This is a genomic window from Rhodococcus sp. EPR-157 (genome assembly GCF_001647195.1).
Classification (GTDB): Bacteria; Actinomycetota; Actinomycetes; order Mycobacteriales; family Mycobacteriaceae; genus Rhodococcoides.
On record NZ_LVCV01000367.1, the window covers coordinates 1 to 42,559 of the forward strand.

Below are 42,559 nucleotides of genomic sequence, written 5' to 3' on the forward strand. Positions count from 1 at the left end.
GCGACCGGTCGGTGACGCTTCGCCCCGAGGGCACTGCAGGCGTCATGCGCGCCGTGATCGAGCATGGGCTCGACCGTGGTGCGCTCCCGGTCAAACTCGCGTACGCGGGCCCGTTCTTCCGCTACGAGCGGCCACAAGCGGGCCGCTACCGTCAACTTCAGCAAGTGGGTGTCGAGGCTATCGGCGTCGACGATCCCGCGCTCGACGCGGAAGTGGTGGCAATCGCGGACACAGGCTTTCGAAGTCTCGGGCTGAGCGACTTCCGGCTCGAGATCACCTCCCTCGGTGACGACACCTGTCGGCCGCAGTACCGCCAACTCCTCCAGGATTTCTTGTTCGCCCTGCCGCTGGACCCGGAGACACGTACGCGCGCCGAGATCAACCCGCTACGTGTCCTCGACGACAAGCGTCCCGAGGTGCGCGAGATGACGGCGGATGCCCCGCTCATGCTGGACCACCTGTCGGAGACGGCGAAAGCGCACTTCGACGAGGTGATCGGTCACCTCGATGCGCTGCGAGTTCCGTACGTCGTGAATCCGCGGATGGTGCGCGGCCTCGACTACTACACCAAGACGACCTTCGAGTTCGTGCACGACGGTCTCGGCGCTCAGTCCGGTATCGGCGGCGGAGGACGGTACGACGGGTTGATGGCCCAGCTGGGTGGCCAGGAGCTGTCCGGCATCGGCTTCGGGCTCGGTGTGGACCGCACGATGCTGGCGCTGGCGGCGGAAGGCAAGTCCGCAGGAACGAGCGCTCGGTGCTCCGTGTTCGGGGTGCCACTGGGAAGCGATGCGAAGTCGAGAATCGTCGCGATCGCCGGGGCGCTGCGGGCCAAGGGAATCAGTGTCGACATGGCCTACGGGAACCGTGGCGTCAAGGGTGCGATGAAGGCTGCCGATCGTTCGGGTGCCCGATTCGCACTCGTGCTCGGAGACAAGGAGATTGCCGACGAAGTGGTCGTCGTCAAGGAATTGTCGACGGGGGAGCAGCGTGAGGTCCCGCTGGCGGAGGTCGTGTCGCACCTGGAGGTGAACCTTGCCGGCTGATGGTTCCGCTGGAGAGCGTGTCGAACTCGATCTCGTTCCGGTCGAGCTGATCGCACCGCGATTGAAGAAAGTTGCGATCGGGGCAGTCGTTGTCGGTGTAATAATCGCAGCGATTGCAAGCGTGTTCCTGCCCGTGGCAGTCGCCGTCGTTCTCGGCGTCGTCGTCGCCGTGCCGACGGCAGGTTCGGCGTGGATCGGGCTGAGGCGTCGAACGTGGTTGAGTGACAACAAGATACATGTTCGCGGCGGATTTCGGACCACGCATCTTTCGGTTGCCGGGCTGGTGTCCGCCGAGGTGCAGATCCGCACGGCGAGAATCGACCAGATCTCGCTGCGACTGTACGACGGAAGCGCGAAGGCGACCATCGCACTCGCGCTGTACACCAAGGGCGGCGGCCGCGAGTTGCCCATCCTGTCGCTTCGCAAACTTGCCGACGCCCTCTGGACCAGCGAGCTCGTGCCCGCCGCCGCAGTCGCATCGGTGTTGGTGGATCAGCTCAAGGCCGAGGCTCGGGATGCCGGCCTCGACGAGCGTCCGCTCTACCGCGCCGTCCAATTGGTGCGAGAAGCGGGACGAACACCTTTGGCCACGTTGACCGATCGTGAAGTCGCGGGCCTGACGAGCTAGCGGTTCATGTCACCAGGAATGCGTCGATCACGACGGCCTGTGCGGATCTCGATCCCGAGGTCACCACGAGTGCGCGATTGAGATACGTGAACCGGGGTGCTGACGTCGAGATGTCGAGGGTGCCTCGAAAGTAATAGGTGGCCGGGTCGACTTCCTCGGTCCCACTCAGAGACTCGATGACGTCCGCCGGGCCGAACTGAAAGCCTCGGTACGTCAGCGAAAGATAGCCCCCGTCAGCGAGTTCCAGAGTCAGCTCGGTGGTGAACTCGGTGCATTCGTCGGGACGCGTGATTCCCACTACGGACGACGATCCGGCCAGTGTGCCCTCGATGTCGGGGCCCGGTGCTGCGCCGCCGAGAATCGGTGTCACCACGCGTTCGCCTGCAGGAACGGTTCCGACATCGATAGGGACACCGAGGGTGAGTCCGAGTCGCAATATCGGTTCGAGGGTGGGTGCGATGGGGGCAGTCACGTGGGAGGTCTCCTTGGAAGTTCGGACTCTGCCCACACGCTATCGTGCGTCCGCTGCGCGCTCATCCTCGCGCCTTGACATGTTCTAGAACAGATGTTCGACTATGCGTATGCGATGGTCCGGTCAGACACTCGACGCCGCGGACGAGGGCGCGCTGCCCGGCCTGGAGCGCTCGGGTCTGGTTCGCAGCGTACAACCGCCGGAATTCGAGGGCATCACCTTCCACGAAGTGCTGTGCAAGAGCGCCCTCAACAAGATCTCGAGCGACACGTCGCTTCCGTTCAGTTGGACCATCAATCCCGCTCGCGGGTGTTCACATGCGTGTCGGTATTGCTTCGCGCGACCGACTCACGAGTACCTGGATCTGGACGCAGGCAAGGACTTCGACTCTCAGATCGTGGTGAAGACGAATATAGCGGCAGTTCTTCGAAAAGAACTCGCCCGCAAATCCTGGAAGCGTGAACCTGTCGCACTCGGCACCAATACTGATCCGTACCAGCGAGCGGAAGGGCGATATCGATTGATGCCCGGCATCATTCGCGCTTTGGCGGAGTCGGGCACCCCATTCTCGATACTGACCAAGGGGACACTGCTGCGACGTGATCTGCCTCTGCTGACGCTCGCCGCCAGGCAGGTCGACGTGCACATCAGCATCAGCCTTGCCATCCACGATCCAGATCTGCAGAAGCAACTCGAACCTGGCACCCCCAGTCCGCGTGCGCGCCTCGACCTCATTCGTGCCGTCCGTGAGGCAGGTTTGCCGTGCGGGGTTCTCGTGGCGCCGGTCATCCCGTTCCTCACCGACGGCGCACGGCAGCTGGACGGCTTACTCGAGGCGCTAGCGGATGCAGGAGCCACCTCGGTGTCCGCTATGCCCATGCATCTTCGTTCGTCGACCAAGGACTGGTTCATGTCGTGGCTGGGGGAGAACCATCCAGCACTCGTGCGTCGCTACCGGCAGTTGTACGGCTACGGCGCCTACGTCACCCCCGAGTACACAACATGGCTGAGGGGGAGAATCGATCCGCTGCTGGAGAGGCACGGCTACGGCGTCGACGATCTCAGGTCGATGCCCGAGAACGTGCCGGCCGAGCCGGAAGTGGCCGACCGGGACCGAGACCCCGCTTTGACGCTGTTCTAGGGACTGACCCTGTTCTGAGACCGGCTACCGGGGGAGGGCAGGAGGGCTGTCGAGATTCCGGGCTGAGAACGTGTCGCAGGCCGACACCTGGCCGGTTCGGTAGCCGGTGAGGAACCATGCCTGACGCTGATCCGAAGACCCATGGGTCCATCCTTCGGGATTGACTCTGCCGCTCGACGCCTGCTGAATCCGGTCGTCGCCCACCGAGGATGCGGCAGAGAGAGCGTCACGGATATCGGTGTCGGTGAGGGGTTCGAGAAACGGCTCGCCCGTATTCGGGTCCGGTATCACCGCGGCGTGATGCGCCCAGATACCTGCGTAGCAATCGGCCTGCAGTTCGACTCGTACAGCACCCGATTCGGCGCCCTGTGGGTCGGCCTGAGCGCGCCCGATGTCACCGAGCTGATTCTGGATGTGATGGCCGACCTCATGGGCGACGACGTACTCCTGTGCGAGTGGACCGCCGCTCGAACCGAATCGGTCGACGAGAACCTGGAAGAAGCTCGTGTCGAAGTAGGCGGTGGAATCTGCGGGACAGTAGAAGGGGCCCACGGCACTGGTGGCGTTCCCGCAGCCGGTGCTGATCGATCCGCTGAACAGTCTCACCTCGGGCTGAACGTAGGCGACGCCTGTCTGCGGACCGAGTTCGGACTCCCAGACGGTGTCGAGGCTGCCGACGGTGAAGTTGACGCGGCAGTCGACCTGGGCGTTGGCCTGCGCGCCCGTCTCGCAGTTCTCCAGGGTGCCGGTTCCCGAGTCGTACTGGCCGCTGTTGTCGGTGCTGCCGCTCAGTTGTCCGAGGATGGACCCGGGGTCTCCGCCGAACAGCAGAGCCAGGACCAGAATGACGAGTCCACCGGCGCCGCCGCCCAGCGCGATCTTGCCGCCTTTGCCGCCGCCGCTTCCCCCGACCGAGACTCTGCCGGGCTGCATCCGAGCGCCTTCTCTGAACGTCATGTCTCGTTTTCCTTCCAAGGGAACGTGGCCCGGCGCGAGATCCGAGGCCCGCTCGACGTCTGTCGAGTAGCAGCTTCCCATGCCGTGGTGGGATCGCGTTTACGGTCTCGATACCGCCTCCGTAGGATCGGTGACCGACGAACACGCTTTTTGGCATTTTGTGAAAGGAAACCAGTGCTGCGCACCCACCTCGCCGGCTCACTTCGATCCGAGCACGTCGACCGAACAGTTACCTTGACGGGTTGGGTTGCGCGTCGCCGCGATCACGGCGGAGTTATCTTCATCGATCTACGGGACGCATCCGGCGTCTCGCAGGTCGTGTTCCGTGAGGGTGAGGTGGCCGAGAAGGCACACCGCCTGCGCGCCGAATACGTCGTGAAGGTCACCGGCACGGTGTGTCAGCGTCCCGACGGCAATCAGAATTACGAGATCCCGACCGGCGCGATCGAGGTCGACGCCTCAGACATCGAGGTCCTTTCCGAGAGCGCGCCCCTGCCGTTCCAGCTCGACGATCAGCCGGGTGAAGAAGCTCGTTTGAAGTACCGATACCTCGATCTTCGTCGTGAGGGCCCAGGGCATGCGATTCGGCTTCGTTCGCACGTCAACGCAGCCGCACGCAGTGTGCTCGCCCATCACGAGTTCATCGAGGTCGAAACGCCGACATTGACGCGGTCGACGCCCGAGGGCGCACGCGACTTCCTGGTGCCGGCGCGCCTGCAGCCAGGCAGCTTCTATGCTCTGCCGCAGAGCCCGCAGCTGTTCAAACAGCTGCTGATGGTCGGCGGGATCGAGCGGTACTACCAGATCGCTCGCTGCTACCGCGACGAGGATTTCCGCGCGGACCGGCAGCCCGAGTTCACTCAGCTCGATGTCGAGATGAGCTTCGTGACGCAGGACGACGTCATCCTGCTCGCCGAAGAAATTCTCGCCGCCGTGTGGAAGCTCGTCGGTCACGAGTTCAGGACATCGATTCCCCGCATCACCTACGCCGAGGCCATGCGTCGATACGGCTCGGACAAGCCGGACCTTCGGTTCGACATCGAGCTGGTGGAATGCACGGACTTCTTCTCCGATACCGAGTTCCGGGTATTCCAGGCGCCGTACGTCGGTGCGGTCGTCATGCCCGGAGGCGCGTCGCAGCCGCGTAAGCAGCTCGACAAGTGGCAGGAGTTCGCCAAGCAGCGTGGACACAAGGGCCTGGCGTACGTACTTGTCGGCGAGGACGGAACGCTCGGCGGCCCGGTTGCGAAGAACCTGACCGACAACGAGCGGGACGGCATCGCCGCGCACGTCGGCGCGAAGCCCGGGGACGCGATCTTCTTCTCCGCCGGTCCGATCAAAGCGTCGCGAGCTCTACTCGGCGCGGTACGCGGCGAGATCGCTCGCAAGCTCGACCTGATCGATCCGAAGGCGTGGGCGTTCGTGTGGGTCGTCGACGCTCCGCTCTTCGAACCGACATCCGACGCCACCGCCAGTGGCGACGTCGCAGTCGGCTCGGGAGCGTGGACCGCTGTGCACCACGCTTTCACCTCGCCGAAGCCCGAGTCGATGGAGACGTTCGACACCGATCCGGGTTCTGCGTTGGCCTACGCATACGACATCGTGTGCAACGGCAACGAGATCGGTGGCGGCAGTATCCGTATCCATCGCAAAGACATTCAGGAACGTGTGTTCGCGATCATGGGTATCGGCAAGGAGGAGGCACAGGAGAAGTTCGGCTTCCTGCTCGACGCCTTCAGCTACGGCGCGCCCCCGCACGGCGGAATCGCGTTCGGGTGGGATCGCATCACCGCGCTACTGGCGGGTGTCGATTCCATTCGTGAGGTAATCGCCTTCCCGAAGTCCGGTGGGGGCGTCGATCCGTTGACCGACGCGCCAGCACCGATCACGCCGTTGCAGCGCAAGGAATCCGGTATCGATGCCAAGCCGGAGAAGAAGGACGACAAGCCGGCAGCACCCGAGGATCAGTAACTACGCACACCAGTGCCCTCGGAATCGACGAAGATTCCGGGGGCACTGACGTGTGTCGAGTGGCCAGTTCAGCGAATCAGGTTGCAGGTGAAACGGGTCCGCCGGTCAGAACGCGGTACGCGTAGGTGGTGGCGATCATGGTCATCGGCACGGTGAAGATGAGCCCGATGCCGCACAGGACCGCGCCGACCAGATTGATTCCGACCAGCGCCAGATAGAGCAGTGCCAATTGTCCTGGGCTCGATCCGAGAAGCCGAATGTTCGCGACGACCGATGTCAACGCCGACATTCCGCGATCGAGGATGAACTGCACGGCGAACCAAATCGCGATGCCCAACAGCAGGCTGAATGCCAAGGATACGAACGGGTCGACGGTGTTGACCACGCCTGAGATCACCGCGGTGGCGATCCCGAACAAGACCAGCTGACCGACATTGGGAAGCCGCCAGAACGCCCCGAAACCGGGCCGGACTCCGTCGAGCTCGAGCAGCGCCCCACGGATGAGAACTGCACTGGCCAGAAATCCGAGAATGCCTGCGATCGAGGTCATCACCATGGTGCCGACCGAGAAACCGGTGCCGTCGGCGGCCGATGCGAACGCCGAATCCTCGGTGCTTTCGGCAGCCAGCATGGTGGTGAACACCACTGCCACCGCGACGATGTAGAAGGCGACCAGCAGTCCTCCGAACAACGCCATGAACGCCAGCCATACGCCGATGTTGGCGACGAACTTCTTCCAACCGTAGGTCAACGCAGCGCCCACACTGAGCGTCGCGGGCTGGGTTCCGTACTGCTGGGGTGGTCCGTACTGCTGGGGTCCCGGCGGGAACTGGTTGTATCCCTGCGGATAGCTCGGGCAACCGCCCTGTGGTGGGTAGTTGCCGGGCGGTGGTGGGTAGTTGCCGGGCGGCGGTGGGTAGTTGCCGGGCGGCGGTGGGTAGTTGCCGGGCGGCGGTGGATAACCGCCCTGTTGGTACGGGTACTCCGCTGGTGGTCCGTACGGCCCCTGAGGCGGACCTGCGCCCGGCGCAGGTGGATTCGGCTCAGGTCGATGTTCGGGTGAGTTCTGCTGTGGGTCGTGGCCACTGCCCCCGCTGGAGTGGTCGTTCAACATTTCCCTCTCGCTCGGATCGGTCGCGCGACTCTCGGTACTGCGTTCGCGCCAACGAACCATACGGTGTGAGGCTGCGGTTGGCATACCGGCTGGTCTGGTCTTGGGCATTTGGGGGCATTCGACAACGAAAGCCGACCCCGGATCGGCGATGATCGCGGGGTCGGCTGTTGTGGCTTCGTGAAATCAGACGCCGGCTGCGCGCGACACGATGCGGTAGGCGTACGTCGAGGCGATGATCGTGATGGGAATCGTCACGAGTAACCCGAGGCCGCACGGGATCGCTCCCAGGATGTTGATGCCCACGAGTGCGAGGGCAAGAACGAACAACGGACCCGCGTTCGACGATATCGCCCGAAAGCTGGACTTGATCGCTGTGATCGCGTCCTCATTGCGGTCGATGACGAATTGAAGCGTCCACCAGGTCAGGAACGTCAGAATGATGCCGGGGATGATCAGGAGCACGAAACCGATCGTCACCATGATCGCGACGAGGATGCTGGCGATGACGATCGACGCGACGTTCGCGAACTGGAAAAAGGACCCGATTGCGGGCTTGTTTCCATCGACCTCGTGGAGCGCGCCCCGAATCAGCGCAGCGTTGATGAGGTAGCCGACGATGGCACCGATCAACGTGCCGAGGATTCGCCACAGGCTGAACGTCTCGGACAGGTCCGAAGTCGAACCGCCGAAGCCGCCGAATATCAGGTTGATGACGATCTGAATCACCGCGGCGATCAGGACGATGCCGACCCAGACACCAGCGTTGTCCTTGAATTTGTTCCAACCGAAGGTGATTGCGTCTCCGACACTCAGCGTCGGCGGAAGGCCTGCCCCGAACCCTGCACCCCCGTAACCCGCAGGACCGTAGTTACCACCTTGCGGTGGGTAGTTCCCGGGAGGTGGTGGGTAGTTGCCGCCCTGGGGTGGGTAGTTCCCGGGAGGTGGTGGGTAGTTGCCGCCCTGGGGTGGGTAGTTCCCGGGAGGTGGTGGGTAGTTGCCGCCCTGGGGTGGGTAGTTCCCGGGAGGTGGTGGGTAGTTGCCACCCGGCGGCGGGTAGTTCCCGGGTGGAGGTGTTCCTCCGGGTGGCGGGTATCCGCCGGCTGGTGGGGGAGTCTGCGGCTGTCCGCTTGGGTCGGGTTCGGGTCCATCGCCGTACCGCGGTCCGGTGGGTGGGTTCTCGCTCACGTTGGTCTCCTGGTCGGTGGATGTCGTCGAATTGTGCGCGCTCGATCAGCTCGGAGCGTGGTGGTCGGGGGTGAATCGGCGGGTGAAACGCAGACAAGCGGACCACCCAGAACTCTCGATTGGTCCGCTTGCACAGGGCTAACAGGTCACTTGACGCTGATGACCTGGGTTCCGCCGGCGATCTCGTCGTGCTTGCCCTGCTTGGTGGGGCTCGAGTTGATGGTCACTGCGATCACGATGTACGCGACCAACACCAAGAAGCCACCGAGGATCGGAAGGATGTTCAGCAGTAGGAAAGCGTTGCGCTTGGCTGCCTCCGCCTGAGTCGGGTTCCCGCCTGCCGCGCCGACGGTACGCAGGCCCAGAATCTGCTTGCCGAACGTCTGTCCGCGCGAGGATTCGAGGAACACGAAGTAGGCGAATCCGAGCAGGGCCGTTGCCAGTCCGAGTATCCATTGCCCGATGAAGCCGCCGGGCGCGATCGCGTAGAGGATGAAGGCGACGATCGCGATGATGATTCCGTCGATGAACCGTGCTCCGAAACGGATGCCGAGGCTTCCGGGCTGTGCCCCACCGGGAAGTCGCGAGCCCGCACCGTACCCAGCATTTCCTGCGACCGGCGGCGGCGGATAGCTACCGGGGGGCGGGTAGCCGGATGCCGGGTTCTGCGGATACTGGGGTTGGTTCGGGTCGGAGCCGTATCGCGGTCCGGTGGGTGGTTGCTCGCTCACGAAATTCCCCTTGGCTGGAAAGTTGACGTGCTTTGGTCAATTTGTCGATTTCTCGCTGAGCGAACCGCACCGGGAAGAGTGTGTCAAGCGCTACACGGCTCACATCGGTGCACGTTTCGGACACATTTCTCGCCGAGCGGTAGCGGCAGGTGGCCTCTAAGGTTGGTAGTTCTTACCCATTCGAGATTTTGTTAGGGGCTCGCCGTGGGCATCAAGGTCGCGCTGGAACACCGGACCAGCTATTCGTTCGATCGCATGGTTCAGGTATATCCGCATGAGATCCGTTTGCGGCCGGCACCGCATTCGCGGACACCCATCGACGCTTACTCGTTGAAAATCGAGCCTGCTGAGCACTTCATCAACTGGCAGCAGGACGTTTTCGGCAACTTCCTGGCGCGTGTGGTGTTCCCGGAACGTACGGATCACATGTCCATCACCGTCGGTCTCGTAGCAGACATGGCCGTCATCAATCCCTTGGATTTCTTCGTCGAGGACTGGGCCGAACACTTCGGTTTCGCGTACGAGAAGGCCGACCTTCCGGATCTGGAGCCGTATCTGCGTCCGGTGGACGAAGGCGACGAGGGCACCGGGCCGGGGCCGGTCGTATCCGCGTGGGTCGAAAAACTCGAGGCTGCAGTCCGGGAACGCGGAGACAAGCTGCGCACCATCGACTTTCTGGTCATGGCGAATCAGGCCGTACTGGGTGACGTCGGTTACTCCGTTCGGATGGAGCCCGGTGTTCAGACCCCTGATCACACCTTGACGACCGCCGTCGGATCCTGCCGCGACTCGGCCTGGCTGCTGGTGTCGATACTGCGGCAAATGGGGCTTGCCGCGCGATTCGTGTCCGGCTATCTGGTGCAGTTGGCGTCGGATGTCAAGTCGCTCGACGGACCGTCGGGACCCGCTGCCGACTTCACCGATCTGCATGCCTGGACCGAGGTGTATCTCCCGGGAGCGGGTTGGGTCGGCATGGATCCGACGTCCGGTTTGTTCGCCGGTGAAGGCCACATCCCGCTGTCGGCGACTCCGCATCCGTCCACGGCGGCAGCCATTTCCGGTGCGACGAGCAAGTGCAAGGCCGAGCTCGACTTTTCCAACACGGTCGTGCGGGTCCACGAGGACCCCAGGACAACGCTTCCGTACACACAGGAGCAGTGGGAGGCGATCAAGGCCACAGCCGCCGTTCTCGACGATCGAATGGACGCGCAGGACATCCGATTGACGGTCGGCGGTGAGCCGACCTTCGTTGCGATCGAGAACCAGGACGCACCCGAGTGGAACACCACGGCCGACGGCCCGCACAAGCGGCTGCTGGCGTCGGCACTTGCGGAGCGACTGCGAACGATCTACGCACCCGACGGGCTCGTTCAACGCAGCCAAGGCAAGTGGTATCCGGGTGAGCCGCTGCCGCGGTGGCAGGTCGGATTGTTCTGGCGCACCGACGGCGAATCACTGTGGCGCGACTCGGATCTGATCGCCGATCCCTGGTTGGCAGAGGACGAGCGACCCGCCGCCGTCGATCCCTCGTCGTCCCGCGCTCTGGTGGAGAAGTTGGTCGAAGGGCTCGGTCTCCCGGTAGAACAGGCGCGGCCGGCATTCGAGGATCCACTGGTACGTCTCCTCGATCTCGTTCGGCAACCGTACGGTGACCCACCTTCCGACGGTGACGACCTCGAACCGGGATCGGACTCGGCGGAAGCGCGGGCGGCGCTGTTGGCCAAACTCGACTCCACGACCGACGAACCGGCGGCGTTCGTGCTTCCGATCAGTCGAACGCCGGACGGCAGTGGTTGGCAGAGCGCCGACTGGACGCTCCGTCGTGGTCGAATCGTTCTGCTGGAAGGAGACTCGCCTGCAGGTCTTCGGCTACCACTGAACGCGATCTCCTGGACGGGTGGTCCGCCGGAGAACCCGGCAGATCCGACCGCGCCGAAGGAACCTCTGCCGAACCGGCAGATGACGCAGCGGCCGCCACGGCCGGTGGATCCCGTGGAGGCGCGTCACGCACGTCTGGTCGAATCCAATGCCGCTGCAGCAGGATCGGTCGGCGGACACGACGTCACGGCCCTCGTGTCCGAGGTCCGTGACGGAATACTCCATGTGTTCATGCCGCCGATGAACCGTCTGGAAGACTTCCTCGAACTGGTAGAGCGCGTCGAGAACGCTGCCTCGGCGATCGACACTCCAGTTGTCATCGAAGGGTATGGACCGCCATCGGATCCGCGAATCCAGACCCTGACCGTCACACCGGATCCGGGTGTCATCGAAGTCAACGTGCAACCGTCGTCGTCGTGGGCCGAGCAGAACGACCTGATGGAGACTCTGTATCGCGAGGCCCGGCTGTCACGATTGAGCACCGAGGGCTTCGACAACGACGGCACGACTCGGGGAACCGGTGGTGGCAACCACATCACGCTCGGCGGTATCACGCCGTCCGATTCGCCCGTCCTCCGTCGCCCGGACCTGCTCGTGTCGTTGCTGACGCACTGGCAGAGACACCCATCGCTGTCGTACCTTTTCTCGGGTCGCTTCATCGGCACCACCTCCCAGGCACCCCGAGCCGACGAGGGACGCGAAGAGGCTCTTTACGAGCTCGAGGTCGCGTTCAGCGAGATCGAGCGCCTCACCGCGTCGGACCGTACGGCGTCGCCGTGGGTGGTGGATCGAGCTTTGCGTCACCTGCTCACCGACATCACCGGAAACACCCACCGCGCCGAATTCTGCGTCGACAAGCTCTACAGTCCCGACAGCACGCGCGGCAGACTCGGATTGCTCGAACTCCGAGGATTCGAGATGCCACCGCACCACCAGATGGCCATGGTGCAGTCGCTTCTCGTTCGATCGCTGGTGTCGAGGTTCTGGGACACCCCGCTGAAGGCGCCTTTGATCCGCCACGGTGCCAACCTGCACGGCCGGTACATGTTGCCGCACTTCGTCATAGGCGACATCGGCCGGGTCGCGGAGGATCTTCGCGAGCACGGCATCGAGTTCGACACCAGCTGGCTGGACCCGTTCACCGAGTTCCGGTTTCCACGAATCGGCACCAGCGTGATCGGCGACGCCGAGCTCGAGCTGCGCGGCGCCATCGAGCCGTGGAACACGCTCGGTGAGGAATCCACGTCCTCGGGAACTGCACGCTACGTCGACTCGTCCGTGGAGCGAATTCAGGTGAAGATCGCCGGTGCGGATGAGGGGCGCTACCTGGTGACTTGTAACGGTGTGCCCGTGCCCATGCTTCGGACCGATCGTCAGGACGTCCAGGTGGCAGGTGTCAGATACCGCGCCTGGCAGCCGCCGAGCGCGTTGCATCCGACCATCGAAGTCCAATCACCGCTTCGATTCGACCTCATAGAGAAGCAGACCGGTCGCGCCGTCGGAGGCTGCAGCTACCATGTGGTTCACCCTGGCGGCAGGTCCTACGACGGTCCTCCCGTGAATTCGGTGGAGGCCGAAGCGCGCCGCAACGGTCGGTTCGAGGAGGGTGGGTTCACCTCCGGCAAAGTGGACGTAGCAAGATTGCTCGAGATGCATGCTCGACAATCGATCGACGTCACGGCTCCCGGAATGTTGGACCTTCGGCGCACGGGTGTGTACGCCAGGTAGTGGTGGCGCGATCGAACAACGAGTCGGACACGGTGACGACCACCGGCTACTTCCGTGAAACCACCGTTCGGTGACCGGTAGCAGTCGTCAGTCGCCCGACGGAAGGAATGACGACTCGATGGTGCCCGTGGATGCGGTGGACTACGGCACGGCCGCCGGGGGAGGTGACTCCGTGACGTCTCAGCAGAGGCCCGTGGATGCGCTTGCCTCGTATCGCAATCGAACTGGGGCCCTCCCCGGTGGCGGCCGCCGTCACGACGAGCTGCTCGCCGCCGACGGTTCCGTCCGCCCGCACTGGGCGGAGCTGGTCGCCGGCCTCGAAAAGTCGGGGCGAGGCGGCGAGCGTGCTCTGCAGTCGCGAGTACGCGGCCTCGTCGATGATCACGGAATTACCTACAACCCGATCCCGGCAGACGGCTCGGACAGTGTCCCCGCCCCGGTGCGGTGGGGCCTCGATGGGATTCCACTGGTTCTCGGTGCCGACGATTGGGACGCTCTCGAACCAGGTCTCGTGCAACGTTCCAGGCTGCTGGACGCCCTGCTGACAGACCTGTACGGGCCGATGAACACTGTTGCGAAAGGCTTGATCCCGCCGGCTCTGGTGTTCGGCGATCCCGGTTACATCCGTGAGGCGCACGGCATCACCATTCCTGGGCCGCGGCAGCTGTTCATCCATGCTGCCGACGTGGGTCGAGGTGCCGACGGTCGTTTTCGCGTCGTCGCGGACCGGACTCAGGCACCATCGGGTATCGGATATGCCCTCGCGGATCGACGGGTGATGTCGCGAGCAACTCCGGAGCTGTTCCAGGACACCAACCCGCGGCCACTGTCGACGTTCGCACGCGCAGTGCGACTGGCACTGATCGATGCGGCTCCGGCTGCGGCCGAGGATCCTGTCGTTGTCGTGCTCAGCCCTGGATCTCACTCCGAGACCGCCTTCGATCAGGCCTACCTTGCGACCGTTCTCGGCTTTCCCCTCGTGGAGAACGCAGATCTGGTCGTTCGCGACGGCTGCCTGTGGATGCGATCGCTCGGCAAGCTTCGTCGTGTGGACGTCGTTCTCCGTCGAGTCGACGCCGAATTCACCGATCCACTCGACCTGCGACCGGACTCCAGGTTGGGGGTCGTAGGTCTGGTGGAGGTTCTGCGACGCGGCGCGGTCAGCGTGGTCAACACCCTCGGCAGCGGAGTCCTCGAAAGCCCTGCGCTTCCGCCGCTGCTACCGGCGCTGTGTCGGGCGCTTCTCGACGAGGATCTGCTTCTGGAATCGACACCTGCGACCTGGGGTGGGGAACCGCACGGGGTGTCTCGGCTTGTTTCGCGAATGAGATCACTCGTGTTCCGATCGGTCACCACTCGCGAGACCGTTGTGGGACACGACCTGGACAACGCAGCTGCGGACGCGTTTGCCGGACGTCTTCGAGCGCAACCGTGGACGTGGGTCGGACAGGAGGTGCCCGAGTTCTCCGTCGCACCGGCGGGGTCTGGATTCGGCGGCACCATGGGTGCTGCCGAGGTGGGAATCAGGCTGTTCAGCGTCGCTCAGCGCGCGGGATACATGCCGATGAACGGTGGGCTGGGGCAGGTGCTCGTCACATCACCGGTTGCCGAGCCGTTGATCACGGTCGCGTCGAAAGACGTGTGGGTACGTTCGGCGGAACGGGTTACTCCTGCGGATTCGGCTCCGCATACGCCGCCTGCATCCGCCGAGGAGCTGCCGCACTACGCGGCGGCGTCGAACGTCGACGTGGTCAGTTCTCCTCGTGTACTCGGAGACCTGTTCTGGTTCGGTCGCTACAGCGAACGTGCCGAGGACATGACTCGTCTTCTCATCGCCGCGCGCGAGCGACACCAGGACTACCGTTCTATGCCGTGGCTCGACGGCAGCGACAGTCTCCCGATTCTCCTCGAGGCCGTGACTCGCGTCTCGGGCGCGGGACCGGGGTTCCTGGTCGAGGACACCAGGGCCGATGCGGTGACCGAGTTCCGATCGCTGACACTCTCGATAGACCGCCTCGGATCGGTTGCGCAGTCCGTGGATCGACTTCAACAGGCTGCCCGGGGCGTTCGCGACCAGCTCTCCAACGACACCTGGGCAGTTCTGAGCCGTATCGATACTGCGTTGGACGAATTGTCGGGCTCCAGTGCCGCCGACGGCGCGCAACTCGCCGCGACTCAGTCGGCCGTGCTGCGAGGACTTCTGTCGCTGTCCGGTCTCGCGGCGGAATCGATGGTGCGCGACCCAGGGTGGTATCTGATGGACTGCGGCAGGCGGATCGAGCGAGGTCTGCAACTGACCGCGCTGCTGTCGGCAACGCTCAGCCACGCGCTGACACCGTCGACCGAACAGGCAGTCATCGATTCGGTGCTGTCGGCCGCCGAGTCATCGGTCATCTACCGTCGCCGCAACCGCGGTCGGGCCCGGCCTGCAGCAGTCGCCCAACTGCTGCTGTTCGACGAGGGCAACCCGCGCTCACTCGTCTATCAGCTCACCCGCATCAAGGACGATCTCGTTGCACTGCCCGATGCGTCGGGAACCTCCCGCGGTGAGAAACTCGTCGAGCAGATCGCAGTTCGGCTGCGGCGCGTCGACCCAGGTGACCTGGAATCGGTCGACGCCTCCGGCAGGCGCGTCGAACTGATCGAACTGGTCGACGGTATTCACCGACAACTCGAGGAGCTCTCCCGCGTCGTTCTCGCCACGCACATGGTCCTGCCAGGCGGTACACAACCACTGTGGGGCACGGTCGGCAGGCGGCAGAAGCAACGTAACGGGACGCAGAACGGTGGCCGGGCATGAGCAGGCGCTATCGCATTCGGCACATCACCACCTACACCTACTCGGATCGAGTGACCTCGTCCTACGGCCGCGGGTTCCTCGCGCCGCGCGAGTTCGACGGCCAGCGATGCCTCGACAAGTCGGTGGATGTCGAACCGGCACCGACCGATCAGTCCTTCGGGGTGGACGTCTACGGCAACGAGGACGTCTATTTCCATGTCAACACAGACCACGAGAAGCTCGTCGTCACCGCGGACTCGGTCGTCGAAGTCGATGCACCGAACGAGGCAGATCGACTCCTGGGCGCCAACACACCGTGGGAAGTGGCAAGACCGCAGGCGCCGGGTGACTACACAGCCAACGGTAGCCGGGCGGCAGCGGTCGAATTCGTTCTCGATCTCGTCTCACCCGAGATCACCGACGCAGTCGTCGACTACGCCGCCGCCAGTTTCGCACCGGGTCGTCCGCTGCGGGATGTCGTCGTGGATTTGACGCATCGCATCTTCACGGACTTCACCTATCAGTCGGGGTCGACGACCGTCTCGACCAAGGTGGCCGACGTGCTGGAAGCCCGATCGGGAGTGTGTCAGGACTTCGCGCGGCTGGCGATCGCGTGCTTACGGTCGAAGGGACTGGCAGCGCGGTACGTCTCCGGCTACCTCGCGACCGAACCACCCCCCGGCAAGGAAAGAATGATCGGCGTCGACGCCACCCACGCGTGGGCCGCGGTGTGGACCCCCGAGGACAAGTGGCTCGCGTTCGACCCGACCAACGACCAACTCGTCGACGAGCGCTACGCGACGGTGGCCTGGGGTCGCGACTACGCCGATGTGCCGCCGCTGCGTGGCGTCATCTACACCGAGGCGGAGGAGAGCACTATTTCGGTGTCCGTGGATGTAGCGCCGATCTCATGATGTGTGTCGGGAGGTAGTCCCCACCGCCGTGACGAAATCGGTATCTACGTTTCCCCAGTTCGGTCCGAAAATGGTGGGTGACACTGCCCAGTCCGTCGTACCTACCGGGTACCTTGGAGTCCGATGACCGCAACATTGGCAGACCCTGTCTCAGAGGTAGTAGCCGCCGCTCAGCTGCTACTCACCAGGCGAACCGGCGCACCCGTCACGTTGGTTGATCCCGTCGACCTCGGAGGAAGTGGCCAGGCAACCGTTCTCCGTGTTCGCGTGTCGGAAAATCCGTTCCAGCTTCCGCGGACCCTGGTGATCAAGCAGGTACGCGACGCAACCGACGAGTCGGCGCCGGGTGCCGAGATCGGCGGTCCGTCCGCGTTTCTTCGAGAGGCTGCGTCCTACCAGTTCGCCAACGCACTGGCCACCGACAGCAGGCCAGGACCGGAATTGCTTGCCTACGATCTCAAAGCCCGATTGCTCGTTCTCAGCGACCTGGGTGATGCGAGTCCGATCACCGCGTTGCTGAAACACTCGGATGCGGCGTCGGTGACCAATTCGTTGATGGCGATGGCGCAGGCGCTCGGGCGAATGCACGCCGCGACGGTCGGCCGAGAAGACGATTTCGCGGCGCTGTTGCGCCGGGTGGGCCTCCCCGATTCGGCCGACGGAATTTCGGCGCAGATCCCCGACGCGCTGGCAGTGGTGCCTCGGATGCTTGCGGACGACCTCGGCGTCGACCACATGCCCGATGCGTTGCTCGAACGCGTCGCGCGCAGCGGGAGACTGTTTGCGCACGGCGCATTCCGCGCGTTCAGCCCATCGGATCTGTGCCCGGACAACATCATCGTCAACGAAGAGGGCGTGAGATTCCTCGACTACGAGTGGGGCGGGTTCCGGGACGCCACCCTGGACATCACCTACGCCCTCGCTTCGTTCCCCGGATGTCTGTGTCATTTCGACCTGTCGGCCGCTCGCGCCCAAGCGATGATCGACGCGTGGCGTTCCGAAGTGGTCGGAATCTGGCCGCACCTCGCCGATGACACCGTGCTGGCAACCAAGATATTGGACGCCCAGCTGATCTGGGTGTGGCTCACCACGTACTGGTTCCTGCCGAACAATCACACACGCATCGCTGCGGCACGTGCCCATCACCTGTCCGTTCCGCGTTCGGATGCACTCATCTCGAGGTGGACCGTTCTGGTAGATCAAGCCACGCGAACCGGGGGATTCCGACGTCGCGGCATTCGCGGCGCGCGTCGTGCTGGCCCTGGAGAAGAAATGGGAACACTGACCCTGTGAGCAGAGGTTTCGGAGCCGGATTCGACGAAGACGCAGACGAGCACGGCCTGTTCGACGCTCCCGACAACACGACCGACGATTCGACCGACAGTGACGGACCAGCGGCACATTCGCGTCCGTATGTTCGCCCGGAAGCCCCGTTGGCGGTGCGGATGCGTCCGACGACGCTCGACGAGGTCGTCGGGCAGAGTCATCTATTGGCACCTGGTGCACCACTTCGACGGCTCGTGGACGGTTCGGGTGCGTCCTCGGTGATGCTCTACGGCCCTCCTGGAACCGGCAAGACGACGTTGGCATCGCTGATCTCCGGGGCCACCGGACGCAAGTTCGAAGCGCTCTCGGCGCTGTCGGCCGGGGTGAAGGAGGTGCGAGGTGTCATCGATCTGGCTCGTCGACGCCTCACCGCAGGCGAGCAGACCGTGCTGTTCATCGACGAAGTGCACCGTTTCTCCAAGACACAGCAGGATGCGCTACTTGCCGCGGTAGAGAACCGGATCGTTCTTCTGGTCGCAGCGACGACCGCACACCCGACGTCCTCGGTAGTCTCACCGCTGCTGTCTCGTTCGCTCGTGTTGCAGCTGCAGCCCCTGAGCTCCGCGGACATCGAAGTTCTGCTCACCCGCGCGGCCAACGATCCTCGGGGCCTGGACGGTGCGGTGTCGATCGCCGAGGATGCGATGGAACATCTGGTGCGGCTCGCTGCCGGAGATGCCCGACGCGCACTGACCGCACTGGAAGCCGCCGCCGGAGCGGCAACCGGACCGACACTCGACTTGGCGACGGTCGAAGCGAGTGTCGACAAAGCAGCGGTCCGCTACGACCGCGACGGCTACCAGCACTACGACGTGATCAGTGCGTTCATCAAGTCGATCCGCGGCTCCGACGTCGACGCCGCATTGCACTACCTGGCGCGCATGATCACAGCGGGCGAGGACCCTCGTTTCATCGCCAGGCGGCTCGTTGTGCACGCCAGCGAAGACGTCGGCATGGCAGATCCCACAGCACTGCAGACCGCGACCGCAGCGGCGACCGCAGTTCAGATGATCGGTATGCCCGAAGCTCGGCTGGCACTGGCGCAGGCGACCATTCACCTGGCGACGGCGCCCAAATCCGGAGCCGTCATCGCTGCTCTCGGTGCAGCCATGGCCGACGTGTCCGCGGGAAAGTCAGGTGCAGTCCCACCGCACCTGCGCGACGGTCACTACAAGGGAGCCGAAGGTCTCGGCAATGCTGTCGGATACAAGTACCCCCACAACGATCCAGGTGGGGTGCTGAGGCAGCAGTATCCACCCGACGAACTCATCGGCGTCGACTACTACGTGCCGACCGATCACGGCGTCGAACGCGAGATCGGCCCCAGAGTGGGCAAGCTCCGTCGAATCGTCCGGGGTAGCTGAGCGTGGATCGCCGCCGTTCGTGGGGACTGCACGAGGCGTAGCCGGCGCGCGTTAACCTGTACCAGTGCAGACCCATGACATCCGCAGGCGTTTCCTCGACCACTTCGTGAAAGCTGGGCACACCGAAGTACCAAGCGCCTCGTTGGTGCTCGACGACCCGAACCTGCTGTTCGTCAACGCGGGCATGGTGCAGTTCGTTCCGTACTTCCTCGGTCAGCAGACCCCTCCCTTCGCGCGGGCTACCAGCGTTCAGAAGTGTGTCCGCACACTGGATATCGAGAACGTCGGAATCACGACTCGACACAACACCTTCTTCCAGATGGCCGGCAATTTCTCCTTCGGCGACTACTTCAAGCGTGACGCGATCACGCACGCGTGGGCCCTGCTCACCGGAAGCGTCGACGCGGGCGGCTACGGGTTCGATCCGGAGCGGATCTGGGTCACCGCATACCTGGACGACGACGAAGCCATCGAATTGTGGAAGGAAATCGCCGGAATTCCCGACGAGCGTATCCAGCGCCGAGGAATGGCCGACAACTACTGGTCGATGGGGATTCCCGGACCCTGTGGTCCGTGTTCGGAGATCTACTACGACCGCGGACCCGAGTTCGGCGTCGATGGCGGCCCCGAGGCCGACGAGGACCGGTATATCGAAATCTGGAACCTCGTCTTCATGCAGAACGAGCGTGGCCAGGGAATCAGCAAGGACGACTTCGAGATTCTGGGGCCGCTTCCGAAGCAGAACATCGACACCGGCATGGGCGTCGAACGTGTCGCATTCTTGCTTCAGGGTGTCGACAACGTCTACGAGACCGACCTGGTGCGGCCGGTCATCGCCAAGGCCGAAGAACTGAGCGGCCGGCGCTACGGCACCGACCACGACGACGACGTTCGATTCCGTGTCATCGCCGACCATGCACGAACAGCTGCGTTGCTGATCTCCGACGGTGTGAACCCCGGCAACGATGGTCGAGGCTACGTCCTGCGCCGACTTCTCCGCCGCATCGTCCGATCGGCACGACTACTCGGTGCGCCCGATCAGGTCATGGCTCAGCTGATCACCGTCGTCCGCGACACGATGGCCGAGTCCTACCCCGAGTTGGTGGCGGGATTCGATCGCATACTCAACGTGTCCGTCGGTGAGGAAGCTGCCTTCCTCAAGACGCTGACGTCAGGATCGAAGTTGTTCGACACGACGGCCGAGACTGTCAAGTCCGCCGGCGGCCGGACTATCCGTGGCGCAGACGCTTTCGCGCTGCACGACACCTACGGCTTCCCGATCGATCTGACGCTCGAGATGGCATCCGAAGCGGGACTGACCGTAGACGAAGCCGGTTTCCGCGCGTTGATGGCGGAGCAACGCCAGCGCGCGAAGGACGATGCGCGCAGCCGCAAACACGCTCATACCGATCTGTCGGTGTACAAGGACTTCGTCGATCGCGGTGCGACCGAGTTCACCGGTTTCGAGGAACTGTCCTCCGAGGCCACCGTTCTCGCGTTGATCTCCGGCGGCGTCCGCGTCCCGACGGCAACTGCGGGGGAGTCCGTGGAGGTCATCCTCGACCGGAGCCCGCTGTATGCGGAGTCGGGTGGCCAGATCGCCGACATCGGATCGATCACGGCACCTGGTTTGGCAGTGAAGGTGAACGACGTCCAGAAGATCGCGAAGAAGGTCTGGACGCACAAGGTCACCGTCGAGTCGGGACAGCTCACCGAAGGTGACATCGTGCGGGTCGATGTCGATCCGGCGTGGCGCAAGGGTGCGACCCAGGGACATTCGGGGACCCACATGGTGCATGCCGCACTGCGGCAAGTGCTCGGACCCAACGCTACCCAGGCCGGTTCGCTGAACAAGCCCGGCTACCTGCGCTTCGACTTTTCGTGGCAGGGAGGGTTGTCCGATGCCCAGCGAAATGACATCGAGGCTGTGACGAACGACGCCATCGGCGCCGACTATGCAGTCAACACGTCCGTCACCGATCTCGACAGCGCGAAGGCGATGGGCGCGATGGCGCTGTTCGGCGAAAACTACGGTGACGAGGTCCGCGTCGTCGAGATCGGTGGACCGTTCTCGATGGAGCTGTGCGGTGGTACGCACGTCGAACATTCCTCGCAGATCGGTCCGGTCACCCTGCTGGGTGAGTCTTCGGTGGGGTCTGGGATTCGGCGTGTGGAGGCATTCGTCGGGCTCGATTCGTACCGCTACCTGGCGAAGGAACGAGCCTTGCTGGCCGGTGTTGCTTCGTCGTTGAAGGTGCCGACCGACGAGGTTCCGGCGCGGATCGAGACTCTCGTGGAGAAGCTTCGGCAAGCGGAGAAGGAGGTGGAGGCCGTGAAGGCGGCATCGGTGTCGGCTTCTGCCGGTGACCTTCTCGGGCGAGCCGAGCGGATCGGCAGTGTTCGTGCTGTCATCGCCACGGCTCCCGACGGAGTGGGTGGAAACGAACTGCGAGGACTCGCCTCCGACCTCCGTGGCCGGATGGGTAACGACCCGGCGGTCGTCGTGTTGTTCGGATCCGTCGACGGCAAGGTTCCGTTCGTGGTGTCCGCCAACACGGCAGCGCAGGACGCGGGTGTGAAGGCAGGCGAACTGGTGTCAAGCTTCGGTCCCGCGATCGGCGGCCGGGGAGGCGGCAAGGGCGACTCCGCACAGGGGTCGGGCTCCAACCCGGACGGGATCGCGGAGGCTATGACCGCGGTGCGGGCCCGTATAGCCGACGCGGCGACAACCTGATCGTGAACGATTCCGCAGATGGACCCGCGATCGGTCGTGCCCCGGATCGGCCAGGCGCCGACGATCCAGGACCTGGCCGGAGGATCGGCATAGACGTCGGAAGCGTCCGAATCGGTGTCGCATCGTCCGACCCCGGTGGAATTCTCGCGACCCCGGTCGAAACTATCCCGCGCGCCAAAGCGAAGGGATCCAGGTCTCCGGACGTGCTGCGTGTGGCATCGATCGTCGAGGAATACGACGCTGTCGAGATCGTCGTCGGTCTGCCCCGGACCTTGCGTGGCGAGAGTGGTTCAGCGGTGGACGCCGCTGCGGGTTTCGCCCGCGCTCTCGCCAAGCAGGTGCCGGGTATCCCGATCCGAATGGCTGACGAGAGACTGACCACCGTGACCGCGACGCGAGCGCTTCGAGACAGTGGCGTCCGCGCGAAGTCACAACGTGGAGTCATAGATCAGGCCGCCGCGGTGGCCATCCTTCAAGGGTGGTTGGACGAGCGGTCCTCCCGCCTGGCCGAACAGCAGAACCTCGCAGTACAGCAGAACCTGGAAGCGCAGGGTCACATCCCGGAGGTCGGCGAGTGAACAACAGACAGTACGAGGACGAGGCGCACACCGATCCGATCGGATACCGAACCGGTGAGGGCAGCGAATTCCATCGAGCAGTCCACGGTGCGCAGCCTGAACAAGTCGGTCGTAGCCGGGCGCAGACGCGGCAGGCTCGCGCCGCTGTCAGCCGAAAGAAGCGCGGGCGCGTTCTCGGCGTGGTCCTGGGCCTGATCGTCGTTCTCATCGTCGCCGGGGGAGGCTTCTTCGTGTTCGACAGGCTCTCGGGTGGCCCGGTGGCGCCGGACGATTTCGCGGCGGGGGCACCGGGTGACTCCGTGGTCGTGCGCGTCCATCCGGGTGACACGGCACAGCAGATCGGTGTCGAAGCAGTTGAGAAGGGCGTGGTGGCCAGCGCTGACGCGTTCATGGGGGCGGCTGTCCAGAACGCCGACATAGCGTCGGTACAACCTGGCTACTACCTGTTGCCGAGCAACATTCCGGCCTCGCAGGCAGTCGACACCCTCGTCGACCCGTCAGCGCGAGTGGGCAGCGTCGTCATCTCCGAAGGAAGACAGTTGCACGACGCGCGTGACGTCAACACCGACGCCGTCAAGAAAGGCATCTACACGCTGCTTTCGGAAGCAAGCTGCATCGACACCACCGGAAGCGGAACGCCTACCTGCATCTCCTACGAGGATTTCAACGCGGCCGGAGCAGTGGACGACCCCTCCGCGCTCGGCGTGCCGGACTGGGCAAGTGATCGCGTGCGCGGTGTGCCCGACCGCGATCGGCAGCTGGAAGGTTTGATAGCGGCCGGGAGCTGGGACATCGACCCGACCGCGTCTGCGGGCGACATACTCCGACAGCTGGTATCGGAGAGCGCACAGACGTACGAGGACACCGGAATTCTGACTGCGGGCGCGGACTCGGGCCTCGACCCCTACGAGACGCTGGTCGCAGCATCGTTGGTCGAACGAGAGTCTTTGCCCGCTGACTTCAGCAAGGTTGCGCGAGTGATCGTCAATCGTCTCGCCGAGCCCCAGAAGCTCGAATTCGACTCGACGGTCAACTACTCGCTGGACACCACCGAAGTCGCGACGACCGACGCGGATCGCGCCACGGTGACCCCGTGGAACACCTACGCGATGGAGGGGCTTCCTGCGACACCGATCGCCTCTCCCAGCGTTGCCGCAGTCGAGGCAGTCGAAGCTCCGGCAGATGGTGACTGGTTGTACTTCGTGACCATCAACCAGGCGGGCGAGACACTCTTCACACGCAATTACGACGAGCACCTGGCCAACATCGGCAAGGTCGAAGACGGTTTCCTCGAGAGTGGTCGCTGACCGGTGCGTGCAGCAGTACTCGGGAGCCCGATACAGCACTCCAAGTCGCCGCTTCTGCACCGTGCCGCCTACGCAGCTCTCGGGCTGACCGGGTGGACTTACGAGCGCATCGAGTGCACGGCACAGCAGCTTCCCCACCTCGTCAGTGGCCTCGGCCAGGACTGGGTCGGTCTCTCGGTCACGATGCCGGGCAAGGTTGCTGCACTCGAGTTCGCTGACGAACGTACCCAGCGCGCGACTCTGGCGGGTTCGGCGAACACCCTCGTCCGGACGACGCGGGGGTGGCGGGCGGACTGCACCGATGTCGACGGCGTCAGCGGTGCGCTCGTCGAAAATGGAGTCGTCGATCTCTCGGGCAGTGCGGTGACCGTCGTCGGTGCCGGGGGAACGTCGCGCCCGGCGCTGATTGCGCTGGCGGGTCTCGGTGCGGCGTCGGTGACCGTCGTCGCGCGGTCCGTCGAACGAGCACGAGACACACTCGAATGCGCCGAGGCGGTCGGGCTCGCCGCCGAGTTTCTGCAGGTGGACGACCCATCGCTCGCCGACGTCGCTGCACGATCGTCGGTGCTCGTCAGTACGGTGCCTGCAGCCGGTGCGGCACCCTGGGCGAGCGCCCTCGCACACGCACCGATCGTCCTGGACGCGATCTACGACCCGTGGCCGACCCCGCTTGCCGACGCAGTGCATGCCCGCGGCGGCCAGGTCGTCTCCGGGCTCGCGATGCTGCTCAACCAGGCGTTCGGACAGGTGGAACAATTCACTGGGTGCCCGGCGCCGAAGGACCAGATGCGAGCGGCGATCGCTGGTTCGTGACCTGTGTCCACAGGGCAGGACCTATCCACAGGGCAATATCTGACCACTGTTTCCGTCGGTAGCGGTATCGGACGGTGAGTCACGATACGAACGTGGCGTGGACACTGCTCACCGACGGCGATGTGCCGGTCGTGCTCTTGTCGATGTGGTGCGTGTGGCTGAGCTGGATCGACGTCGTGTCACGCCGGCTCCCGAACATGCTGACCGGCATCGGTGCCGTGTGCATTCTCGCCTACTCCTACGTCATCGATGCGTTTGTCGTGGCGCTGTCGGGCGCGGTCCTGCTGTTCTTCTGCTATCTCGCAGTACACCTCTGTCTCCCTACAGCATTCGGTGCGGGCGATGTGAAGCTCGCGTTCACGTTGGGGGGAGTCGCAGCATTGGCGGGCACGGACGCGTGGGTGGCCGCCGCCCTGATTGCACCGCTGCTCACGGGCGTCGTCGGTGTCGCGTGTATGGCAGTCGGACGGGCCAGCGCGACTGTGCCCCACGGACCGTCGATGTGCGCGGCGACCCTGCTGGCATCGGCCGCCGTCCCGACGTGAAAAGATGATCGCGTGCTGCGCTGGATAACTGCCGGAGAATCTCACGGCCCTGCTCTCGTGTCCATCCTCGAAGGAATGGTCGCGGGCGTCGAGGTGACCTCCGAGGACATTGCCACCCAACTCGCCCGTCGACGACTCGGCTATGGCCGAGGCGCGAGGATGAAGTTCGAAGCGGACAAGGTCACCATCACCGGCGGCGTGCGACACGGACTGACGTTGGGCGGGCCCATCGCCATCGAGGTCGGCAATACCGAATGGCCCAAGTGGGAGCAGGTCATGTCGGCCGACCCCGTCGACGACAGTGTGTTGTCGGATCTCGCCCGCAACTCTCCGCTGACGCGTCCGCGACCGGGCCACGCCGACTACTCGGGGATGTTGAAATACGGCTTCGACGACGCCCGCCCGGTGCTCGAGCGGGCAAGCGCGCGGGAGACCGCAGCTCGCGTCGCGATCGGTACCGTGGCCCGCCACTTCCTGAAGCAAGCGTTCGGTGTCGAGGTCGTGTCCCACGTGATCTCCATCGGCGCCTCCGATCCGTACGTCGGACCGCCGCCGTCGGGCGATGATCTCGACGCGATCGATGCGAGCCCTGTGCGCGCGTTCGACAAGTCGGCGGAAGAGTCGATGATCGCCGAGATCGAGTCGGCCAAGCGTGACGGCGACACCCTCGGCGGCATCGTCGAAGTCGTCGTGCACGGTCTGCCGGTCGGACTCGGATCGTTCGTCAGTGGCGAGCGCCGTCTCGATTCTCGACTTGCCGCTGCGCTCATGGGAATTCAAGCCATCAAGGGCGTCGAGGTCGGTGACGGGTTCGAGACTGCTCGGCGACGGGGAAGCGCAGCGCACGACGAGATCAAGCCTGGTCCCGACGGAATTCTGCGCTCGACGAACCGCGCAGGCGGACTTGAAGGCGGCATGACCAACGGCGAAGCGCTACGGGTTCGTGCAGCCATGAAGCCCATCTCGACGGTTCCGCGCGCGTTGGCCACCGTGGACATGACGACCGGCGAGGAAGCGGTGGCAATCCACCAGCGCTCGGATGTCTGTGCCGTGCCGGCAGCGGGCGTGGGCGCCGAGACGATGGTGGCGCTCGTGGTGGCGCAGGCGGCATTGGAGAAGTTCGGCGGCGATTCGTTGGCGGAGACGACCAGTAACGTCGATCACTACGTGAAGGGCACAGCCGCCCGACCACCGCGATGACTCCGTACGCGGTGCTGATCGGACCGCCCGGTGCAGGCAAGTCCACCATCGGTCGCAGAGTGGCCGCTGCTCTCGAACTTGAATTGTGCGACACCGATGTGATGATCGAGCGGAGCACCGGGCGTACGATCGCCGACATCTTCTCGCACGACGGTGAACCGGCCTTTCGAAGTATCGAGGAGCAGGTCGTCGCCGAAGCGCTGGCTACCCACACCGGTGTGGTCTCACTGGGCGGCGGATCCATACTGTCCGAGCGAACTCGAGCGCTGTTGGCACCACTGCCGGTCGTCTACCTGGAGATCAGTGTGGCCGAAGGGCTCAGGCGGACGGGCGCCAACTCGTCCCGACCGCTTCTTGCCGGGCCCGATCCTCGAGGCAAGTACCAGCACCTGATGCGGACCCGTCGGCCGTTGTACCGCTCGGTCGCGACGATCCGAGTGCGAACGGACGGTCGCAGTCCGGCACGCGTGGTCGGACAGGTCGTCGCGAAGCTGAAGCACTACCACGAGAAAGCAGGAAGCCCCAATGGATGAGATGAACCGATGACCGAACCAGTACGAGTCATGGTGGAGTCGGCAGCGCCGTACCCGGTGATCATCGGCAGGGGACTGTTGACCGACCTGGTTGCCGAACTCGCGGATGTGCGCACCGTCGCGATCTTCCACCAGCCGCCGCTGGCGGAGACCGCCGAAGCAGTCCGAGAGGCGTTGGCAGCTCAGGGGATCGACGCACATCGCATCGAAATTCCCGACGCCGAAGACGGTAAGGAACTGGCCGTAGCCGGCTTCTGTTGGGAAGTCCTGGGCCGAATCGGTCTGACTCGCTCCGATGCCATCGTGAGCCTGGGTGGCGGCGCTGCGACGGATCTTGCGGGGTTCGTGGCCGCGACCTGGATGCGCGGAGTCAAGATCGTGCACGTACCGACGACCTTGCTCGCGATGGTCGACGCCGCCGTCGGCGGAAAGACCGGCATCAACACCGAGGCAGGCAAGAACCTCGTCGGCTCGTTCCACGAACCGGCAGCAGTTTTGATCGATCTGGCGACGCTGGAGACCGTTCCGCGGAACGAGATCGTCGCGGGGCTCGCCGAGGTCATCAAGACCGGATTCATCGCGGACCCGGTGATACTCGATCTGATCGAAGCAGATCCCGAGGCTGCGCTCGATCCCGCCGGCACGGTTTTGCCGGAGCTGATCCGTCGGTCCGTCGAGGTCAAGGCGCGGGTAGTCGCAGCTGACCTGAAGGAGTCGAACCTTCGCGAGATTCTCAACTACGGGCATACCCTCGGTCACGCCATCGAGCGCCGGGAGCGCTATCGGTGGCGTCACGGAGCTGCCGTGGCGGTCGGACTGGTCTACGCAGCAGAACTCGGCAGACTCGCCGGTCGGCTCGACGACGCTACAGCAGACCGGCACCGCTCGATCCTCGAACTGGTCGGCCTGCCCGTCGGCTACGACGGAGATGCGTTCGGCGACCTGCTGAAGGGAATGCAGACCGACAAGAAGAATCGAGCAGGGATGCTCCGATTCGTCGTCCTCGACGGTCTTGCCAAGCCCGGTCGACTGGAAGGTCCGGACCCGTCGCTTCTCGTTGCCGCATATTCGGCTATCGCCAAGGATGACACGGGTTCCTCGTCAACGGGAATCTTGCTGTAGGAGCTCGGTGAGTGGACATCCATGCGCCGCATGGATGTCCACTCACACTACGAAGTCTCAGGAATTGTCGCGGTGTTTCGTGGCAGACCCACGCTGCTCGGGCGCGTCGGGATCGACCGCGCGAAATACCTCGGTATCTGCGTTGTCACCCGACCACTGAGGTTGATCCTGGGCGGGAGGCGTCGAAGCCGAAGACGATGCCGAACCGGCGCCGACAAGGTGACGATCGTGGCGTTCCTTCTCCCGCTGCGCATCGGCCGCCTCCAACTTCTTCTTCGCGTCCCGGCCTGCGAGCAGGCGACCGAGGAAGACCGAGATGGTCGCCGGGATGAAGATCACCAGAATGGTGAAAGCGGCACCGGAGGTCAGCTCGAAGAACAAGGAGTTCTGGCCGACGCTGAAGTCGACCATCAATTGCACGAACCAGGTGATCAACCCCGCCGCGAGGCCTCCGAGGACTGCGGCCTTGAGCCACAACATCGTCAGGTCCTCGCCGTATTCGGGATCGGGGTTCTTCCGACGGTCTCGAATACCGTCGAGCCCCGCCCACACCACGACCGCAAGCAACACTGCTGCCATCCCGAGCCACCGTAGCTGAGATCCGTGCAGCGGCCACTGCGTTACCGCGACGCCAAGAAGGATCCTCACCGCCACGTTGATCAAGCACATACCGATTCCGCGTACCACCCACCCTGTCATGGGGCACAGCCTATCCATACGAGGCGCGCGATGTGGGCGACCCCACAGAACCTGGTGTCTGGGTTTCGGTCCTGGCTGGACAAAGTCACAGCGGTACGTTGTACGAATGCCTGTAGATCACAGCAGTAGACGCGCTGCCCTTCGTCGCAGCATGGAATCGAACGATCTCGACGCCATGTTGGTGACCGACCTGCTCAACATTCGCTACCTCACCGGTTTCACCGGGTCCAACGCTGCACTGATCGTGTCGGCGCACGACTCGGCGGATCGAGAGGACAACACCGTCGTCTGCACCGACGGTCGCTATCTGACGCAGGTCGCCGAGCAAGTGCCTGATCTGCGTGCTGTGATCGACAGGTCTTCGGCGGCGTATCTGCTGAGCAGCGATGTGACGCCGCGTCCGGGCTCGGTCGGTTTCGAGTCGCACGTCGTGACCGTCGACCAGCACCGAGCGTGGAGCGACATCGAACCCAAGGCGACGCTCGTACGCGCACCTGGTCTCGTCGAAGAACTACGGATGGTCAAGGACGAGCACGAGGTCGGACTGCTTCGGGACGCATGCCGCGCGGCCGACGACGCGTTCGCGGTGTTGATCGAACGAGGCGGCGTCGCCGTCGGCCGTACCGAACTCGACGTTGCCCGTGAGCTGGAGGCTTTGATGGTCGAGCACGGCGCCGACGGCATTTCGTTCGAGACCATCGTCGCAGCGGGTCCGAACTCCGCGGTGCCGCATCACCGTCCCACCGCTGCGGTGCTGGCAACCGGCGACTTCGTCAAGTTCGATTTCGGAGCGCTTGTCGGGGGCTATCACTCGGACATGACGCGCACGGTGGTGCTCGGCACGCCGCAGCAGTGGCAGACGGACCTCTACTCGTTGGTGCAGCGCGCGCAGACCGCCGGCCGTGAGGCGCTCGCGCCGGGTGCGCGCACGGCGTCCGTCGATGCGGCGTCGCGCTCGGTGATCGAGGACGCCGGCTACGGAGAGTTCTTCCTGCACGGTCTCGGGCACGGCGTCGGACTCGAAATCCACGAAGCGCCGGGAATCGCGAAGTCGAGCACCGGTACACTCCTGTGCGGTGCAGCTGTGACCGTCGAGCCGGGTGTGTACTTCTCGGGGCGCGGAGGCGTGCGGATCGAAGACACGCTCATCGTTCGCGACGACGGTCCTGAGCTGCTGACCATGACCACCAAGGAACTTACTCTCGTGTGACGCACGGCGGTTCCTGCACACGAGAACACGAGGAGACGTAAAAGACTGTGGCTTCCACCAGTGATTTCAAGAACGGTCTCGTCCTCAGCATCGAGAATCAGCTGTGGACGATCATCGAGTTTCAGCACGTCAAGCCGGGCAAGGGCCCCGCATTCGTGCGCACCAAACTCAAGAACGTGCTGTCTGGCAAGGTCGTCGACAAGACGTTCAACGCCGGAGTCAAGGTCGAGACTGCCACTGTCGATCGTCGCGACATGACGTACCTCTACCACGACGGCAGCGACTTCGTCTTCATGGACGGCGACACCTACGACCAGATCTCGATCAGCGAAGCGGTGGTCGGTGACGGCGCTCGCTTCATGCTCGAGAACATGCAGGTCCAGGTCGCCACGCATGAGGGCGTACCGCTGTACGTCGAGTTGCCGGTCACCGTCGAACTCGAGGTCAAGCACACCGATCCCGGTCTGCAGGGGGACCGTTCGACCGGCGGAACCAAGCCGGCAACGCTGGAAACAGGTGCCGAGGTGTCGGTGCCTCTGTTCATCAACACCGGCGACAAGCTGAAGATCGATTCGCGCGACGGCAACTACCTCGGGCGTGTGAACTCCTAAGGTGTCGTCGAAGAATTCGTCGAAGAAGAGTTCGGCCCGCAGCGAGAACGAGCCGGTCAAGAAGCTCGGTGCGCGTCACAAGGCACGCAAGCGGGCCGTGGACTTCCTGTTCGAGGCCGAAGCTCGTGATGCCGATCCGGTGCGTCTGGCGAAGGAGCGCATCGAGCTGGCCCGCGCCGACGATTCGATCGCGCCGGTCAGCGAGTACACGGAGACTCTCGTGGGCGGCGTCGCGGAGAACCTCGACCGTCTCGACAGTGTAATTTCGGACCACCTCAACGATTGGACGTTGAACCGTCTGCCTGCGGTCGACCGAGCTATCCTGCGCGTTGCGGTGTGGGAACTGTTTCACGCGACCGACGTTCCACCGGTCGTTGCGGTCGACGAGGCCGTCGAGCTTGCGAAACAGTTGTCCACCGACGATTCGCCGTCCTTCGTGAACGGCGTGCTCGGCCAGATCGTGCTGGTGGCCCCGCAGGTCCGGGCAGCTGCTGCCGCTGTGTCCTCGCGCAGCGACGAAGCCGGCGACAAGTAATTCGGCTCACGCGACGCTCCCTGAATAACAGGTTCGGGGAGCGTCGTTGCTAGGCTGGTGCACTGTCAGACATCCTTTAACGATCCGTCCAGAGAGGCGGAGAAGGAGGTCGTAGTTTGCCTGCGTCCGAACCACCCTCCAGCTCGTCCCGCGAACTTCTGTCCGCTGCCGATGTAGGCCGGACCATTGCGCGGATGGCACATCAGATCATCGAGAAGACCGCGCTCGACTCAGCCGACGCGCCTCGTGTGGTCCTGCTGGGAATCCCCACCCGCGGCACAACCCTCGCAGAGCGGCTCGCCGACCGGATCGACACCTTCTCCGGGATCAGGCCACCGGTAGGCTCCCTCGACATCACGCTCTACCGCGACGATCTTCGCGGCAAGCCACACCGCCCACTCGAACGCACCTCGGTTCCTTCCGGTGGGGTCGACGACGCCCTGGTCGTGCTGGTCGACGACGTACTCTTCTCCGGACGTACGGTGCGGTCGGCGTTGGATGCGCTGCGCGATCTGGGTCGTCCACGCGCGGTCCAGCTGGCAGTCCTGATCGATCGGGGTCATCGTGAGCTTCCGCTTCGCGCCGATTACGTGGGCAAGAACGTCCCGACCGCCCGTACCGAAGACGTGTCGGTGCAGCTCGTCGAGCACGACGGACACGACGGGGTCAGCCTGGCCGCTACGAGGGAAGCCAAGTGAAGCATCTGCTGTCCGTATCCGATCTCACTCTCGAATCGGCAACCGAACTGCTCGACGAAGCCGACCGGTTCGAGCAGGCGCTGCTCGGCCGTGAGGTGAAGAAGCTCCCCACCCTGCGAGGCCGCACCGTCATGACGGTGTTCTTCGAAAACTCGACGCGGACGCGGGTGTCGTTCGAGGTTGCAGGCAAGTGGATGAGCGCCGATGTGATCAACGTCAGCGCGAGCAGCTCGTCGGTATCGAAGGGCGAGTCCCTGCGCGACACCGCGATGACCCTGCGCGCAGCAGGCGCCGACGCTCTGGTCGTTCGGCATCCGGCGTCGGGTGCCGCGCACCAGATCGCTCAGTGGACAGCTGGACAAGGCGACGGCGGTGGTCCGGCGGTGATCAATGCCGGTGACGGAACGCACGAACACCCCACGCAGGCTCTGCTCGATGCCCTGACGCTGCGTCAGCGTCTCGGATCCATCGCGGGTAAGCGAGTCGGGATCGTCGGCGACATCCTGCACAGCCGGGTCGCTCGGTCGAACGCGATTCTGCTGTCGACCCTCGGTGCCGAGGTGGTACTCATCGCGCCCCCGACGTTGTTGCCTGTCGGCGCGTCGATGTGGCCGGTCCGGATATCACACAACATCGACGCCGAGCTGCCGGCTCTCGATGCCGTATTGATGCTGCGGGTGCAGGCCGAGCGTATGAACGGTGGGTTCTTTCCGTCACCCAAGGAATACTCGATCACCTACGGGTTGTCCCAGAGAAGGATGGATCTGCTGCCCAAGCATGCCGTCGTGCTGCACCCGGGTCCGATGCTGCGCGGCATGGAGATCGCATCCTCAGTAGCTGATTCTCCCAGAACTGCAGTCCTACAACAGGTTACGAACGGGGTTCACGTGCGCATGGCGGTTCTGTTCCGATTGCTCGTCGGTTCGGACGGGGGTGCGTGATGAGCGTGCTGCTCAAGGGCGTCCTCGTTTACGGCGAAGAACCCGCGACCGACGTATTGATCGACGACGGCCAGATTGCTTCGATCGGACCCGATCTCGACCCCGGCGACGCAGAGGTCGTCGAGGGTCACGGTCAGATTCTGCTCCCCGGTTTCGTCGACCTACACACACACTTGCGTGAGCCCGGCCGCGAGGACACCGAGACCATCGAGACCGGTTCCGCCGCTGCCGCGCTCGGCGGCTACACCGCGGTGTTCGCCATGGCCAACACCTCGCCGGTTGCCGACTCGGTCGTCATCACCGACCACGTGTGGCGACGGGGGCAGGAGGTCGGCCTGGTCGACGTGCACCCGGTCGGCGCGATCACCGTCGGCCTCGGCGGCAAGCAGCTCGCCGAGATGGCAACGATGGCTGCCGGAGTCGGCAAGGTGCGGATGTTCTCCGATGACGGCAAGTGTGTCGACGACCCGTTGATCATGCGGCGAGCTCTCGAATACTCGAGCTCGCTGGGCGTGCTCATTGCGCAACACGCCGAGGAACCACGACTCACGGTCGGCGCGATCGCGCACGAAGGGCCGACGGCTGCTCGGCTCGGCCTCGCCGGATGGCCGAGGGCGGCCGAGGAGTCGATCGTCGCCCGCGACGCCCTGCTTGCGCGCGACGCCGGAGCCTCCGTGCACATCTGCCACGCCTCGACAGCCGGCACCGTCGAGCTGCTGAAGTGGGCTCGCGGACAAGGCATTTCGATCACTGCAGAGGTAACGCCGCATCACCTGCTACTCGACGATTCGAGGCTCGAGACATACGACGCGATCAACAAGGTCAACCCGCCGCTGCGCGAGGCATCGGACGTCGAAGCGTTGCGGCGCGGCCTGGCGGACGGCACGGTCGACTGCGTCGCGACGGATCACGCTCCGCACGCCGAGCAGGACAAGTGCTGTGAATTCGCGCAGGCCAAGCCAGGCATGCTCGGATTGGAGACAGCACTGGCGATCGTCGCACAGACGATGGTGGAACCGGGACTGCTGGATTGGCGCGGGGTTGCGCGCGTGATGAGTGAGCGCCCGGCGCAGATCGTCGGGTTGGCTGATCAGGGCAGGCCCATCGAGGTAGGGGAGACCGCGAACCTCGTCCTCGTCGATCCGAGCGCATCGTGGACGGTCGTCGGCAAGAGCCTCGCGAGTATCTCCGACAACACCCCGTTCGAGTCGATGACGTTCTCGGCGAAGGTGACCACGACACTCCTGCGCGGACGAATCACCGCTCGCGACGGCGTGACGCGGTCCAAGGTCGGTGATTGAGAATGGACAGGGTTCTCATCGTCATCGGCTTCATCGTCTTCTGGATCGCCATGATCGGCCTCATCTTCTGGGGTTGGCGCGGGCGCCAGAAGCGTCAGGCCGAATCCATCGGATCCTTCCCTGAGGTACCCGCGGACCTCGGCGAGACGCTGATCGAGGCGTCGACCGGGCTGTACGTCGGAAGCACCATCGCGCCGAGCTGGCAGGACCGAATTGCCGTCGGCGACATCGGACACCGCGCGACCGCGGAACTGTCGCGGCACACCGAAGGCATTCTGCTCACGCGCACCGGCGAGTCCACTATCTGGATTCCGCAGAAATCGGTGCGCGCGATCCGAACCGAGCGAGGGCTGGCAGGCAAAGTCATGAGCAAGGACGGACTGCTCGTGATCCGTTGGGTTCTCCCGACCGGAACCGAGATCGACACAGGATTCCGAGCTGATGACAAGCTCGTCTACCCCGAGTGGGTTGACCCGGACACACATACGAACGATACGAAGGAGACAACCGCGTGAGCAGCGCAGTTCTTGTTCTGGAGGACGGCCGGATATTTCGCGGCACCACCTTCGGAGCCCAGGGCCGGACGCTCGGAGAAGCCGTGTTCTGCACCGGGATGACCGGTTACCAGGAGACACTCACCGACCCCAGCTACCACCGACAGATCGTCGTCGCCACGGCGCCGCAGATCGGCAACACCGGCTGGAATCAAGAGGACGGCGAGGCCGCCAGTGCGCAGGATCCCAACAAGATCTGGGTTGCGGGTTACGTCGTACGCGATCCCGCGCGCCGCACGTCGAGTTGGCGAGCAACGGGATCACTGCAGGATCAGCTCGAAGCCCAGAACGTCGTCGGGATCGCCGGTATCGACACGCGCGCGCTAGTTCGACACCTCCGCAGCCGCGGCTCCATGCGTGCCGGGGTGTTCTCGGGTGACTCCCTCGGGACCGAGGGCGAGATGCTGGAACAGGTGCTCGGCCAACCGTCGATGCTCGGTGCCGATCTGGCCGGCGAGGTCACGACTTCTGTGGGCTACACCATCGAGCCGGCCGACACAGCCCGATTCACGGTCGTCGCTGTCGATCTCGGCATCAAGACGAACACCCCACGAATGTTCGCCGAGCGCGGTATCCGCGTCCATGTCGTCCCCTCCGCCACCAGCGTCGAGCAGATTCTCGCCCTGAATCCCGACGGAGTCTTCCTGTCCAATGGCCCAGGGGACCCGGCGACAGCGGATGCGAACGTCGCGTTGACCCGCGAGGTACTGGACCGGAAGCTGCCGCTGTTCGGTATCTGTTTCGGCAACCAGATCCTCGGTCGCGCGCTCGGACGCTCGACCTACAAGATGAAGTTCGGCCACCGAGGCATGAATATCCCGGTGATCGAACACACCACCGGACGCATTGCCATCACCGCGCAGAATCACGGATTCGCGCTCGAAGGCGAAGCCGGCGAAGAATTCGACACCGATTTCGGACGTGCACGAATCAGCCATACATGCGCGAACGACGGCACCGTCGAGGGCGTCGAACTGCTCGACGGCCGTGCCTTCTCGGTTCAGTACCACCCCGAGGCCGCGGCGGGTCCACACGACGCCGCGTATCTCTTCGATCGGTTCACATCAGTGCTCGAGGGAGTTGACAAGTAATGCCACGCCGCAGCGATCTGGGCCACGTCCTGGTGATCGGTTCGGGGCCAATCGTCATCGGTCAGGCCTGTGAGTTCGACTACTCCGGAACCCAGGCTTGCCGGGTGCTCCGCGAGGAAGGGCTGCGCGTCAGCCTGGTCAATTCGAACCCCGCAACGATCATGACCGACCCGGAGTTCGCGGACGCGACGTACGTCGAGCCGATCACCCCGGATTTCATCGAGAAGATCTTTGCTCGGGAGGCCGCCCAGGGCCACCCGATCGACGCAGTCCTCGCGACCCTCGGCGGTCAGACAGCTCTCAATGCAGCCGTGGGACTACACGATCAGGGCATCCTCGCCAAGTACGACGTCGAGTTGATCGGCGCGGACTTCGACGCCATCCAGCGCGGTGAAGACCGTCAGATGTTCAAGGACATCGTCACGAAGGTCGGCGGAGAGTCGGCCAAATCGGCTGTCTGCTACACGATGGACGAGGTCCGTGCGACGGTTGAAGAACTCGGTTTCCCGGTCGTGGTTCGGCCGTCGTTCACGATGGGCGGGCTCGGCTCGGGGCTGGCGTACAACGACGCCGATCTGACCCGCATCGCAGGCGGTGGTCTGGCGGCATCGCCGACCGCGAACGTCCTGATCGAGGAGTCGATCCTCGGCTGGAAGGAATACGAACTCGAGCTCATGCGCGACGGCCGCGACAACGTGGTCATCGTCTGTTCCATCGAGAACGTCGATCCCGTCGGTGTGCACACCGGCGACTCGGTGACCGTCGCGCCCGCGATGACGCTGACCGACCGCGAGTACCAGAAGATGCGTGACCTCTCGATCGACATCCTTCGTGAGGTGGGCGTCGACACCGGTGGCTGCAACATCCAGTTCGCGATGGATCCCGCCGACGGTCGACTCGTCGTCATCGAGATGAACCCGCGGGTGTCGCGGTCCTCGGCATTGGCGTCCAAGGCGACTGGCTACCCGATCGCGAAGATGGCCGCCAAGCTCGCCATCGGCTACACGTTGGACGAGATCGTCAACGACATCACCAAGGAAACTCCTGCCTGCTTCGAGCCGACTCTGGACTACGTGGTCGTCAAGGCACCGCGCTTCGCGTTCGAGAAGTTCCCTGGCGCCGACGGCACCCTGACCACGACGATGAAGTCCGTCGGTGAGGCGATGTCCATCGGGCGCAACTTCACCGAGGCGTTCGGCAAGGTGATGCGTTCGCTGGAGACCAAACGTGCGGGCTATTGGACGGGTCCTGACGTGGAGGCAGAGAGTCTCGACGCGCTTCTGAAGAATCTCAGCGTTCCGCAGGACGGACGCATGTACGGGATCGAGAAGGCATTCGCGCTCGGGGCGACTCTGGAGCAGCTGTTCGATGCCACCAAGATCGACCCGTGGTTCCTCGACCAGTTCCAGCAGATCCACGAACTCGGTAACGAACTCCGCGCGGCCGCCGACTTCGACGAAGTCTTGTTGCGTCAAGCGAAGTATCACGGCCTGTCGGATCGCCAGATCGCAGCGCTGCGACCGGAGCTGGGCGGCGAGGACGGCGTGCGCGCACTGCGCGATCAGCTCGGGGTGCATCCGGTGTACAAGACCGTCGACACCTGCGCCGCCGAGTTCGAGGCGAAGACCCCGTACCACTACGGCACCTACGAACTGGACCCCGAAGCCGAGTCCGAGGTCGCCGAGCAGCGTGAGCGGGACAAGGTCCTCATTCTCGGCTCCGGACCGAACCGAATCGGCCAGGGGATCGAGTTCGACTACTCGTGCGTCCACGCGGCACAGACGTTGTCCGAGGCCGGCTACGAGACCGTGATGATCAACTGCAACCCCGAGACCGTCTCGACCGACTACGACACGGCGGACCGTCTCTACTTCGAACCGTTGACGTTCGAGGACGTGCTCGAGGTGTATCGCGCGGAATCCGCGTCGGGCACGGTGGCGGGCGTCATCGTCCAACTCGGTGGCCAGACTCCGCTCGGCCTCGCCAAGCGGTTGAAGGCCGCCGGCGTGCCGATCGTCGGAACCAGTCCCGAGGCGATCGATCTCGCGGAAGATCGCGGCGAGTTCGGGCGAGTTCTCACCGAAGCCGGACTTCCCGCACCGAAGTTCGGTACGGCGACGACGTTCGACGGCGCTCGCGACATCGCAGGGAGCATCGGTTATCCCGTGCTGGTCCGGCCGTCGTACGTTCTCGGCGGACGCGGCATGGAGATCGTGTACGACGAGGCGTCGCTCGCGGACTACATCTCGCGTGCATCCGAGATCTCGGACGACCGTCCGGTGCTCGTCGACAGGTTCCTCGAAGACGCCGTCGAAATCGATGTCGACGCTCTGTGCGACGGTACCGAGGTCTACCTGGGTGGCGTCATGGAGCACATCGAGGAGGCCGGGATTCACTCCGGTGACTCGGCATGTGCGCTTCCGCCGATCACGTTGGGCCGCTCCGACATCGAGAACGTCCGTCGCTCGACGGAATTGCTGGCCAAGGGTATCGGCGTCAAGGGTCTGCTCAACGTTCAGTACGCGCTCAAGGACGACATCCTCTACGTGCTCGAGGCGAACCCGAGGGCAAGCCGCACGGTCCCGTTCGTGTCCAAGGCAACGGCAGTGCAGTTGGCGAAAGCCTGCGCCCGCGTCATGCTGGGCGAGTCGATCGCCGACCTGCGGGCGAGCGGAATGCTCCCCGCCGTGGGAGATGGCGGCACGACGCCGCTCGGTGCTCCGATCGCCGTCAAGGAAGCGGTGCTGCCGTTCAACAGGTTCCGGCGCGCAGACGGCACCGGAGTGGACACGCTGCTGAGTCCGGAAATGAAGTCGACGGGCGAAGTCATGGGTATCGACGCCGACTTCGGTACGGCGTTCGCCAAGAGCCAGACGGCGGCCTACGGTTCGCTGCCCGCGTCGGGTGCCGTGTTCGTGTCCGTCGCGAACAAGGACAAGCGTTCCCTGATCTTCCCGGTCAAGCGGCTCGCGGACCTGGGGTTCACGATCCTGGCCACCGAGGGTACCGCGGAGGTGCTGCGGCGAAACGGAATCACGTGTGAGCAGGTCTACAAGCAGTCCGGAGAAGAGGTGCCCGAAGGTGCCGTCACCATTGTCGATCGCATCCTTGCCGGAGACATCGCCATGGTGATCAACACTCCGTACGGTAATTCCGGACCACGCGTGGACGGGTACGAGATCCGCAGTGCGGCCGTCGCTCAGAACATTCCGTGCATCACGACCGTGCAGGGCGCATCGGCGGCAGTGCAGGGTATCGAGGCCGGCCTTGCGGGCGACATCGGTGTGCGGTCGTTGCAGGACCTGCATGCGGTACTGGCTGCAGGAGTGGGACAGGCATGAGTGCGCAGGGATGGCTGGATCGGCTCCGCGCGGCGACGTCCGCTCGAGGGCGTCTGTGTGTGGGGATCGATCCGCATCCTGCGTTGCTCGAGCAGTGGGGTCTGCCGCGCGACGCCGACGGACTCGAGAAGTTCGCCGAGATCTGTGTGGAAGCGTTCGTGGGCGAAATCGCGGTGGTCAAGCCGCAGGTCGCTTTTTTCGAGGCCTACGGTAGCCCCGGGTACGCGGTGCTCGAACGGACCATCTCGGTGCTGCGCGACGCCGGAACGCTCGTGATCGCCGACGCGAAGCGCGGCGATATCGGCAGCACCATGAGCGCATACGCGCAGTCGTGGCTCGGTGCGGACTCTCCGCTGTCCTCCGACGCGGTGACGGTGTCCCCGTACCTGGGCTTCGATTCGCTGAACGAGACGTTCGCGCTCGCCGAGGCGGGCGGTAGGGGAGTGTTCGTCCTGGCCCGGACCTCCAACCCCGAGGGGGCTTCGCTGCAGCAGGCGGTCGCGACCGGGCGCACCGTAGGCCAATCGATCGTCGACGCCGGAGCTGCGGTCAACTCTGACGGTTCGGCGACCGTCGGACTGGTGGTCGGAGCGACGCGTGATCACGGTCTGGATCTGTCGGGTTTCACCGGACCGATTCTCGCTCCCGGCCTCGGAGCGCAGGGCGCGAGCGTCGAGGATCTGGCGCAGATATTCGATGGCTCACTGAAGCTGTTGTTGCCCAATTCTTCCCGAGGTGTCCTCCGCGCCGGTCCGTCGGTCGTAGCGCTTCAGGATGCGGCCAAGAGCCTGCGGGACGAGATCGAAGCGGCTCTGCCATAGATGATCGCTGATCTTCGCCCGGCTACGGGGGCGGGTTAGCGGTCGGGCCGATGCGTCGGTACCGTCGCTGTAGTTGCTGGTAGCCGCTGGTCTTTCAGCAGCGACGTGCACCACAGCCGATGAGTGCATTGTTCACCGACGAACGATACGGAGGAAACGTGGCGCTTCCCCAGTTGACCCCAGAGCAGCGTGCTGCCGCTCTCGAGAAGGCAGCTGCTGCCCGCAAGGTCAGGGCCGAGCTCAAGGAGCGCCTCAAACGAGGCGGCACTGATCTCAAGCAGGTGCTCGCGGACGCCGAGACCGATGAGATCATCGGCAAGATGAAGGTGTCGGCGTTGCTGGAGGCACTGCCCAAGGTCGGCAAGGTCAAGGCCCAGGAGCTGATGACGGAGCTGGAAATCGCGTCGTCTCGGCGTCTGCGCGGCCTCGGCGATCGTCAACGCAAAGCTCTGTTGACCAAATTCGATTTCGAAGCTTGAGATGACACACGACTCGTCACCACACGGGAGGGGCCGGCTGATCGTATTGGCAGGTCCGTCCGGTGTCGGCAAATCCAGCGTCGTTCGAGTCCTTCGGCGGGTGCTGCCCGAACTGTGGTTCAGCGTGTCCGTCACCACGCGGGCGCCGCGGCCCGGTGAGGTCGACGGTGAGGACTACCACTTCGTCACCCCGGAGGAGTTCGACCGGATGATCGAGGCGGACGAATTGTTGGAGTGGGCGAGTGTGCACAGCGGTCTGCACCGTTCCGGCACCCCGGCTGCTCCCGTCGAGCAAGCTTTGAACGAGGGCAAGCCCGTTCTGCTCGAGCTCGATCTTGCCGGTGCGCGGGCGGTTCGCATCTCCAAGCCCGAGGCGACTCTCGTGTTCATGGCGCCGCCGACGTGGGACGATTTGGTGCACCGATTGACCTCACGGGCTACTGAGGAAGGTGCCGCGACCGAGCGCAGACTCGAGACCGCAAAGGTCGAGTTGGCAGCGCAGGAGGAGTTCGACACGGTCATTGTCAATACCGATGTCGACCATTCGTGCGAAGAGTTGGTATCCTTGTTGGTCGGTAGGTCGTCGGTCGGTTGACACCGGCTTTCGTGACGTCCCGAATAGTCGCCGAACAGCGTTTTCGCAGCACCAACGATGCAATTTCAGGAGATCAACAGTGAGCAGCACTTCAGTGGCCGGTTCCGACTTCGACGCGCACAGCGCACTCCCGGCTTACGACACGCCGCTCGGTATCACCAACCCACCGATCGACGAGCTCCTCGCTCGGACGTCGTCGAAGTACGCGCTGGTGATTTACGCAGCCAAGCGTGCGCGCCAGATCAACGACTACTACAACCAGCTCGGTGACGGCATCCTCGAGTACGTCGGCCCGCTCGTCGAGCCCGGCCTCCAGGAGAAGCCGCTGTCGATCGCGCTTCGCGAGATCCATGAAGACCTGCTCGAGCACACCGAAGGCGAATGAGAATCGGTAAGGACTAGAGCCGTTGCGCGTAGTCGTCGGAGTGGGCGGCGGTATTGCCGCCTACAAGAGTTGTTCCCTCATTCGTAGCTTCACCGAGAACGGTCACCACGTTCGCGTCATCCCCACCCAATCCGCATTGGAATTCGTGGGGAAGGCAACCTTCGAGGCGCTGTCCGGAAGCCCGGTACACACGGACGTTTTCTCCGATGTGCCCGAGGTGCCGCACGTCCGTCTAGGCAAGGAAGCTGACCTCCTCGTCGTTGCCCCTGCCACTGCGGACCTGATGGCTCGCCTTGCTGGTGGTCGAGCAGACGACTTGCTCGCGGCCACCCTGCTCACTGCGCGGTGCCCGGTGCTGCTCGCTCCGGCGATGCACACCGAAATGTGGGAGCACCCCGCGACAGTCGCCAACGTCGAGACACTGCGCAGCCGCGGTGTCACGGTGCTCGAGCCTGCATCGGGTCGGTTGACGGGCCGCGACACCGGAGCCGGTCGTTTGCCGGAGCCCGACGAGATCTTCGGTCTCTCGATGCTGCTCGCGGAGCGCGCCGATGCGTTGCCTCGGGATCTGGTCGGGCGCAAGCTCGTGATCACCGCAGGTGGAACCCGCGAACCCCTCGATCCCGTTCGGTTTCTCGGCAACAGAAGTTCGGGAAAGCAGGGGTATGCGCTCGCTCGTGTCGCGGCGCAGCGCGGCGCCGACGTGACCTTGATTGCCGGCTTCACCACCGAGCTGGCCGATCCAGCAGCCGTCGATGTCGTCCACGTGAAGACCGCGCAGCAGATGCAGACAGCGGTTCGCAAGTACGCACCGGATGCCGATGCGATCGTCATGGCTGCTGCCGTGGCCGATTTTCGCCCGGCAACCATCGCGGGAAGCAAGATCAAGAAGGGCGCGAACGAGCCGGATTCGATTCCGCTGGTGCGCAACGACGACATCCTTGCGGGTCTCGTCGATGCGCGGACCGCCGGAGAAATCGAATCGTCGACTGTCATAGTCGGTTTCGCAGCCGAGACCGGCGACGAACACGGCGATGTGCTCACGTATGCGCGTGCGAAGCTCGCGAGGAAGGGCTGTGACCTCCTCGTGGTGAATGCAGTGGGCGACGGCAAGGCGTTCGAGGTCGACCACAACGACGGTTGGCTTCTCGGCTCCGACGGTTCCGAGTCCGCACTGGGTGAGGGATCCAAGGCTTTGCTCGCCGGTCGTGTACTCGACGCGGTGGGCGCTG

At 64.3% G+C, this 42,559-nt stretch carries 37 protein-coding genes; 31 read left to right on the plus strand and 6 right to left on the minus strand.

Annotated features, from left to right (window positions below):
• The coding region (gene hisS / locus A2J03_RS16780) for a histidine--tRNA ligase (protein WP_068376058.1) at positions 1-1,046 on the plus strand (1,046 nt) is incomplete at its 5' end.
• Complete coding sequence (locus tag A2J03_RS16785) at positions 1,036-1,674, plus strand: hypothetical protein (RefSeq protein WP_068376060.1); 639 nt, start codon at positions 1,036-1,038, stop codon at positions 1,672-1,674. The genes hisS and A2J03_RS16785, both read left to right, overlap by 11 nt.
• A 4-nt stretch (positions 1,675-1,678) precedes the next feature.
• Here A2J03_RS16785 and A2J03_RS16790 read toward each other — a convergent pair whose 3' ends face one another.
• Complete coding sequence (locus A2J03_RS16790) at positions 1,679-2,146, minus strand: DUF3237 family protein (RefSeq protein ID WP_068376062.1); 468 nt, start codon at positions 2,144-2,146, stop codon at positions 1,679-1,681.
• 109 nt (positions 2,147-2,255) lie between these two features.
• On the opposite strand from A2J03_RS16790, the gene A2J03_RS16795 reads away from it, so the two are divergent.
• A complete protein-coding gene (locus tag A2J03_RS16795; protein WP_068376064.1) occupies positions 2,256-3,287 on the plus strand; it encodes an Rv2578c family radical SAM protein in 1,032 nt (343 codons plus the stop codon).
• 24 nt (positions 3,288-3,311) lie between these two features.
• Here the strand turns inward: A2J03_RS16795 and ypfJ are convergent, their stop codons facing one another.
• Positions 3,312-4,244: a KPN_02809 family neutral zinc metallopeptidase gene (ypfJ, locus tag A2J03_RS16800; protein WP_068376120.1), complete on the minus strand. Its 933-nt coding sequence runs from the start codon at positions 4,242-4,244 to the stop codon at positions 3,312-3,314.
• Positions 4,245-4,418: 174 nt separating this feature from the next.
• On the opposite strand from ypfJ, the gene aspS reads away from it, so the two are divergent.
• Positions 4,419-6,215: an aspartate--tRNA ligase gene (gene aspS / locus A2J03_RS16805; protein ID WP_068376068.1), complete on the plus strand. Its 1,797-nt coding sequence runs from the start codon at positions 4,419-4,421 to the stop codon at positions 6,213-6,215.
• A gap of 76 nt (positions 6,216-6,291) precedes the next feature.
• On the opposite strand, the gene A2J03_RS16810 is transcribed toward aspS, so the two are convergent.
• The 3 genes from A2J03_RS16810 to A2J03_RS16820 all read right to left on the minus strand — a co-directional run bounded on the left by A2J03_RS16810 (position 6,292) and on the right by A2J03_RS16820 (position 9,245).
• Entirely contained in the window at positions 6,292-7,329 is a 1,038-nt protein-coding gene (locus A2J03_RS16810) for a hypothetical protein (protein ID WP_068376122.1), read from the minus strand.
• 183 nt (positions 7,330-7,512) lie between these two features.
• On the minus strand, positions 7,513-8,514 hold the full coding sequence (locus A2J03_RS30035) for a hypothetical protein (RefSeq protein ID WP_082897892.1): 1,002 nt from the start codon (positions 8,512-8,514) through the stop codon (positions 7,513-7,515).
• Positions 8,515-8,660: 146 nt separating this feature from the next.
• Complete coding sequence (locus A2J03_RS16820) at positions 8,661-9,245, minus strand: RDD family protein (RefSeq protein ID WP_068376069.1); 585 nt, start codon at positions 9,243-9,245, stop codon at positions 8,661-8,663.
• A gap of 204 nt (positions 9,246-9,449) precedes the next feature.
• Between A2J03_RS16820 and A2J03_RS16825 the strand changes: the two genes are divergently transcribed.
• The 13 genes from A2J03_RS16825 to aroB all read left to right on the plus strand — a co-directional run bounded on the left by A2J03_RS16825 (position 9,450) and on the right by aroB (position 28,066).
• Positions 9,450-12,851 (plus strand): transglutaminase family protein, encoded by a 3,402-nt coding sequence (locus A2J03_RS16825; RefSeq protein WP_068376072.1) that lies wholly within the window; start codon positions 9,450-9,452, stop codon positions 12,849-12,851.
• Between the two features lie 118 nt (positions 12,852-12,969).
• Entirely contained in the window at positions 12,970-15,651 is a 2,682-nt protein-coding gene (locus A2J03_RS16830) for a circularly permuted type 2 ATP-grasp protein (protein WP_068376125.1), read from the plus strand.
• Positions 15,648-16,544 (plus strand): transglutaminase family protein, encoded by an 897-nt coding sequence (locus A2J03_RS16835; RefSeq protein ID WP_068376074.1) that lies wholly within the window; start codon positions 15,648-15,650, stop codon positions 16,542-16,544. The genes A2J03_RS16830 and A2J03_RS16835 overlap by 4 nt, the downstream gene beginning before the upstream one ends.
• A gap of 123 nt (positions 16,545-16,667) precedes the next feature.
• Positions 16,668-17,837 carry a kinase gene (locus tag A2J03_RS16840; protein ID WP_231912570.1) on the plus strand — a complete coding sequence of 390 codons (1,170 nt, stop codon included), beginning with the start codon at positions 16,668-16,670 and terminating at the stop codon, positions 17,835-17,837.
• Entirely contained in the window at positions 17,834-19,234 is a 1,401-nt protein-coding gene (locus A2J03_RS16845; protein WP_068376076.1) for a replication-associated recombination protein A, read from the plus strand. The genes A2J03_RS16840 and A2J03_RS16845 overlap by 4 nt, the downstream gene beginning before the upstream one ends.
• A gap of 64 nt (positions 19,235-19,298) precedes the next feature.
• Positions 19,299-21,968: an alanine--tRNA ligase gene (gene alaS, locus A2J03_RS16850; RefSeq protein ID WP_068376078.1), complete on the plus strand. Its 2,670-nt coding sequence runs from the start codon at positions 19,299-19,301 to the stop codon at positions 21,966-21,968.
• Positions 21,969-21,970: 2 nt separating this feature from the next.
• A complete protein-coding gene (gene ruvX, locus A2J03_RS16855; RefSeq protein ID WP_068376080.1) occupies positions 21,971-22,546 on the plus strand; it encodes a Holliday junction resolvase RuvX in 576 nt (191 codons plus the stop codon).
• Entirely contained in the window at positions 22,543-23,853 is a 1,311-nt protein-coding gene (locus tag A2J03_RS16860) for an endolytic transglycosylase MltG (RefSeq protein ID WP_068376085.1), read from the plus strand. The genes ruvX and A2J03_RS16860 overlap by 4 nt, the downstream gene beginning before the upstream one ends.
• Before the next feature lie 3 nt (positions 23,854-23,856).
• A complete protein-coding gene (locus A2J03_RS16865; RefSeq protein ID WP_068376087.1) occupies positions 23,857-24,666 on the plus strand; it encodes a shikimate dehydrogenase in 810 nt (269 codons plus the stop codon).
• A 92-nt stretch (positions 24,667-24,758) separates the two neighbouring features.
• Positions 24,759-25,211, plus strand: coding sequence for a prepilin peptidase (locus tag A2J03_RS16870; RefSeq protein ID WP_231912571.1), 453 nt, complete (start codon positions 24,759-24,761; stop codon positions 25,209-25,211).
• Positions 25,212-25,223: 12 nt separating this feature from the next.
• On the plus strand, positions 25,224-26,411 hold the full coding sequence (gene aroC / locus A2J03_RS16875; RefSeq protein WP_068376089.1) for a chorismate synthase: 1,188 nt from the start codon (positions 25,224-25,226) through the stop codon (positions 26,409-26,411).
• On the plus strand, positions 26,408-26,944 hold the full coding sequence (locus tag A2J03_RS16880) for a shikimate kinase (protein ID WP_068376091.1): 537 nt from the start codon (positions 26,408-26,410) through the stop codon (positions 26,942-26,944). Before aroC ends, A2J03_RS16880 begins: the two co-directional genes overlap by 4 nt.
• A 9-nt stretch (positions 26,945-26,953) precedes the next feature.
• Positions 26,954-28,066 (plus strand): 3-dehydroquinate synthase, encoded by a 1,113-nt coding sequence (aroB, locus tag A2J03_RS16885; RefSeq protein ID WP_068376093.1) that lies wholly within the window; start codon positions 26,954-26,956, stop codon positions 28,064-28,066.
• Between the two features lie 57 nt (positions 28,067-28,123).
• Here aroB and A2J03_RS16890 read toward each other — a convergent pair whose 3' ends face one another.
• On the minus strand, positions 28,124-28,765 hold the full coding sequence (locus A2J03_RS16890) for a B-4DMT family transporter (RefSeq protein ID WP_068376095.1): 642 nt from the start codon (positions 28,763-28,765) through the stop codon (positions 28,124-28,126).
• Positions 28,766-28,871: 106 nt separating this feature from the next.
• Here A2J03_RS16890 and A2J03_RS16895 point away from each other — a divergent pair, with 106 nt between their 5' ends.
• From A2J03_RS16895 to coaBC, 14 genes are all read left to right on the plus strand, one after another.
• A complete protein-coding gene (locus tag A2J03_RS16895; RefSeq protein ID WP_068376097.1) occupies positions 28,872-29,975 on the plus strand; it encodes a M24 family metallopeptidase in 1,104 nt (367 codons plus the stop codon).
• A gap of 47 nt (positions 29,976-30,022) precedes the next feature.
• Positions 30,023-30,586: an elongation factor P gene (efp, locus tag A2J03_RS16900; RefSeq protein WP_068376099.1), complete on the plus strand. Its 564-nt coding sequence runs from the start codon at positions 30,023-30,025 to the stop codon at positions 30,584-30,586.
• A gap of 1 nt (position 30,587) precedes the next feature.
• Positions 30,588-31,121, plus strand: coding sequence for a transcription antitermination factor NusB (gene nusB / locus A2J03_RS16905; protein ID WP_068376101.1), 534 nt, complete (start codon positions 30,588-30,590; stop codon positions 31,119-31,121).
• 116 nt (positions 31,122-31,237) lie between these two features.
• Complete coding sequence (gene pyrR / locus A2J03_RS16910; protein ID WP_068376102.1) at positions 31,238-31,819, plus strand: bifunctional pyr operon transcriptional regulator/uracil phosphoribosyltransferase PyrR; 582 nt, start codon at positions 31,238-31,240, stop codon at positions 31,817-31,819.
• Positions 31,816-32,760 (plus strand): aspartate carbamoyltransferase catalytic subunit, encoded by a 945-nt coding sequence (locus A2J03_RS16915; RefSeq protein ID WP_068376103.1) that lies wholly within the window; start codon positions 31,816-31,818, stop codon positions 32,758-32,760. Before pyrR ends, A2J03_RS16915 begins: the two co-directional genes overlap by 4 nt.
• Positions 32,760-34,061, plus strand: coding sequence for a dihydroorotase (locus A2J03_RS16920; protein ID WP_068376105.1), 1,302 nt, complete (start codon positions 32,760-32,762; stop codon positions 34,059-34,061). The genes A2J03_RS16915 and A2J03_RS16920 overlap by 1 nt, the downstream gene beginning before the upstream one ends.
• Positions 34,062-34,063: 2 nt before the next feature.
• The gene (locus A2J03_RS16925) at positions 34,064-34,576 is read left to right on the plus strand and encodes a PH-like domain-containing protein (protein WP_068376107.1); all 513 of its coding nucleotides are present in this window, start codon (positions 34,064-34,066) and stop codon (positions 34,574-34,576) included.
• Positions 34,573-35,706: a glutamine-hydrolyzing carbamoyl-phosphate synthase small subunit gene (gene carA / locus A2J03_RS16930; protein WP_068376109.1), complete on the plus strand. Its 1,134-nt coding sequence runs from the start codon at positions 34,573-34,575 to the stop codon at positions 35,704-35,706. Before A2J03_RS16925 ends, carA begins: the two co-directional genes overlap by 4 nt.
• Positions 35,706-39,047, plus strand: coding sequence for a carbamoyl-phosphate synthase large subunit (gene carB / locus A2J03_RS16935; protein WP_068376111.1), 3,342 nt, complete (start codon positions 35,706-35,708; stop codon positions 39,045-39,047). The genes carA and carB overlap by 1 nt, the downstream gene beginning before the upstream one ends.
• On the plus strand, positions 39,044-39,868 hold the full coding sequence (gene pyrF, locus A2J03_RS16940; RefSeq protein WP_082897893.1) for an orotidine-5'-phosphate decarboxylase: 825 nt from the start codon (positions 39,044-39,046) through the stop codon (positions 39,866-39,868). Before carB ends, pyrF begins: the two co-directional genes overlap by 4 nt.
• Before the next feature lie 158 nt (positions 39,869-40,026).
• Positions 40,027-40,347 (plus strand): integration host factor, actinobacterial type, encoded by a 321-nt coding sequence (mihF, locus tag A2J03_RS16945; protein ID WP_068376129.1) that lies wholly within the window; start codon positions 40,027-40,029, stop codon positions 40,345-40,347.
• A 1-nt stretch (position 40,348) separates the two neighbouring features.
• On the plus strand, positions 40,349-40,942 hold the full coding sequence (gene gmk / locus A2J03_RS16950) for a guanylate kinase (RefSeq protein ID WP_068376116.1): 594 nt from the start codon (positions 40,349-40,351) through the stop codon (positions 40,940-40,942).
• Positions 40,943-41,021: 79 nt separating this feature from the next.
• Entirely contained in the window at positions 41,022-41,327 is a 306-nt protein-coding gene (gene rpoZ, locus A2J03_RS16955) for a DNA-directed RNA polymerase subunit omega (RefSeq protein ID WP_068376118.1), read from the plus strand.
• Between the two features lie 22 nt (positions 41,328-41,349).
• The coding region (gene coaBC, locus A2J03_RS16960) for a bifunctional phosphopantothenoylcysteine decarboxylase/phosphopantothenate--cysteine ligase CoaBC (protein WP_068376130.1) at positions 41,350-42,559 on the plus strand (1,210 nt) is incomplete at its 3' end.

Coding starts and splice junctions, on each gene's coding strand:
- A2J03_RS16890 (WP_068376095.1), bottom strand. CDS start 28,765: ATGACAGGGTGGGTGGTACGCGGAATCGGTATGTGCTTGATCAACGTG.
- A2J03_RS16925 (WP_068376107.1), top strand. CDS start 34,064: ATGGACAGGGTTCTCATCGTCATCGGCTTCATCGTCTTCTGGATCGCC.
- A2J03_RS16810 (WP_068376122.1), bottom strand. CDS start 7,329: ATGTTGAACGACCACTCCAGCGGGGGCAGTGGCCACGACCCACAGCAG.
- A2J03_RS16830 (WP_068376125.1), top strand. CDS start 12,970: ATGGTGCCCGTGGATGCGGTGGACTACGGCACGGCCGCCGGGGGAGGT.
- carB (WP_068376111.1), top strand. CDS start 35,706: ATGCCACGCCGCAGCGATCTGGGCCACGTCCTGGTGATCGGTTCGGGG.
- A2J03_RS16795 (WP_068376064.1), top strand. CDS start 2,256: ATGCGATGGTCCGGTCAGACACTCGACGCCGCGGACGAGGGCGCGCTG.
- ypfJ (WP_068376120.1), bottom strand. CDS start 4,244: ATGACGTTCAGAGAAGGCGCTCGGATGCAGCCCGGCAGAGTCTCGGTC.
- pyrF (WP_082897893.1), top strand. CDS start 39,044: ATGAGTGCGCAGGGATGGCTGGATCGGCTCCGCGCGGCGACGTCCGCT.
- A2J03_RS16835 (WP_068376074.1), top strand. CDS start 15,648: ATGAGCAGGCGCTATCGCATTCGGCACATCACCACCTACACCTACTCG.
- A2J03_RS16840 (WP_231912570.1), top strand. CDS start 16,668: ATGACCGCAACATTGGCAGACCCTGTCTCAGAGGTAGTAGCCGCCGCT.
- A2J03_RS16920 (WP_068376105.1), top strand. CDS start 32,760: ATGAGCGTGCTGCTCAAGGGCGTCCTCGTTTACGGCGAAGAACCCGCG.
- gmk (WP_068376116.1), top strand. CDS start 40,349: ATGACACACGACTCGTCACCACACGGGAGGGGCCGGCTGATCGTATTG.
- A2J03_RS16880 (WP_068376091.1), top strand. CDS start 26,408: ATGACTCCGTACGCGGTGCTGATCGGACCGCCCGGTGCAGGCAAGTCC.
- A2J03_RS16895 (WP_068376097.1), top strand. CDS start 28,872: ATGCCTGTAGATCACAGCAGTAGACGCGCTGCCCTTCGTCGCAGCATG.
- aroB (WP_068376093.1), top strand. CDS start 26,954: ATGACCGAACCAGTACGAGTCATGGTGGAGTCGGCAGCGCCGTACCCG.